This window comes from Streptomyces sp. NPDC002088, from assembly GCF_040296605.1.
Classification (GTDB): Bacteria; Actinomycetota; Actinomycetes; order Streptomycetales; family Streptomycetaceae; genus Streptomyces.
The window spans coordinates 115344-172189 of the sequence record NZ_JBEOXO010000017.1; the positions used below are offsets into that span (position 1 = coordinate 115344).

The 56846-nt window shown below is 71.6% G+C and carries 50 protein-coding genes and 1 pseudogene (1 of these 51 only partly in view); 29 read left to right on the top strand and 22 right to left on the bottom strand.

Annotated features, from left to right (window positions below):
• Together murC and msrB are read left to right on the top strand one after the other, a co-directional pair.
• Positions 1–284 carry the 3' portion of a UDP-N-acetylmuramate--L-alanine ligase gene (gene murC / locus ABT114_RS31100; RefSeq protein WP_351146214.1) on the top strand. The gene continues 1111 nt to the left of window position 1, outside the view, so only the last 284 of its 1395 coding nucleotides appear in the window; the start codon falls outside the window, past its left edge; its stop codon occupies positions 282–284.
• Between the two features lie 24 nt (positions 285–308).
• Positions 309–716, top strand: coding sequence for a peptide-methionine (R)-S-oxide reductase MsrB (msrB, locus tag ABT114_RS31105; RefSeq protein WP_351146215.1), 408 nt, complete (start codon positions 309–311; stop codon positions 714–716).
• A gap of 263 nt (positions 717–979) precedes the next feature.
• Here the strand turns inward: msrB and ABT114_RS31110 are convergent, their stop codons facing one another.
• Both ABT114_RS31110 and ABT114_RS31115 read right to left on the bottom strand, forming a co-directional pair.
• Positions 980–1882, bottom strand: coding sequence for a hypothetical protein (locus ABT114_RS31110; RefSeq protein WP_351146216.1), 903 nt, complete (start codon positions 1880–1882; stop codon positions 980–982).
• Positions 1879–6231 (bottom strand): hypothetical protein, encoded by a 4353-nt coding sequence (locus ABT114_RS31115; protein WP_351146217.1) that lies wholly within the window; start codon positions 6229–6231, stop codon positions 1879–1881. The genes ABT114_RS31110 and ABT114_RS31115 overlap by 4 nt, the downstream gene beginning before the upstream one ends.
• Positions 6232–6469: 238 nt before the next feature.
• Here ABT114_RS31115 and ABT114_RS31120 point away from each other — a divergent pair, with 238 nt between their 5' ends.
• The 3 genes and pseudogenes from ABT114_RS31120 to ABT114_RS31130 all read left to right on the top strand — a co-directional run.
• The gene (locus ABT114_RS31120) at positions 6470–6796 is read left to right on the top strand and encodes a plasmid mobilization protein (RefSeq protein WP_351146218.1); all 327 of its coding nucleotides are present in this window, start codon (positions 6470–6472) and stop codon (positions 6794–6796) included.
• Positions 6793–7278, top strand: coding sequence for a PIN domain-containing protein (locus ABT114_RS31125; RefSeq protein WP_351146219.1), 486 nt, complete (start codon positions 6793–6795; stop codon positions 7276–7278). Before ABT114_RS31120 ends, ABT114_RS31125 begins: the two co-directional genes overlap by 4 nt.
• Positions 7279–7326: 48 nt before the next feature.
• A pseudogene (locus ABT114_RS31130) lies at positions 7327–7539 on the top strand (peptide-methionine (R)-S-oxide reductase); the annotation flags it as partial.
• Here ABT114_RS31130 and ABT114_RS31135 read toward each other — a convergent pair.
• Complete coding sequence (locus tag ABT114_RS31135; RefSeq protein ID WP_351146220.1) at positions 7530–7865, bottom strand: RidA family protein; 336 nt, start codon at positions 7863–7865, stop codon at positions 7530–7532. The pseudogene ABT114_RS31130 and the gene ABT114_RS31135 sit on opposite strands and share 10 nt — an antisense overlap.
• Positions 7866–7872: 7 nt before the next feature.
• Positions 7873–8889, bottom strand: coding sequence for a lysylphosphatidylglycerol synthase transmembrane domain-containing protein (locus tag ABT114_RS31140; RefSeq protein WP_351146221.1), 1017 nt, complete (start codon positions 8887–8889; stop codon positions 7873–7875).
• Positions 8890–9190: 301 nt separating this feature from the next.
• On the opposite strand from ABT114_RS31140, the gene ABT114_RS31145 reads away from it, so the two are divergent.
• From ABT114_RS31145 to ABT114_RS31160, 4 genes are all read left to right on the top strand, one after another.
• The gene (locus ABT114_RS31145) at positions 9191–10972 is read left to right on the top strand and encodes a beta-galactosidase (protein WP_351146222.1); all 1782 of its coding nucleotides are present in this window, start codon (positions 9191–9193) and stop codon (positions 10970–10972) included.
• On the top strand, positions 10972–13362 hold the full coding sequence (locus ABT114_RS31150) for a beta-galactosidase (RefSeq protein WP_351146223.1): 2391 nt from the start codon (positions 10972–10974) through the stop codon (positions 13360–13362). Before ABT114_RS31145 ends, ABT114_RS31150 begins: the two co-directional genes overlap by 1 nt.
• A 319-nt stretch (positions 13363–13681) precedes the next feature.
• A complete protein-coding gene (locus tag ABT114_RS31155) occupies positions 13682–14755 on the top strand; it encodes a LacI family DNA-binding transcriptional regulator (RefSeq protein WP_351146225.1) in 1074 nt (357 codons plus the stop codon).
• 126 nt (positions 14756–14881) lie between these two features.
• The gene (locus ABT114_RS31160; RefSeq protein WP_351146227.1) at positions 14882–16171 is read left to right on the top strand and encodes a PP2C family protein-serine/threonine phosphatase; all 1290 of its coding nucleotides are present in this window, start codon (positions 14882–14884) and stop codon (positions 16169–16171) included.
• 54 nt (positions 16172–16225) lie between these two features.
• Here ABT114_RS31160 and ABT114_RS31165 read toward each other — a convergent pair whose 3' ends face one another.
• Both ABT114_RS31165 and ABT114_RS31170 read right to left on the bottom strand, forming a co-directional pair.
• On the bottom strand, positions 16226–17698 hold the full coding sequence (locus ABT114_RS31165) for a sensor histidine kinase (RefSeq protein ID WP_351146228.1): 1473 nt from the start codon (positions 17696–17698) through the stop codon (positions 16226–16228).
• Positions 17695–18384 (bottom strand): response regulator transcription factor, encoded by a 690-nt coding sequence (locus ABT114_RS31170; protein ID WP_351146304.1) that lies wholly within the window; start codon positions 18382–18384, stop codon positions 17695–17697. The genes ABT114_RS31165 and ABT114_RS31170 overlap by 4 nt, the downstream gene beginning before the upstream one ends.
• Before the next feature lie 151 nt (positions 18385–18535).
• Here ABT114_RS31170 and ABT114_RS31175 point away from each other — a divergent pair, with 151 nt between their 5' ends.
• The 6 genes from ABT114_RS31175 to ABT114_RS31200 all read left to right on the top strand — a co-directional run bounded on the left by ABT114_RS31175 (position 18536) and on the right by ABT114_RS31200 (position 23819).
• Positions 18536–19873, top strand: coding sequence for a ferredoxin reductase family protein (locus ABT114_RS31175; protein ID WP_351146229.1), 1338 nt, complete (start codon positions 18536–18538; stop codon positions 19871–19873).
• A gap of 10 nt (positions 19874–19883) precedes the next feature.
• Positions 19884–20324, top strand: coding sequence for an FMN-binding protein (locus tag ABT114_RS31180; RefSeq protein ID WP_351146230.1), 441 nt, complete (start codon positions 19884–19886; stop codon positions 20322–20324).
• Between the two features lies 1 nt (position 20325).
• Positions 20326–21066, top strand: a complete 741-nt coding sequence (locus tag ABT114_RS31185) for an FAD:protein FMN transferase (RefSeq protein ID WP_351146231.1) — start codon at positions 20326–20328, stop codon at positions 21064–21066.
• 193 nt (positions 21067–21259) lie between these two features.
• Complete coding sequence (locus ABT114_RS31190; RefSeq protein WP_351146232.1) at positions 21260–22444, top strand: ABC transporter ATP-binding protein; 1185 nt, start codon at positions 21260–21262, stop codon at positions 22442–22444.
• On the top strand, positions 22441–23154 hold the full coding sequence (locus ABT114_RS31195; RefSeq protein ID WP_351146233.1) for an ABC transporter permease: 714 nt from the start codon (positions 22441–22443) through the stop codon (positions 23152–23154). The genes ABT114_RS31190 and ABT114_RS31195 overlap by 4 nt, the downstream gene beginning before the upstream one ends.
• Positions 23151–23819, top strand: a complete 669-nt coding sequence (locus tag ABT114_RS31200; RefSeq protein WP_351146234.1) for an ABC transporter permease — start codon at positions 23151–23153, stop codon at positions 23817–23819. Before ABT114_RS31195 ends, ABT114_RS31200 begins: the two co-directional genes overlap by 4 nt.
• Position 23820: 1 nt before the next feature.
• Here the strand turns inward: ABT114_RS31200 and ABT114_RS31205 are convergent, their stop codons facing one another.
• Genes ABT114_RS31205 through ABT114_RS31220 form a run of 4 tightly spaced genes read right to left on the bottom strand, consistent with a single transcriptional unit; the run spans position 23821 to position 27819 of the window.
• Complete coding sequence (locus tag ABT114_RS31205) at positions 23821–24420, bottom strand: GTP-binding protein (protein WP_351146235.1); 600 nt, start codon at positions 24418–24420, stop codon at positions 23821–23823.
• Positions 24407–24841 (bottom strand): DUF742 domain-containing protein, encoded by a 435-nt coding sequence (locus tag ABT114_RS31210; RefSeq protein WP_351146236.1) that lies wholly within the window; start codon positions 24839–24841, stop codon positions 24407–24409. The genes ABT114_RS31205 and ABT114_RS31210 overlap by 14 nt, the downstream gene beginning before the upstream one ends.
• Before the next feature lie 39 nt (positions 24842–24880).
• Complete coding sequence (locus tag ABT114_RS31215) at positions 24881–25357, bottom strand: roadblock/LC7 domain-containing protein (protein WP_351146237.1); 477 nt, start codon at positions 25355–25357, stop codon at positions 24881–24883.
• The gene (locus tag ABT114_RS31220) at positions 25354–27819 is read right to left on the bottom strand and encodes a sensor histidine kinase (RefSeq protein ID WP_351146238.1); all 2466 of its coding nucleotides are present in this window, start codon (positions 27817–27819) and stop codon (positions 25354–25356) included. Before ABT114_RS31220 ends, ABT114_RS31215 begins: the two co-directional genes overlap by 4 nt.
• 379 nt (positions 27820–28198) lie before the next feature.
• Between ABT114_RS31220 and ABT114_RS31225 the strand changes: the two genes are divergently transcribed.
• On the top strand, positions 28199–29158 hold the full coding sequence (locus ABT114_RS31225) for an ABC transporter substrate-binding protein (RefSeq protein ID WP_351146239.1): 960 nt from the start codon (positions 28199–28201) through the stop codon (positions 29156–29158).
• 118 nt (positions 29159–29276) lie between these two features.
• Here the strand turns inward: ABT114_RS31225 and ABT114_RS31230 are convergent, their stop codons facing one another.
• The 5 genes from ABT114_RS31230 to ABT114_RS31250 all read right to left on the bottom strand — a co-directional run bounded on the left by ABT114_RS31230 (position 29277) and on the right by ABT114_RS31250 (position 32986).
• Positions 29277–30668, bottom strand: coding sequence for a glycoside hydrolase family 43 protein (locus ABT114_RS31230; RefSeq protein WP_351146240.1), 1392 nt, complete (start codon positions 30666–30668; stop codon positions 29277–29279).
• 118 nt (positions 30669–30786) lie between these two features.
• Complete coding sequence (locus tag ABT114_RS31235) at positions 30787–31233, bottom strand: Lrp/AsnC family transcriptional regulator (protein ID WP_351146241.1); 447 nt, start codon at positions 31231–31233, stop codon at positions 30787–30789.
• Positions 31234–31237: 4 nt separating this feature from the next.
• Positions 31238–31693 (bottom strand): tellurite resistance TerB family protein, encoded by a 456-nt coding sequence (locus ABT114_RS31240; RefSeq protein WP_351146242.1) that lies wholly within the window; start codon positions 31691–31693, stop codon positions 31238–31240.
• A gap of 128 nt (positions 31694–31821) precedes the next feature.
• Complete coding sequence (locus tag ABT114_RS31245) at positions 31822–32289, bottom strand: DUF6114 domain-containing protein (protein ID WP_351146243.1); 468 nt, start codon at positions 32287–32289, stop codon at positions 31822–31824.
• A gap of 4 nt (positions 32290–32293) precedes the next feature.
• Entirely contained in the window at positions 32294–32986 is a 693-nt protein-coding gene (locus tag ABT114_RS31250; RefSeq protein WP_351146244.1) for a DUF6230 family protein, read from the bottom strand.
• Between the two features lie 876 nt (positions 32987–33862).
• Between ABT114_RS31250 and ABT114_RS31255 the strand changes: the two genes are divergently transcribed.
• Positions 33863–34516: a Tat pathway signal sequence domain protein gene (locus tag ABT114_RS31255; protein ID WP_351146245.1), complete on the top strand. Its 654-nt coding sequence runs from the start codon at positions 33863–33865 to the stop codon at positions 34514–34516.
• Positions 34517–34534: 18 nt separating this feature from the next.
• Here the strand turns inward: ABT114_RS31255 and ABT114_RS31260 are convergent, their stop codons facing one another.
• Entirely contained in the window at positions 34535–35455 is a 921-nt protein-coding gene (locus ABT114_RS31260; RefSeq protein ID WP_351146305.1) for a lytic polysaccharide monooxygenase auxiliary activity family 9 protein, read from the bottom strand.
• Positions 35456–35665: 210 nt separating this feature from the next.
• On the bottom strand, positions 35666–36313 hold the full coding sequence (locus ABT114_RS31265) for a ScbR family autoregulator-binding transcription factor (protein WP_351146246.1): 648 nt from the start codon (positions 36311–36313) through the stop codon (positions 35666–35668).
• Between the two features lie 218 nt (positions 36314–36531).
• Between ABT114_RS31265 and ABT114_RS31270 the strand changes: the two genes are divergently transcribed.
• The 4 genes from ABT114_RS31270 to cyc2 all read left to right on the top strand — a co-directional run bounded on the left by ABT114_RS31270 (position 36532) and on the right by cyc2 (position 41643).
• Positions 36532–37398 carry a ScbA/BarX family gamma-butyrolactone biosynthesis protein gene (locus ABT114_RS31270; protein ID WP_351146247.1) on the top strand — a complete coding sequence of 289 codons (867 nt, stop codon included), beginning with the start codon at positions 36532–36534 and terminating at the stop codon, positions 37396–37398.
• A gap of 70 nt (positions 37399–37468) precedes the next feature.
• Positions 37469–38116 carry a ScbR family autoregulator-binding transcription factor gene (locus ABT114_RS31275; RefSeq protein ID WP_351146248.1) on the top strand — a complete coding sequence of 216 codons (648 nt, stop codon included), beginning with the start codon at positions 37469–37471 and terminating at the stop codon, positions 38114–38116.
• Between the two features lie 27 nt (positions 38117–38143).
• A complete protein-coding gene (locus ABT114_RS31280; RefSeq protein WP_351146249.1) occupies positions 38144–39322 on the top strand; it encodes a damage-control phosphatase ARMT1 family protein in 1179 nt (392 codons plus the stop codon).
• A gap of 161 nt (positions 39323–39483) precedes the next feature.
• Positions 39484–41643, top strand: coding sequence for a germacradienol/geosmin synthase Cyc2 (gene cyc2, locus ABT114_RS31285; RefSeq protein WP_351146250.1), 2160 nt, complete (start codon positions 39484–39486; stop codon positions 41641–41643).
• Positions 41644–41822: 179 nt separating this feature from the next.
• Here cyc2 and ABT114_RS31290 read toward each other — a convergent pair whose 3' ends face one another.
• Both ABT114_RS31290 and katG read right to left on the bottom strand, forming a co-directional pair.
• Complete coding sequence (locus ABT114_RS31290; protein WP_351146251.1) at positions 41823–42563, bottom strand: Type 1 glutamine amidotransferase-like domain-containing protein; 741 nt, start codon at positions 42561–42563, stop codon at positions 41823–41825.
• Positions 42564–42701: 138 nt separating this feature from the next.
• Positions 42702–44915 carry a catalase/peroxidase HPI gene (katG, locus tag ABT114_RS31295; RefSeq protein ID WP_351146252.1) on the bottom strand — a complete coding sequence of 738 codons (2214 nt, stop codon included), beginning with the start codon at positions 44913–44915 and terminating at the stop codon, positions 42702–42704.
• A 288-nt stretch (positions 44916–45203) separates the two neighbouring features.
• On the opposite strand from katG, the gene ABT114_RS31300 reads away from it, so the two are divergent.
• Complete coding sequence (locus ABT114_RS31300) at positions 45204–45614, top strand: Fur family transcriptional regulator (RefSeq protein WP_351146253.1); 411 nt, start codon at positions 45204–45206, stop codon at positions 45612–45614.
• A 122-nt stretch (positions 45615–45736) separates the two neighbouring features.
• Complete coding sequence (locus tag ABT114_RS31305; RefSeq protein WP_351146254.1) at positions 45737–46351, top strand: PDZ domain-containing protein; 615 nt, start codon at positions 45737–45739, stop codon at positions 46349–46351.
• Here ABT114_RS31305 and ABT114_RS31310 read toward each other — a convergent pair.
• Positions 46344–47099, bottom strand: coding sequence for a metallophosphoesterase (locus ABT114_RS31310; protein ID WP_351146255.1), 756 nt, complete (start codon positions 47097–47099; stop codon positions 46344–46346). The genes ABT114_RS31305 and ABT114_RS31310 overlap by 8 nt on opposite strands.
• A gap of 282 nt (positions 47100–47381) precedes the next feature.
• On the opposite strand from ABT114_RS31310, the gene ABT114_RS31315 reads away from it, so the two are divergent.
• Both ABT114_RS31315 and ABT114_RS31320 read left to right on the top strand, forming a co-directional pair.
• On the top strand, positions 47382–48509 hold the full coding sequence (locus ABT114_RS31315) for an aminopeptidase P family protein (protein WP_351146256.1): 1128 nt from the start codon (positions 47382–47384) through the stop codon (positions 48507–48509).
• Between the two features lie 64 nt (positions 48510–48573).
• Entirely contained in the window at positions 48574–49554 is a 981-nt protein-coding gene (locus ABT114_RS31320; protein ID WP_351146257.1) for an aminoglycoside phosphotransferase family protein, read from the top strand.
• Positions 49555–49586: 32 nt separating this feature from the next.
• On the opposite strand, the gene treZ is transcribed toward ABT114_RS31320, so the two are convergent.
• The gene (treZ, locus tag ABT114_RS31325) at positions 49587–51332 is read right to left on the bottom strand and encodes a malto-oligosyltrehalose trehalohydrolase (protein WP_351146258.1); all 1746 of its coding nucleotides are present in this window, start codon (positions 51330–51332) and stop codon (positions 49587–49589) included.
• Between the two features lie 173 nt (positions 51333–51505).
• Between treZ and ABT114_RS31330 the strand changes: the two genes are divergently transcribed.
• From ABT114_RS31330 to ABT114_RS31340, 3 genes are all read left to right on the top strand, one after another.
• Entirely contained in the window at positions 51506–52057 is a 552-nt protein-coding gene (locus ABT114_RS31330) for an FHA domain-containing protein (protein WP_351146259.1), read from the top strand.
• A 121-nt stretch (positions 52058–52178) separates the two neighbouring features.
• Positions 52179–53543 carry a M14 family zinc carboxypeptidase gene (locus ABT114_RS31335; protein WP_351146260.1) on the top strand — a complete coding sequence of 455 codons (1365 nt, stop codon included), beginning with the start codon at positions 52179–52181 and terminating at the stop codon, positions 53541–53543.
• Positions 53540–54058 carry an SSI family serine proteinase inhibitor gene (locus ABT114_RS31340; protein WP_351146261.1) on the top strand — a complete coding sequence of 173 codons (519 nt, stop codon included), beginning with the start codon at positions 53540–53542 and terminating at the stop codon, positions 54056–54058. The genes ABT114_RS31335 and ABT114_RS31340 overlap by 4 nt, the downstream gene beginning before the upstream one ends.
• Here the strand turns inward: ABT114_RS31340 and ABT114_RS31345 are convergent.
• Positions 54034–55284: a M14 family zinc carboxypeptidase gene (locus tag ABT114_RS31345; protein WP_351146306.1), complete on the bottom strand. Its 1251-nt coding sequence runs from the start codon at positions 55282–55284 to the stop codon at positions 54034–54036. The genes ABT114_RS31340 and ABT114_RS31345 overlap by 25 nt on opposite strands.
• A 440-nt stretch (positions 55285–55724) precedes the next feature.
• On the opposite strand from ABT114_RS31345, the gene ABT114_RS31350 reads away from it, so the two are divergent.
• Positions 55725–56837 carry a cytochrome P450 gene (locus tag ABT114_RS31350; protein WP_351146262.1) on the top strand — a complete coding sequence of 371 codons (1113 nt, stop codon included), beginning with the start codon at positions 55725–55727 and terminating at the stop codon, positions 56835–56837.
• The last annotated feature ends 9 nt before the right edge of the window (positions 56838–56846 follow it).

The window sequence follows — 56846 nt, forward strand, 5'->3', positions numbered from 1 at the left end:
AGGAGCTCGGCAAGGAGATGGGCCAGTCCCTGTCGCTGGCGGACGCCTCCGTCGTCCTCGACATCTACCCGGCCCGCGAGGACCCGATCCCCGGCATCACCAGCGAGCTGATCATCGAGGCCGCGCGGGCGGCCGGCGCCGACGTGACGGCGGTGCACGACAAGGCGGAGGTGCCCGAGGCCGTCGCGGGAATGGCCAAGCCCGGCGATCTCGTTCTCACCATGGGCGCGGGCGACGTGACGGACCTGGGCCCGCAGATCCTGGACCGCCTGTCGCGGAACTGAACCGAACCTAAGGGGCTGAACTTCATGTCGTACGACGTCGAAAAGCCGGACGAGCAGTGGCGTGCGGAGCTGACCCCGGCCGAGTACGCCGTGCTGCGCCAGGCCGCCACCGAGCCCGCCTTCACCGGTGAGTACACCGACAGCAAGTCCAAGGGCGTCTACTCGTGTCGCGCCTGCGGTGCCGAACTGTTCACCTCGGACACGAAGTTCGACTCCCACTGCGGCTGGCCGTCGTTCTTCGACCCGAAGGACACCGACGCGGTCGAGCTGATCGCGGACCGTTCGCACGGGATGGTGCGGACCGAGGTGCGGTGTGCTCGGTGCGGTTCGCATCTGGGGCACGTGTTTGAGGGCGAGGGGTATGCGACGCCGACGGATCAGCGGTACTGCATCAACTCGATCTCGTTGCAGCTGGTGGCGGACGAGGAGTGACCAGAAGCCGCCTTTTGTAGTGCCTGTGAGTAGAAGTGATGCCCCGTGCGGAGGTTCCGCGCGGGACATCGATGCGGAGCCTGTGGGCCGGTTTACCGAACGCAGCCGTTACCGCCGGCGGAGGGTCGACACTCGCGCGGGCAAGGAAGGGGATTGCTCGGTATTCGCGGTGAACCCCCGCCGAGGTTCGCCTGCTTCGGAAAGATCATGGCGCCGCGGTCCGGAAGCGTGCCCGGCAGGGGGCGTGGTCGCCCACTCGCGGATCAGGTGGCGTCGGTTCCGCGTACATCGGTGTGTTTGATGAGGTACGGCGCCAACGTCGCGGCCACAACAGAGGACCGTAGATAGGGGGCCACTCGGTGGAAGTCGAAGGGGGCGATACTGCCCGTGAGATCGAGATTGACTGCCGGGAAGCGCTGCTTGAGGGGGCGGGGGACGGCGACGATGTCCCCGTGATCGGCCAGGTTGACCCACCGGCGCACCCCTGCCGGCCGTTCACCGGTGCCGGCGAGCGGAGCTGGTGACAGGCGGTCGAAGACTCCGTGGCGGAGTGCGAGCGGGGAGCCGAGTGTCAGGAGCAGGTCGACTTCGAGTTCCGGGTGGGCGTGGAGCGCCTCGTAGGCCACGACGCTTCCGAGAGAGTGGGCGATGACCACGCGGGCGCCCGTCGAGGAGATGACGCCTGCGACCTCCTCTCGGGCCGCGGCGCGGGCAGCGTCGCCCGGCCCGCTGAGATAGCGCGTGACGTCGCGGAAGAACGTGGCGATGAACGCGCGGGTCAGGCGGCCGTCGAGGCTCAGATGCTCGGAGATCGCGGACACGAGTTGCCGGAGCGGCACGGCCAGGCGTCCCTGAGCCGTTGCTGGTGGCGGAAGTCTCAGGCCCAGGGACTCGTCCAGCGATTTCGCCCAGTGGGTGATGTCCTCGGCCAGGTGGGGATGCTCGCGCTCCAGCTGGTCGAGGTCCTCAGAACCGTGCGCGACGGGCCTGCCGTGGTGGAGATGGTGGGCGTAGTAGGCGTACGTGACAGGGACGTGCTCGGCGGCCGTGCCCAGCCCGGCGGCGAGGTCCTTGGCCCAGGCGGCCGAGCGAGCGGTGACGATATCGGCCGGTGAGAGTGCGGACCGGTAGTGGCCCACGCCGTGTACGGCCACGAAGGCGGTCATCGGATGCTTGGTCCTTGGTCGGGAGTCGGATTCGGGCGTACCTGGAGCCGGTCGTGCGGTGCCATGTGGATGATGTCCGGGCCTACCCCGATGTACAGGGCGCCGTCGGTGGCTACGGCGATGGCGAACACGGTGTCCGGGAACCAGAAGACGTCGGCCTGTCTGCCGCTTCTCAGGTCCCACAGCCGCAGGGACCGGTCGAGTCCGCCGGTGTAGAGGTGCGGGTGTCCGTCGAGCAGGACCGGGATCGCGGCGAAGACGGCACGAGTGTGACCGGTCAGTGTGAACGTCCGGGTGGCGTCGAGTGCGGTCACGCGAACCTCGCCCCGGTCGTCACCGCTGACGACGTACGGCTGCCCGTCGAGGTCGACGGCGGCAACGGTGTGGACGGCGGCAGGGTGCTCGGTGACGAGCTGTGGCGGGGGTGAGCCCAGCAGGTGCGCGGACCGGACGTGGCCGGAGTGGTATCCGGCCAGAACGTGGGTGGCGGAGGCTGCCAGGCATGTCGCGGTTACGGGAACATCGACCGTCCTTCCCCATTCTTCGATGGTCCTAACCTCGGACTGCGCGAGCAGGACGCGCTCCGGTTCTCCCCTCCACGCCGGGTCCGTCACGTCGACGTCGGGCCAGCGGGACATTCGGTCCAGGTGATCGGCGGTGGCTATCACGACCTCACCGCTGTTGGAGGCGTAGACGACGTGCTGGGCCCCACCGATGGTGACGGTGACGATCGCGGCGGCACCTGGTCCTCCACCCAGGTCGCGCCGTTCCAGATGCTTCTCGGTCGTGTTCGTGTCCCACAGGGCGACCCCGCTGTGTGCGCACGAGGCGACAATCCTCGGATGTTCGCCGATCTCCAGGACCGCGATGCCGGTGGCTTGGTCCGGCAGCGGGAAGTCTGCGTGGTGCAGCAGGGCGATCCGCTGCCCGACCGCACCGTCCACGGTCCACAGAGCCATGGTTCCGTCCTCGCTGCACGAGACCAGACGGCCGTCGGGAAGCACCGTCAGATCATTGATGGCGTGGGTGTGCCCGGGGCGGCGTTGAGGCACCTCGCCCCCGGCCACGTCCGAGACGCGGACGGTACCGCCGTTGCTCGCAGTGAGGATTCGAGTCCGGTGCGGTTCGGACACGATCGCGACACGGGTGATCGCAGTGGTGTGGCTGACGACCTGCCGTGCGCTGCCGTCGCCGTCCAGTGGATTCAGCTGTGCGACACCGTCCATGCCCGCACTGAGGAGGTACATGGATCCGTCCAGCAACACGGCGGCGAGATCGGAGACGGCGTCGGCATGAAGACGATCCTCGTTGAGGAGCTCGAGGAACTCGTCGCCGATCCACACGGTTCCGTCCCGATCGCCCGCGACCGGCTCGGGACCATGTCCCAGATCGAGGTAGCGGTAGCACGACAGTCGCTCCCAGGTGGTGTGCGGCAGCTCGACCTCCTCGCCATGGACGGTCAGGACCTTGACCCAGTCGTCGTAGCAGGCAGCGACGCAGTCGCCCCTGCCGTCGACGGTGACGCGGGACAGCTGCCACACGTGGCCGTTGATGGCGGACAGGTGTGTGGCGGCGAGCGGAGCGCCGGTGGCGAGTTCCCAGTAGCGGATCACTCGGTCCTCGCCCGCGCTGGCCACCGAGGGCACCCCCTCGTAGCGAACGCCCACCATGGACCAGATTGGGCCCGCATGGGCCGGGGCCGTCCACAGGAGATGTCCTGTGGCCAGGTCCCATCCCCGCAGCTCGCCGCTGTCGCAGCCAGTCACGGCGAGATGGCGGCCGTGGACCTTCCCGGCCACCACGCCCCCCACCGGAGCACCGTGGTCCCCGAGTTCGAGCGTCGTCGTCGCGGAGTCGAGGTCCCACAACCGGGCCGTACCGTCCTGACCAGCTGTCAAGGCGTGGGGGCGGCCGTACATCTCGAGGGTTGTCAGGTCCCAGATCCTGCCACGGTGCCCGGTCAGTGTCGTCAGGAGGCCGGTGTGCAGTGACCGGCCGGCGGTCCAGACGATGCGACGGCCGGTGTCCTGCGTGAGGTCTGCCGCGAGCTGCCATTTCTGGTGCCGAGCCGCGTCGACAGCCAGGATGTCGCGCCGCTGGCCGGGCGGACCGTGGTGGTGGGCTCCGTACGACGTTAGATAGACCGTTCCGTGAGGGCCGTGTTCACCGTGGTAGAGCTCCTGGGCCAGTGGAGCCGGGTCCGCGTGAACCAGGTATTCGCTGTCCTCGAGGAGTTCGTCGAGCCTGCTGGCGAGCGCGCTGTGGCGCGCCGCGTGCCGCAGTAGATACGGCTCGGCGGTCGCCCACCGGCGGCGGCCGGAGCTGCTCGTTCGCACCGTCGCGAGCAGGCGTTCCCAGACCGTGGTCGCGTCCAGGACAGGATGTTCGCGGAGCCGGTCGGCCAGCCCTTGATGGAAGAGCCGGTAGAGCGGAGCGCCTTCACGATCGACGTTGCGGCGTATGTAGAAACGCGCGGCCCGAAGCAGATCAGCGGTGGTTGCCCGGTCCTCCCCGGCCGGAGCCGGATCGGGGTTCGCGACCTGGGCGAGAAGGTCCTCCGGCATCCCCGCGCCCTCCGCCCAGGCCAGCGCGGCCAGTAGTTCGTGCAGGCCCGGTCGAGGGTCAAGACGGAGATGGAGGTCGAGGACCGCGTCGAGCGTACGGGGCACGTCACTGCCCAGGTGCTCGGCCTGCTCGGTCGTCGCCGGCGGTGGCATCTGTTCCTGGAGGAGCCGCAGATAGAGCCCGGCGACAAGGAACTCGCCCCACTCGCGTGACCCGCTCAACAAGGTGTCGGCCAGCGCGCCGCCCAGGCTCTCGGCTGCCGCGAGTGAGCACCACGGCGATACGCCGGGGAGCAGGGGCCGCAGTACCCGCAGAACGAACTGGGTCAGGTCCTTGCGGAGTCGCAGGGGCGACACCTCGTCCAGGTCGATCAGCCCATCGCACGCACGGGCCGCCTCGATGAGCGGCCGTGGTGCCGCTTCCGGACGCGTCGCGACGAGCATCCTGCACAGCGGTCCCCCGTCCGACCGCCGAATCGATGCCAATGGCAGCAGCACGGCGCTGACCAGATCGGCCGGGTGCTCGGCCTCGTCCACCGCGTCCATGACGAGACAGGGGGGTACGGGCTTGGCCCGCAGTGCCGTGGCCAGTTGGTCCGTTGTCCACGTCGTTGCGTCGCTGGGAGAACCGAGCTCCCACTGGGTGGCGAGCGAGGTGAGGATCTCCGGGACACCGCGCCGTCGCGCGTGCACGATCGCGAGCTGGTCGGTGGTCTCGTGAATGTCGCCGCCCGATGGCCGCCACAACTGCTCGGTGGTCTCATGCAGCGCCGGATGCGCGGCGCACACGAAGGTGCCGATCAGAGCGGATTTGCCGACCCCTGGTACGCCGGTGACCACGCGTAACGAGGGCCCGTGACCGTCCAACCAGCCTGCCAGTTCACGGAGTTCGTCGCTCCGTCCGGTGAAGGACGGAGCGCTGAGGTCGCCGAAGGCGCTGTCGGCACCATGCGCCCGGATCACGAAGTGGCGGGCGTCGGCCACTTCGTCGAGGAGGGCGAACACAGCAGGATCCACGCCGGCGAGCCTGCGCGCGCCGGCCGGTTCGTATCCAGGGTTGGTGAAGAACCTCAGGTGCGACAGGTCTGCACCGAGCGCGGCCAGTGGCTGCTCGACGGATTGCGGATTCAGGGCTGTGCTCCGCGACTCCACGTGGAGAGCCACCTCGCGGCAGAACCGGGCGATCGGGATGTACGGCACCGACGTGTCGAGCTTCAGGGTCCCGGAGGCGAAGCCGCGAAGCACCTCGTCGACGGCGGTGCTCAGGCGGCCGTCATAGGCGTCCTGCTCCGAGTGGCAGGCGGCGAGCACCCAGACACGGCGGCGCTCTGGCCGGACCAGCGACCGCAGGTGCTCGGTCACCACGGCGCCGGAATGGCACAGATCGAGGATCAGCAGAACGGCCGGATCGCCGCTGCCGTCCGTGTCCTGGTGCTCCGCCATGTTGACCCAACGGGCCAGTTCCTCGGTGAGGCGGCCGTCCCCACCCACCGCCTGGATGCCGTGACCGTTGCGGGTCGGTTCTCCGTGTGCGAGGAGATGAATGACGGTGAAGTCGGCCTGGCTGCTGACGGCCTGAGTCAGGGCGTCGCCCAGCGCGGCGGCGGTAGTCGCGGGGTCGTTACCGGGCTCCAGGAGGACATAGGCGTACTCCTTCTCCAGTGCCTCAGCCACCCGTTGTGCGCTCGGTGCCGCATAGGTGAGTTGCTGCCACTGCGGGGGTGTGTCGTCGGCGGGGTCTGCGGCAGGTCCTTCGATGCCGACCACCAACGCCTGACGCCGCATTGCGCATCCCCCGTCCCCGTGAACTCCCCTGAGTTTTCGATGCATTGTGCCAGTCGGAGGCCGGTGTCGAGCCGGGCTCCAGCAACGGCGGATCATGTCGGCGAGCGGGGCAGAGCATGAGTCAGCAGCGCTGAACGGCCTCCGCCGAGCCGCCCGAGGGGCCGGCCGCCGGGAAGTCCACTTCGGGTTGGTCCGGCCGCCACTTGAACCTTCGTAATACGCGTCATACGCTACCAATATGGCGAAGACGCGGATCAGTATCAGTCTGGAGAAGGCACAGGCCGAGCGGATCAGGCAGCATGCGGAGCGGGCAGGTATGGACGTCTCGGCGTACCTGGTGCACGCGGCGACGCGGCAGATGGCGGAGAGCGATGCCATAGAGGAGCAGTTCGCCGATGTGGATGCGGTGATCGCCCGGGCGGAGCGGGAAGCCGGAGAGATGTCAGGAAGGCCCGCTGACGCGCCCGTGGACCTGACGGAGCAGGAGCGCCGCGAGGTCGAAGAGGCCCTTGGTCTCGTGCACGGCCGAGACCGGCAGGGATATCGCCCGGGGCATGCCGCGTGAGCGCTCGGGTGCCGGTGTACGACACCGGCATGCTCATCGCGCTCGCCGACCGCAAGGCGAAGGCGGTGGCGCTCCATGAGGGGGTGCGGTCGACCCCGCATCGGGCGCTGGTGCTCGGCCCGGTCCTGGCTCAGGTGTGGCGGCCACGTCCGGCGCTGGTGCACGCCCTGTCCGGAGTGCTCAGGGACTGTGCTGTCCCGCAGGCGCGTACGTCCGAGCCGCCGATGCGCGAGACGACGGCGGGCCGCCCGGAGTGCCTGGCCTGCGCCACGGGGCCGGACCTGGCCGACTGGCGGCGCATCGGTACGGCTCTGGGGCAGGCGGTGCTGCCGGTCAAGAAGCGTCCTGATGCGGTGGATGCCTGGGTGGCACTGGCGGCAGTGAGGCACGGCAGCGCGGTCATCTTCACCAGTGATCCGGATGATCTCCGCGCCTATCTGGAGGTTCTGGCACCGCCGGATGTGCATGTGGTTGCAGTCTGACGGTACGGCTCGGCGCTGGGGTTGTTGAGGCCGAAGTGGTGAATGAGGTGCGGCTGGCCGTCGTTCTTCGACCCGAAGGACGCCGACGCGGTCGAGCTGATCGCGGACCGCTCGCACGGGATGGTGCGGACCGAGGTGCGGTGTGCCCGGTGCGGATCCCACCTCGGGCACGTGTTCGAGAGTGAGGGCTATCCGGCCCCCACGGACCAGCGGTACTGCATCAACAGCATCTCGTTGCGGTTGGAGCCGGATCAGAGCTGAGGCTTCGCGGGCGCGGCCGCTTCATTCGAGCGGCCGCGCACGCGCGGGTCGGAACGGGGGCGTACTCGACGCAGTCCGAAGAATGCGGCGTAGACCTCGTTGAAACGCGCTGTCGGCGCGGTGACGCGCCCGTTGAGGACGGCCTCGAGGCTCGCGCCCACGGCGGTCAGGCAGGCCCGCAGTGACGCCGGCGCCGTGGCCGCCCGGGTCCGGATGCCGCCGCTGACCAGCTCACCCGTCTCGTGCGGTGATGGTCTGCTTCGGCAGGGGGCCCGCCATGCGGCGTTGCCCTCGCTCCCGCCTGTCGCCGCGGGTGCGGCGCGCACCCCGGGCTCACAGCACCTTGCGCTGCACAAGCGCCGAGAGCACGAGCGTGCCCGGGATCAGGGGCAGCCAGACCGTCAGGACGCGGTAGCCGATGACGGTCGCCGTGGCCAGGCCCAGCGGTGCGCCGAACGCGGTCATGGCGAACACCAGGGCCGCGTCCACGGGGCCGATGCCGCCCGGCGCCGGCACGGCCCCGACCGCGGTGCCGGCGGCGAGGAACACGAACACCACCTGCGCCCAGGACAGCGGCAGCCCCAGCGAGGCGCCGACCGAGGCGAGCACGCACGCCTGGAGCACCGGCGCGACGGCCGCGCCGCCCCAGAGGGCCAGGACGCGGCTGGGCCGGGTGTGCAGCAGCCGTGCGTCGGTCAGGGTGGTGCGGACGAGGGCGAGCGCCGGTCGGCGCAGTGGACGTACGGCCGTCACGAGCAGCGCGGCCGCCGCCGGGCCGAGCACCACGCACCCGGCGGCCAGGAGCAATGTCCCGTCGTCCGGGACGAGTTCGCCGAGCTCCAGCATGCCGGGGAAGGCCAGGACGAAGACGAGCAGTACCGGTACCTTCGCGATCGGCTTGACCAGGGAGTACAGGGCGATCGAGGCGCCGGCCCGGGTGAGCGGTATGCCCCGGCCCTGGAGGAAGCGCAGGGTGACGGCATGGGCGCCGACGCTGCCCGGGAGCACGTGGTTGGCGGCGCCGGCGGCGAACTGGGAGGCGAGCAGCAGCCCCGGTGGGAGCCGGTCCGGGATGGCGCCCTGCCGTACGCACGCGGCCGCCACCCAGCCCAGGCAGGTGAAGAGGACCGCGAGCAGCAGCCACCAGGGGTCGGCCGAGGCCAGCCGGGCCGTACCGCCCCGCACGGAGTGCCAGTCGACCGCGGCCCACACTCCGATCATCAGCAGCGGGAGCAGGGCCGCCGCCCGGTGCACGAGACGGGCGGTCGCGGGGGAGCGGACGGGGGACGCGGGGGTGGTGGAGGGAGTGGAGGGGGTGGAAGCGGGGGCGGGGAGCGGAAGCGGGGACACGGCGGAAACGTTCCCGCCCGGCGTGACGGAGGGGTGGCCGGGAGCCGTCGGAGTACGGACGGGTGGGCGTCAGGCATCGCGGCTGCCGTCGGACGTACGCCAACTCCACCGCCGTAAAAGTGTGTGTGCGATCTTGACGCTCTGAATGTTACCGGTAACACTCGTTTGCCTGGCCGCCATGCGCCGGCCGATCCGCGCCACGCGTCCCACCCCCGTGTCCCGCTGACCCCCGTTCCGCCGGCCATGCCTCTTCGTAAATGCCTCTCCGTCCGCACACCCGAGCCCGAAGGGAAGCCCCCGCATGCCCGCTCTGACCACGACGTCCGACGGATTCCTGCTGCACGGCCAACCGTTCCGGATCATCTCCGGCGCGATGCACTACTTCCGGATCCACCCCGACCTGTGGGCGGACCGGCTGCGCAAGGCCCGGCTGATGGGACTCAACACGGTGGAGACGTACCTGCCGTGGAACCTGCACCAGCCCGACCCCGACGGCCCCCTCGACCTCGACGGCCTGCTCGACCTGCCGCGCTATCTGAGCCTGGCCCGGGCGGAGGGACTGCACGTTCTGCTGCGCCCGGGTCCGTACATCTGCGCCGAGTGGGACGGCGGCGGCCTGCCCTCCTGGCTGACCGCGGACCCGGACATCCGCCTGCGCAGCAGCGACCCCCGCTTCACCGACGCCCTCGACCGCTACCTCGACCTGCTGCTGCCCCCGCTCCTGCCGCACATGGCGGCCGCGGGCGGCCCGGTGATCGCCGTACAGGTGGAGAACGAGTACGGGGCCTACGGCGACGACACCGCGTACCTCAAGCACGTGCACCAGGCGCTGCGTTCACGCGGCGTCGAGGAGCTGCTTTTCACCTGTGACCAGGCCGACCCCGCCCATCTGGCGGCCGGCGGTCTGCCCGGCACGCTCGCCACCGCGACCTTCGGCAGCCGGGTCGAGCAGTCCCTGGCCCGGCTGCGCGACCACCAGGGCGAAGGGCCGCTGATGTGCGCGGAGTTCTGGATCGGCTGGTTCGACCACTGGGGCGAGCCGCACCATGCGCGTGACGGTGCCGACGCCGCCGCCGACCTGGACCGGCTGCTCGCCGCGGGCGCCTCCGTCAACATCTACATGTTCCACGGCGGCACCAACTTCGGCCTCACCAACGGCGCCAACCACGACCACGCCTACGCCCCGCTCGTCACGTCGTACGACTACGACGCCCCGCTCGCCGAGTGCGGCGACCCCGGACCGAAGTACCACGCCTTCCGCGAGGTGATCGCCCGGCATGCCGCGATCCCGCAGGAGCCCGTTCCGGCGCCCAGTTCCAAACTCGCGCCCACACCGGTGGAGTTGGGCCGCAGCGCCCCGCTGCTGCCGCACGTGGGCGCGTTCGGCGAACCGGTGCGCAGTGCCGCGGACCCGGTCACCGCGGACGACCTGGGACTGCGGGCCGGGTACGTCCTGTACCGGACGACCGTCCCGGTGCCCGCCGCCCGCACCGGACTGCTGCACTTCGCGGGCGGCGTCGGCGACCGTGCCCAGGTGTTCCTGGACGGCGCCCCCGTCGGCGTCCTCGAACGCGAGCGCCACGAGGAGGTGCTGGCCGTGCACGTGCCGCGCCCCGGCGCCGTGCTGGAGGTACTGGTGGAGAACATGGGCCGGGTCAACTACGGGCCGCGCATCGGCGCGCCCAAGGGCCTGCTCGGCCCGGTCTCCTTCGGCGGCACCGCGCTGCACGGCTGGGACTGCCACCCGCTGCCCCTGGACGGGCCGGACGTCCTGGACGCGGTCCCCTTCACCGCGTCCGACGCGGACACGGCCGCCGTGCCCGCCTTCCATCAGGGCACCTTCGACGTCGACGTGCCCGCCGACGCCTTCCTGTCGCTGCCCGGCTGGACCAAGGGCCAGGCCTGGATCAACGGTTTCCACCTCGGTCGCTACTGGAACCGCGGCCCGCAGCACACCCTGTACGTCCCCGCGCCCGTCCTGCGCCCCGGCGCCAACGAGCTCGTCCTGCTGGAGCTGCAGGCCGTCACCGGCACCCGCGCCCTGCTCACCGACACCCCTGATCTCGGCCCGGAGAACTCCTGATGACCCAGCCGCACCGCCTGCGCGTCCCCGCGCCCCCGCTGACCGGGCATCTGCCGTTCGCGGACGCGCCCGGCGTGCCCGACCCGATCGAGGTGACCAGCCGCTGGCTCACCCGCGGCGGCCGCCCCTGGTTCCCCGTCTCGGGCGAGTTCCACTACTCCCGCTACCCCGCCCGGGAGTGGGAGGAGGAGCTGCTGAAGATGAAGGCGGGCGGGGTGACGGTCGTCGCGAGTTACGTCATCTGGATCCACCACGAGGAGACCGAGGGCCGTATCCGCTTCGACGGTGACCGCGACCTGCGCCGCTTCGCCGAACTGTGCGCCCGCCACGGCCTGGACTTCATCCCGCGCATCGGCCCCTGGTCGCACGCGGAGGTCCGCAACGGCGGCCTCCCCGACTGGGTCCTCGCGCGCGGCTGCGCGACCCGCACCGACGACCCCGGCTATCTGGTCCTCGTACGGACCTGGTTCGCGGCGATCGCCGAGCAGCTGCGCGGCCTCGACCGGGCGAGCGGCGGACCGATCGTCGCGATCCAGATCGAGAACGAGCTCTACGACCGGCCCGGCCACCTGAGCACACTGAAGCGGATGGCCCAGGAGGCGGGACTGAGCGCGCCGCTGTGGACGTCGACGGCCTGGGGCGGCGTCCAGCTCCCCGCCGACGAACTGCTGCCGCTGTACGGCGGCTACGCGGAGGCGTTCTGGACCGAGGCCGACGGCGGCTGGCCCGACACCTGCCGCAAGCACTTCTTCTTCACCCACCAGCGCGACGACGAGGGCATCGGCGCCGACCTGCGTCCGACGACCGTCCGCGGCGCCGACCCGGAGGCCCTGGCCGACCGGTTCCCGTGGGCCACCTGCGAGCTGGGCGGCGGCATGGCGGTCGCCTACCACCGGCGGCCACGCGTCGACACCGCCGACATCGGCGCGCTCGGCCTGACGAAGATCGGCTGTGGTTCGGTGTGGCAGGGCTACTACATGTTCCACGGCGGCACCAACCCCGCAGGCGAGTCGACGACCCTTCAGGAGTCCCACGCCACCGGCTACCCCAATGACCTGCCCGTCCTGACGTACGACTTCCAGGCACCGCTCGGCGAGTACGGCCAGGTGCGGTCCTCGTACCACGAACTCCGCCTGCAGCACCTGCTGCTGGCCGACTTCGGGCATCTGATCGCGCCCCTGCGGTCCGTCCTGCCGGAGCGCCTGCCGACGGGGCAGGACGACCGGGACTCCCTGCGGTGGGCCGTGCGCGGCGACGGCACCTCGGGCTTCCTCTTCGTCAACAACCACCAGCCGCACGAGCCGTTGCCGGATCACCCGGACACCGCGTTCACGGTCGACTTCGCCGACGCGCCTTCGCTGACGCTGCCGAGCAGTCCCGTCACCGTGCCCCAAGGTGCCTATTTCTGCTGGCCGTTGCGGCTCGACGTGGCCGGGCTGCGGCTCGACTGGGCCACCGCGCAGCCGGTGTGCACCGTCGATGACGGCGACGGACGTACGGTCCTCGTACTGGCCGCGACCGACGGCATCGAGCCCGAACTCGCGCTGGACGCGGGCACGGTGGCCGCCGTGCGCACCCCTTCGGGCGAGGTCGCCCGAACCGGGGACCGGATCCTGGTCACGGGGCTGCGGCCCGGCACCGAGGCCCTGGTCGAGGTGGACACGGCGGACGGCGGACGGGCCGCCCTGCTGGTGCTGGACGCGGCGACGGCACGCACCCTCCACCGGGGGGTGGCGTGGGGTGCCGAACGGCTGATGCTGTGCGCCGACGGCGTCGTCTTCGACCAGGACGAGGTGAGAGTGCACAGTGCCGCCGCGCAGCCGTCGTTCGCCGTGCTGCCCGCCCCCGAGCGGGCCCCGCTGGTGGCCGGCGCGACGGTGAAGGAGTCGGCGGACGGCGTGTTCACCCGCTGCACGCTGTTGCCCGACGGCGAACCCGGCGAGCTCAGTGGCACGCTGCCCCTCACCCTCGTCCGGCCCGCGGGCCCGGCGCCGGAGCCCGCCACCGGCCAACTGGACCGGGCCAGCGCACCGGCCGACGCGCACTACGACACCACCGCGGCCGTGTACCGCGTCGACGTGTCGCAGGCCCTCCTGGACCGGGCGGCGGGGACCCTGCTGCGCATCCACTGGACCGGTGACGTGGCGCGCGCGTACGCGGGGGACGCCCTGGTCGCCGACCAGTTCTTCGCGGGGCGCGGATGGGACGTCGGCCTGGACCGGCTGCCCGCGGACGCCCTGCGCGAGGGCGGTCTCGTACTGCGGGTGCTGCCGCTCGCCTCCGACGCCCGGGTGCACCTGCCGGGCCGGGCGGCCGCGGCGGCACGCACGGCGACCGTCTCGCACGTCGAGTGGATCACCACCCGCACCTGGGTGACCAGGGTGGGCTGAGGGGCGCGCCGGCGGGTCGATTCCGGCCGGGGTTGCTGTGGCGCGGTGTGGGCGGTGGCCGTCCCGCATTGCTCGCATTGTGAGTGGGGCCATGGCCGCGCCTGGGTGACCAGGGGGCTGAGGGTTGCGGCGGCGGGTCGATTCCGGCCGGGGTTGCTGTGGCGCGGCGTGGGCGGTGGCCTTCTCGCATCGTGAGTGGGGGCATCGCCCGCAGCTGGGCGAACGGGGGCGGGCCGGCTCGCGACGACCGGCCTATCCTGTGGACCTGCCGCTGCCGGGCGGGCAGCACCGCAGGACCAGACCGGAGGAAACACCCACCATGACCCCGAGCGCCGCAGACGGCCCGGTTCCCAAGGGCCGCAGCCGACGCAACTTCGCGGGCGCGCGCCCCGTGATGGACGACGTGGCGCGGCTGGCCGGTGTCTCCAAGCAGACCGTCTCCCGGGTCCTCAACGACCACCCGGCCGTCCGTGCCGAGACCAGGGAGGTGGTGCGGACGGCCATGCGCACGCTCGGCTACCGCCCCAGCCGCAGCGCCCGTTCGCTGGCCAGCGGCCGGACCCGCATGCTCGGCGCGATCTCCTTCGACGCGGCGCGCTACGGGCCCGCCTCCACCCTGACCGCCATCAACACCGCGGCCCAGGAAGCCGGTTACCTGGTGAGCGCCATCGCCCTCGACACGGCCGACCGGGACACCGTGGTCCGGGCGGTGGACCGGTTGTCGGCCGAGGGCGCGGACGGCGTGCTCGCCATCGCCCCCCAGACCTGGGTCGGCCGGGCACTGGCGGAGGCCCACCTCGACACCCCGCTGGTGGTGCTGGAGAACGACCTCGGCGACGGCACGCCCCTGGTCACCTCGGACTCCGAGACCGGGGCCCGCACCGCCACCGAACACCTCCTGCGCCTCGGCCACCGCACCGTCCAGCATGTCGCGGGCCCGGCCGGCTGGACCTCCGCCGACCGGCGGCTGGCCAGCTGGCGGGAGGCCCTCCACGCGGCCGGCGCGAGCGTCCCCGAACCCCTCGTCGGAGACTGGAGCGCCGACTCCGGCTACGAGCTGGGCCGCCGCCTGGCCGAGCGCCCGGACGCCACGGCGGTGTTCGCCTCCAACGACCAGATGGCGCTCGGCGTGCTGCGCGCCTTCCACGAGGCCGGACGCCGCGTCCCCGACGACGTCAGCGTCGTCGGCTACGACGACATCCCCGAGGCCGCGCACCTGCTGCCCCCGCTGACCACCGTGCGGACCGACTTCGCCGAGATCGGCACCCGCTCCCTGCGCCTCCTCCTGGCCCGCATCGACGGCCCGGCAGACGAGCCGCGGGTCGACCCCGTCGTACCCGTGGAACTGGTCGTCCGGCGCAGTACGGGCCCGGGCCCGGCGGCACGGGGCTGAGGCGGCGGGCCCGGGCCGTGCGCGGCACCGGTTCCGGCGGCGGTGCGACAGGTGACCTGGGCACCGGAATGTCTGGCCTGACAGGCGCCCGATGCGCCTGGCGTCAGCTTTTGTCACGCTTTGAGAGTGTTCAGGGTCGCGCGATGGTTCCGGTCGCACCGCGAACCCGCGCCGGAGGACGGCGCCGGCCGCGCGACCACGCCCGCCCGCCAGGACGATCCGGTGGTGGTCCTGGCGGCGCTGCGGTCGGTGGCGGTCGGCGTCGGTACGACGCTCGACGAGGCGGCCACCTGCGCCGAGCTGACCCGGGCGGCCGCCGGGCAGACGGGCGGTACGGCGGCTGTCATGCGGGTCGACGGCCCGGTCGTGTCGGGGTACGAGTCGATCGCCGGGGACGCGGAGGGACTGCCCGACGCCCGGTGGGCCACGGCGGTGGCGCGCGAGATGGCCGCCCCTGCGGTCGACGCGTGGGGCGGGCAGAGCGTCGGCCACGCCGCGCCCGACCGCACCCGGTCCGCGCTCTGCGTGCCCCTGGCGACCGGCGAGCACCGCTACGGCGTCCTGGTGTGTGCCCGGGAAGGAGCGCCGTTCACCCACACGGAGACGGAGGTCCTCGCCCTCCTGGCCGAACGGGCCGCCTCGCACCTGCGGCACGCCCGGGAGCACGCCCGGGTCAGCCGTACCGCGGGTGACCTCCAGCGCGCGCTGCGTGCCGAACCCGGCCGTCCGCACCCCAACCTGGACGTCGCCGTCCGCTATCTGCCCGCGGGGCGGCAGGACCTGGTCGGCGGGGACTGGTGCGAGACCGTACGGCTCCACTTCGGCCGCACCCTCCTCGTCGTCGGCGACGTCATGGGACACGGCGTGGAAGCCGCCGTCGACATGGCCGCCTACCGCTCCGACCTGAGGGCCCTCGCCGCCGCCGACCTCCCGCCGCACCGCGTGCTGCGCCAGCTGGACGCCCTCGCCGACGAGCTGCCCCACCGCAGACCGGCGACCTGTCTGATCGCCAGTGTCGACCCCGTGCGCGAACAGGTGACGGTGTCGGGCGCGGGCCATCTGCCGCCCGCGGTGATCGACCGGGAGGGCGGGACCTCGCTGCTGTCGGTGCCGGTCGGGCCGCCCCTGGGCACCGGGTTCGGCGGCTACGAGCTCGCCACCCACGACCTGGCCGTGCACCAGACCCTGCTGCTGTTCACCGACGGGCTCGTCGAACGGCGCGGCGAGGACATCGACCGGTCCCTGGACCGGCTCGCCGCGCTCCGGTTCGCGACCACGGCCGGGGTGGAGGACATCCTCGACTCGGTGCTCGGCCGGCTGGACGCCCGTCGCGCGGAGGACGACGTGGCCGTCCTGGCGGCTCGCCCCCGCCACCCCGGTCCGCACGCGCACCCACACCCGCCCCCGCACTTCTGAACCGCGCTCACACGTCGGTGTCCCCCACGCACGTCGCGCCCTGCCGGCTCGGCTTCACCACCCTGCTGAGCTCGTGTCGGTCTCGGCGACCCGGTTGCCGCCGTGCGTGAGCGGGAGGCCGACCGTGAACACCGTGATGCCGGGCTCGTCGCCCAGCTCGATGGTGCCGCCGTGCGCGCGGACCAGCGAGCCGGCGACCGACAGGCCGAGGCCGCTGCCGCCGCGGTCGCGGCTGCGGGCCTTGTCGACGCGGTAGAAGCGGTCGAAGACCCGTTCCCGGTCGGCGGCCGGTATACCGGGGCCGGCGTCCTCGACCCGCACCAGTGCCATGTCCTGCTCCAGCGCGACCCGCACCGACACCCGCGTACCGGCCGGGGTGTGCACGGCGGCGTTGGTGAGCAGGTTGTCCAGCACCTGCCGGATGCGGTGCGGGTCCAGGCGCAGCTTCAGCGAGGCCGGGCCGGACGTCACCGTCAGCGGGCGCCCCGGATGGCTCGCCCGGAACGCGGCGGCCGCCTCCTCGACCAGCTCCACCAGATCCGTCTCCTGCGGCCGCAGCGGCGCGTCCACCTCCGCCGCGTCCAGACGGGCGAGCAGCAGCAGGTCGTCCAGCAGGACGCCCATCCGGGCCGCCTCGGTGCGCAGCCGGGCCAGGTGCTTGTCCCGCTCCTCGGGGGCGTTGGCGGCGGCGTACTGGAAGAGGTCCGCGTAGCCCCGTACGGACATCAGGGGCGTACGCAGCTCGTGCGAGGCGTCCGCGACGAACCGGCGCAGCCGCTGCTCGGCCTCCGCGCGGACCGCGAGGGAGTCGTCGATGTGCTCCAGCATGGTGTTGAAGGCGGTGCGCAGTTCCTCGACCTCCGGGCCGCCGCCCCGCTCGTCGGCGCGCAGCGGCAGCCGCGCCTCCGTTTCGCTGAGGTCATGCGAGGCGATGCCGTGAGCGGTGTGCGCCATGTCGCTCAGCGGTTTCAGTCCCCGCCGCAGCATTCTCCGGCCGAAGACCACCAGCGCCAGCAGCGCGAGCCCGAAGGCGATCACCTGCACCGTGATCAGCCGGTCGATGGTGTCGTCGATCTCGGACATGGGGGCGGCACTGACCAGCACCACCCCGGGCTCGACCTCACAGGCCCTCAGCCGGTAGGTGCCCGACCCGTCGATGTGCACGGTGCGCATGATCTCCGTGTCGGAGTGCGCCATGGTCTCGGCGAGCGCGGTCAGCGGGCGGATGTCGTGCGGGATGTCGGCGGGCTGCCGCAGCTCGGCGGAGTCGCCCGACACGTCGTAGACCGCCGTGAACCAGCCCCAGTACGGCTTCTGCGTCACCGTGCCGTTGGCCTCGGCGTCCTTGGTCTGCACGGTCTGGACGACCTTCAGCTGGTAGCCGAGCTGGTTCTCCAGGTAGTCGCGCATGTACGTCGTCAGCGCGGTGCCGACGACGGCGAACACGACCAGCGCCAGCACACCCAGACCGAGGGCGAGCCGGGTGCCCAGACGCAGTCGGCGGTAGTGCCGCAGCCGCCCGATCACTCGGCCGCCTGCCGGATGACGTACCCGAAGCCGCGCACGGTCTGGATCAGCGGATCGCCCGTGTCGTCGAGCTTGCGGCGCAGCCGGCTGACCACCAGCTCCACGACGTTGGAGCGGCCCCCGAAGCCGTACTCCCACACGTGGTCGAGGATCTGCGCCTTGGTCAGGACGGTCGGCGACTTGCGCATCAGGTAGCGCAGCACCTCGTACTCGGTGGGGGTGAGGGTGAGCAGCTGGCCGTCGCGCCGCACCTCACGGGTGTCCTCGTCCATCGTCAGGTCCGCCACCCGCAGCACCGACCGCTGGAACCCGGGCCCGGCGCTGCGCCGCAGCACCGTGCGCAGCCGGGCCATCAGCTCCTCCACCGCGAACGGCTTGACCAGGTAGTCGTCGCCGCCCCGGGTCAGCCCCGCCACCCGGTCGGCGACCGTGTCGCGCGCGGTGAGGAACACCACCGGCACCATCGTCCCGGAGCCGCGCAGCCGGTCCAGAACGCCGAAGCCGTCCACGTCGGGCAGCATCAGGTCGAGCACCACGATGTCCGGATGGAACTCGGCGGCCCGGCGCAGCGCCTCCTCACCCGAGTTCGCGGTGACCGCCTCCCAGCCCTCGTAGCGGGCGACCGTCGCCACGAGGTCGGCGATCGGCGGGTCGTCGTCCACGACGAGAAGTCGTACCTTTTCCACCCGCTCATAGTGCGTCACTCGGCTCCCGGCACCAGAGCGGGGGCACCGCCGCGACCACTTCGATAACCACTTGAAAGACGAACGACAGCAAAATGACAGCTCCTTGCGGACAAGCTCGAATACCCCGGACCCGATCAAGGAGCTGTCGCCCGTGACGACCGTCCAATCGCCCCCTGCGCCCCCCACGGCGATACGCCCCAGGGTGGTGGCCCGCACCGGCCTGTACGCCGTGCTGGCCGCGAACGTGGCCGTGGTCGCCTACTTCTTCGCCCAGGCCGGCTTCGCCTCCAACGCCCTGATCGTGCTGGGCCGGCTGGCCGGTCTCTACGGCGCGCTCCTGATGGCCTTCCAGCTGCTGCTGGTGGCCCGGCTGCCGTGGCTCGACCGCCGCATCGGCATGGACCGGCTGACCTCCTGGCACCGCTGGACCGGCTTCGGCATCCTGTGGACGCTGCTCGCGCACGTCGTGTTCATCACCTTCGGCTACGCCGAGTCGTCCGCCATGGACCCGGTGAGCCAGCTGGTGGACCTCGCCGAGACCGTCGAGGGCGTGCTGCGGGCCGTCGTCGCGCTGGCGATCATCATCGTGATCGGCGCCGTCTCGGCGCGCTACGCCCGGCGCCGGCTGGCCTACGAGACGTGGCACTTCATCCACCTGTACGCCTACGTCGCGGTGGTCCTGGCGTTCACGCACCAGGTCGCGGTCGGTACGACCTTCACGTCGTCGTCCGCCGCCAAGACGTACTGGTACGTCGTGTGGGGCGTGGCGCTGGGCGCGGTGGCCGTCGGCCGGGCGGTGCTGCCGCTGTGGCGGAACTGGCGCCACCAGCTGCGGGTGTCGGCGGTCGTCCCCGAGTCGGACAACGTCGTCTCGATCTACGTCACCGGACGCGACCTGGACCGGCTGCCCGCGCGGGCCGGCCAGTTCTTCCTGTGGCGGTTCCTGACCCGGGACCGCTGGTGGCAGGCCAACCCGTTCTCCCTGTCGGCCGCCCCGGACGGCCGCACGCTGCGGCTCACCGCCAAGACGGCCGGCGACGGCACCGCCGCCCTGCGGCACGTGAAGGTCGGCACGCGCGTCTTCGCCGAGGGCCCCTACGGCGCCTTCACCGCCCTGCACCGCACCCGGCCCGAGGCCCTGCTCATCGCCGGCGGCGTCGGTGTCACCCCCATCCGGGCGCTTCTGGAGGAGCTGCACGGCCACGCCGTGGTCATCTACCGCGTCGCCACCGACCGGGATGCGGTCCTCTACGACGAGCTGCGGGACCTCGCCCAGGCCAAGGGCGCCGAGCTGCACCTGGTCACCGGACCGGTCAGCCCCGACAAGCTGGCCCCGAGCGAGCTCGCGCGGCTCGTGCCGGACATCACCGACCGGGACGTCTTCCTGTGCGGACCGCCGCCCATGATGAACGCGGTACTCGGCAGCCTGCGCGAGCTGGACGTGCCCAAGCCGCAGATCCATTTCGAGCGATTCAGCCTGGCGGGATGAGGAAGACACCGTGAAGCGAGCAATACCTGTCCTGGTCCTGAGCGTCGCGGGCCTGATCCCGGTGTGGCGCTACGCACCGTCGACGGACACGTCGTCCACCGAGGTCGCCGCGCCCGCATCGACGCCGTCCTCGATCTCTCCTTCTTCCTCTTCCTCTTCTTCCTCCTCCTCCGGCTCCTCGGGTGCCTCGTCGCAGGTCGTCGCCGGTACGACGGTGAACACCGAGAAGGGCGCCGTGCAGGTGGAGGTGACGTTCGAGGGCGACAAGATCGCGTCCGTGCGGATGGTGCAGCAGCCGAACCATCCGCAGACGACGGCCGCCGTGCCGCAGCTGATCGCGGAGACGCTTCAGGCGCAGAGCGCGGACATCGACGCGGTGTCGGGCGCGACGATCACGAGCGACGGCTACAAGGAGTCGCTCCAGGCCGCCCTCGACGCGAAGGGCGCCTGACGTGCGCCGCGTCGAACACGTCATGGGGTTCCCGGTCTCGCTGCGGATCGACGACGAGCTCGTCCCCGACGGCATCGTGGACGTGATGTTCGCGTGGCTGCGCGAGGTCGACGAGCGGTTCAGCCCCTTCAAGGCGGACAGCGAGGTGTCCCGCCTCGACCGGGGCGAGCTGTCCGCCGACGAGGTGAGCCCCGACCTCGCCGAGGTGCTCGGCCTGTGCGAGGAGTACCGGGTCGCCACCAAAGGCGCGTTCGACGTACGGCTGCCCGGCCGGGGCCTGGATCCCTGCGCGATGGTGAAGGGCTGGTCGGTGCAGCGGGCGGCGGAACTGCTCACGGGCGCCGGCCTGACCCGGTTCTGCCTGAACGCCGGGGGAGACGTGGTGACGGCGGGCGGTCCGTGGCGGGTCGGCGTACGGCACCCCGAGATCGCCGACAAGCTCTGCACCGTCCTGGAGATCACCGACCACGCGGTCGCGACCTCCGCGCGCTACGAGCGCGGCGACCACATCGTCGACGGCCGTACGGGCCGTCCGGCCACCGGCCTCCTCAGCGTCACCGTCGTGGCCCCGACCCTGGCCGAGGCGGACGCCATGGCCACCGCCGCCTTCGCGATGGGCGAGGAGGGCGTCGAGTGGGCCGCCGCGAGGGCAGGCTGCGAGGTCTACGCCGTGGACGCCGGGCGACGGGTGCTGCGGACGCCGGGGCTGCCGGTGGCCGGGGCGGGCTCGGTGCCGGTGTAGGAGACGGCCGGGCGTCCACGCCAGGTACGACGAAGGAGCGGGCCGCCGACAGGGAGTTCGGCGGCCCGCTCGCATCAGGGCGCCAAAGTCCTGCAACATTCCCGGTCTAGACTCTCCCCGCAACGGCCTGCGCAACGACGACCGTGGCCGAAAAAGGGCAGCTTTCTGCCAAACCCGAAGGGTATTCGGCGTTTTGATACGGATAGATTCAGTCACCAAGCGGTACCCGGACGGCACGGTCGCGGTCGACCGGCTTTCGTTGGACATACCGGACCGCTCGATCACCGTCTTCGTCGGTCCGTCGGGCTGCGGGAAGACCACGACCCTGCGCATGATCAACCGGATGGTCGAGCCCAGCGAGGGCACGATCCTTCTCGACGGCGTCGACATCCAGCAGCAGCCGGTCAACACCCTGCGCCGCTCGATGGGTTACGTCATCCAGAACGCCGGGCTCTTCCAGCACCGCACGATCGTCGACAACATCGCCACCGTGCCGCGCCTGCTCGGCTGGAGCAAGGACAGGGCCCGGGCGCGAGCGCGCGAGCTGATGGAGCGGGTCGGCCTCGACGCCGCACTCGCCAAGCGGTACCCCTACCAGCTCTCCGGCGGACAGCAGCAGCGCGTCGGTGTGGCGCGGGCGCTCGCCGCCGACCCGCCGGTGCTGCTGATGGACGAGCCGTTCTCCGCCGTCGACCCCGTGGTACGCAAAGGGCTGCAGGACGAACTCCTGAGAATCCAGGACGAGTTGGGCAAGACCATCGTCTTCGTCACGCACGACATCGACGAGGCCATCAAGATCGGCACGATGGTCGCCGTGATGCGCACCGGCGGCCGGCTCGCCCAGTACGCGCCGCCCGCCGAACTGCTGTCCGACCCGGCCGACGCCTTCGTCGAGGACTTCCTCGGCGCCGACCGCGGCATCCGGCGGCTGTCCTTCTTCACCTCCGCGGGACTCGACCTGCTGACCGCCCCGATCGTCGCGATCGACTCCACCGCCGAGCAGATCGCCGCCCGCGACACCAGGGAATCCCCCTACCTCCTCGTCACGGGCCTGGACGGCAGACCGCTCGGCTGGAGCGAGCCGAAGGACCTCACGGCCGGGGAGATCCGACCCGAGCAACTCCTGCCGTACGGACGGCCCTTCGAGGCCGGCAAGGACTCGCTGCGCGCCGCGCTCGACGGCGCCGTGCTCTCGCCCACCGGCTGGTCCGTCGCCGTCGACCGCGAGGGCCGGGCGACCGGAGTGGTCTCGCAGCGGACCATCGGCGAGGCGATCCGCAGCGCCCACGCCGAGGGCCGTACGGCCCCGAAGGCCGGCGGCGAGGCGGTCCCCGACGCCGACGCCGACGGGCGTACCGCCAAGAAGGTCGCCGGATGAACGGCATCTTCGACATCCCGAGCGACCTCCAGCACAGCTACTTCGGCCTCATCGGCCTGCACCTGCGCGAGTCCCTGCTGCCGGTCCTGGTCGGTCTGGTCGCCGCGCTGCCGATCGCCCAGCTCTGTGTACGCCTGCGCTGGCTGTACGCGCCCGTCCTGGGCCTGGCGACCGTGCTGTACGCCATCCCCTCCCTGGCCTTCTTCGTCGTCCTCATCGACTACACCGGCCAGACCGAGCTCACCGTGATGATCCCGCTGGCCGTCTACAGCCTGGTGGTGTTCGTCCCGGCGATCGTGGACGGCGTCCGCTCGGTCCCCGAGGAGACCCTCGCCGCGGCCACCGCCATGGGCTTCGGGCCGGTACGCCGGTACGTCCTGGTGCAGTTGCCGATCGCGGCGCCCGCGATCATCGCCGGGCTGCGGGTGGCGACCGTGTCGAGCATCTCGCTCGTCAGCGTCGGCATGTTGATCGGCAACCAGGGCGGCCTCGGCAATCTGCTCAACGACGGCATGATCTACCACCAGCCGCGCCTCGTATGGCTCTCGGTGATCGGCACGGCCGTCCTGGCCATCCTCGCGGACGCCGTCCTGGTCGTCGTCCGCCTGCTCCTGACGCCCTGGATGCCGCGCGGCACCCGCGATGCCCGCCCCGCCGCCGAGGCCCGGCCCGAACCGGCCGCGCCCGCCCTGGAGGACGCCGTCCGATGAACGTCATCCACTTCATCAACGCGTTCTTCAGCGACAGCGCCCACTGGCACGGCTACGACGGCATCCCCACCCGGCTGCGCGAGCACCTCCAGTACTCGCTGATCGCGCTCGCCATCGCCGCCGCCATCGGGCTGCCGGTGGGCCTGCTGACCGGCCACACCGGCCGCGGCGGCAACGCGCTGGCGTCCATCGCCACCGCCGCCCGCGCGCTGCCCAGCTTCGGTCTGCTGGTGCTGATGTTCATCCTGCTCGGCTTCGGCCTGATGCCCGTGATGATCCCGCTGGTCGTCCTCGCCGTCCCGCCGATCCTGGTGACCACGTACGAGGCGGTCCGCTCCGTCGATCCGTCCCCGGTGGACGCCGCCCGGGGCATGGGCATGGCCGAGCCCCGGGTCCTGTTCCAGGTGGAACTGCCGGTCGCGCTCCCGCTGATCCTCAGCGGTCTGCGCTCGGCGGCCATCCAGATCGTCTCGACGGCCACCATCGCCGCGTACGTCAGCCTCGGCGGCCTCGGCCGCTACGTCATCGACGGCCTCTACCAGCGCAACTACGAGAAGGTCGTGGGCGGCGCCACGCTGGTGGCCCTGGTGGCGCTGGCGACCCTCGCACTGTTCTGGGCGGTCACCCGGTTCACGGTGTCGCCGGGCGTGCGCAGGAGCGGATGAGTCAGCCCTCGGTGCGCGCCAGCGCCAGCTCCAGTACGACGAGCAGCGCGTCGCGCACCGAGCCCCGCTCCCGGGCGTCGAAGACGAGCACCGGGACGTGGTCGGCGACGTCGAGCGCCCAGCGGACCTCGTCCAGGGTGTGTTCGACCTTCCCGTCGAAGGCGTTGGCCGCCACGGCGAACGGGATCTGCCGGTGTTCGAAGTAGTCGACGGCCGCGTAGCAGTCGTCCAGGCGGCGGGTGTCGACGATGACCAGCCCGCCGACCGCGCCCTCGACGATGTCGTCCCACATGAACCCGAACCGCTCCTGTCCGGGCGTGCCGAACAGGTACAGCTTCAGGGTGGGGTCGATGGTGATGCAGCCGAAGTCCATCGCGACCGTGGTCGTGGTCTTGCGCGGGGTGTGGCTGAGGTCGTCCACCCCGGCCGCGACCTCGGTGATGGCGGCCTCGGTGGTCAGCGGCTCGATCTCGGAGATCGAGCCGACGGCGGTGGTCTTGCCCACGCCGAAACCGCCCGCGATCACCATCTTCACCGGCAGCGGCGGCCGTACCGCGCTCTGCGTGGCCGCGCCCCGGGTGAGCGGTTCAGTCGGTGTCACGGAGTACCCCTCGGGAGTCGGGGATGGCCCGCAGGCCATCGATAACCCTGCGCAGGACGGATGCGTCGTGGGTGGCGCCCACGTCGGGCACGTGCACCGTCAGCTGCCCGGCGGAGCGCAGGTCCTCGGCGAGGACCCGCACCACGTTCAGGTGCAGCCGCAGCCGGGCCGCGATCTCCGCGATGGACTGCGGCTGCCGGCAGGCGGCGACGATGTCGTGCCGCTCGAAGGAGAGCCGGTCGAGCCCGTCGAGCCCGGTGACGGTGGCCACCAGCTGCGTCTCGACGGGCATCGCCCTGCCGGACTCGGCCTCTCCCGCGCCCGCCACCCGGCCGGCGGTGACCAGGAACGGCCGTACGGCGGGGGCGGGCCCGACCGGAACCGGGGCCGGGTCCGGGGGTGGCGCGGCACCGTCCGCCATGGGTGGCTCTCTTTCCTCTCGCGACCGGGCGGCGGCCGGTCAGCGCCGGGACGTGGCGCCGACGCTGTTCTTGAGTTCGAGCACCACCTGGGGGCTGAGCGCGGCGCCGGCCCGGTTGGCGAACACCGTCATCTCGTAGGCGATGTTGCCCAGCTTGGCGTCCTTGTCGGTGACCACGCCGAGCACCGCGCCGCTGCCGATCGCGGAGACCAGGACGTGGCCGCCCTCGAGGTCGATGATGACCTTGTTCAGGCCGCCCAGGCCGTAGTTGCCGGAGGCCCCGGCGGCCAGGCTGGTGATGCCGGAGACGATCGCCGCCAGCCGCTCGGAGTCGGCGTGCTCGCGCAGCTCGGAGACGGCGATGAGCAGGCCGTCGGAGGACACCGCGATGGCGTCGACCACGCCTGCGGTCTCCGTCGCGAAACGGTTGAGCAGCCAGGCGAAGTCGGCTGCGGCGGCCTGCAGATCGGTCGGCGCGGGGCCGCCGGACGGCGTGTCACCTGTCGACGTACTCACTGCTCGGCTCCTTCCGGGAGGTGGTTCGCGTCGTGCGCGTGGTGGGGGGTCTGTGCGGGCTGGGCCGGTACGGGGTGCGAGGCGGTGTCCTGGTGGGCGCGTTCCACGGCGGCCTCGAACTCCTCCAGCGCGGAACGGACGGCCTCCGCGTCGGCGGGCCGGGCGGCCTGCCGTGCGGACTGCTGCGCGGCGTCCGCGGTGGTACGGAGGGTGGCGCCGCGGACGCGGCGCCGCAGGGGGCGGGCGCCGGTGGCGCCCCCGGCGGACGCGGGCGCCTCGGTGCGTGCCCCCGGGATGAGTGGTGCCCGCCCGTCCGCCGGGTCCGGCTCGCGCCGGGGGACGCGGCGGGGGAGGGAGCCGGTGTGGTCGTCGGCCGGTGTGGGGGTGGGTGCGGCGGGCGACGGGCGAGGCCCGGCGGCGGGCGCCGACCCGGCCGGTACGGCGGCTGCTTGCACGGTCCCGGAAGGCGTGCCCGAACCGCCGGAGACCACCGCGCTCATCGTCAGCAGCAGCGACGACGGAATCGTCACCTCGGCCGTCACGCCGCCGCCCTGGGTGCGGGACAGGGTGACGCCGACCTCCCAGCGACGGGCCAGACTGCCCACCACGAACAGGCCGAGCACCTTCGTCGGCACCAGATCCAGGCGTTCGCGGCGGATCAGGCGGCCGTTCTCCTCGTCGAGGCGCTCGGCGCTCATGCCCAGGCCGTGGTCGACGATCGTGACCGTCGCGCCGGTGTCGCCGGACCGCACGGTCACCTCCACCGGGCTGCCGGCGGGCGAGAACGACACGGCGTTCTCGAGGAGTTCGGCCACCATCAGCGTCAGATCGCCGATCATGTCCGGCTCCACCATGACCTCGGTCCCGGCGTGCAGCTCGACCCGCTGGAAGCCCTCGATCTGGCCGAGCGCGGCCCGTACGACGTTGGTGAGGGCGGTGGGGCCGGAGTCCAGGACCGTCTCGCGGATGCCGGCGAGCAGCATCAGGCTGTCGGCGTTGCGGCGCAGACGGACCGCGATGTGGTCGATGGAGTAGAGGTGTTCGAGGAGGGCCGGGTCGGTCTCGCCGCGCTCGACCGAGTCGATCAGAGCCAGCTGGCGGGTGGTGAGGTTGCTGACCCGGCGCCCCACGTTGCCGAACATCTCGGCGACGTTGCGGCGGCTGAGCACCTGGCGTTCCAGCAGCGCGACCGCGGTGGCCTGCACCCGGTTGAAGACCTCGGCCAGCTCGCCGATCTCGTCCCGCGCGGTGACCGGCATGGCGCGCAGCAGGGGCGGGCCGTCGTCCTCGGCGTCGTCGTCGGCGACCCGGGCCAGCTCACGGCCGGCCACGTCGGCGACCTGCTGGGCGGCGCCGGTGAGCGCCTGCACCGGACGCACCACCGAGCGGCGGACCGCGACGGAGAAGGCGAGCCAGACGGCGAAGCCGATCAGCGTGAGGTTCAGCAGTAGACCGGCGCGCCACTGCGCGCTGGACGAGGCGTCGTCGGCCCGGTCGGCGATCTGGTCGATGAGCGAGGCGGTGATCTTCAGCCGTGTCTCGGCCTGCTCACGGTAGCCGGGGTAGGAGGCGATCGACTGCCGGAGCGCCTTGCGGACTTCGGCGGGGGTCCCGGCCTGCAGGGCGCTGGGGTCGATCTGCAGTTCGGCGTAGTGCTGGGTGATGGCGGCCTGCGCGGTGTTGTGCTCGGTGCCGCCGAGCTCGTCGGCCTGCTCCTCGGAGGCGAACCGCGCGAACCGTTCGGCCTGGTAGGTGTACAGCTCGTAGGAGCCGACCGCGCCGGTGAACTCGATGAGCGCGTTGGTGTCCCCGGTGCGCGCCGAGAAGACACCGGTCTCGAAGGCACCGTGCGCGGCGTCGGCGCGCAGCAGCGAGTCGAGCAGGTTGCCGGTGAAGGTGGCGGCGAGGCCGGCGTTGCGGTCCAGGCCGAGACCGTTGATGAGGCCCTGGGCGGCGCCCGCGTACGCCGGGTCGATGTTGTCGGCGGGCAGATAGCCCTGCTCGATGGTGTCCCGCAGGCTTTCCAGGCCCTCGATCTCCCTGAGGGCCTGCGCCTCGGCGTCCGGCAGGCGGTCTCCGAAGGTGTCGCGCACCTTCGCGACCTGGGCGTCCACGGCCAGCTGCGCCATGCGGTAGGCCTCGGAGGAGGGCGTGCCGCCGTCGAAGGACGCCTGGTGCCGCACGGACAGCAGGATCGCCTGCTGGTGCTCGGCCTGCACCTGGTCGACGAGTTGTGCGACCTGGGTGCTGTCGCGGACCAGCTGGGCCGCCGACTCGGCGCGGTCGGACTCCTGAATCAGCCCGGTGATGAGGTAGGCGAGCAGTACGGCGACCACGGCGAGCGGCACACCGACGAGGATGTTGAGCTTGCGCCTGAAGGGCCACCGGTCGGCGAAGTCCCGAACGCCCCTGCGCGTGGGCGGTGCCGGCCGGGCGGGCGCGTCCACCTGGTTCGTGGACACCGGGCCTCCTTCATGGGTGCTGCACGGTGCGTGACGTATGACGTATCACGTGACCGGATTCGATCGATTCGGACTGGTGCGCCGTGCGACGCCAACTGCGGCGAGACTACCTTCCCTTTGAACAATCAATGACCTCGCACTACGTCAAGAATCAGTCACAACCCGTCTGCGTTCGTATGTCCACGTCGTTCATCTTCCGTTTACAACTGGCAGTACATCGAAGCAAATCGGTGACCGGATTCCTCTTGACTGACCAAGAACCGGCTGGATTGGATCGAGCCAGAGATCTTCACCGTGTTCTTCCCTGCGTTCCTCACCAAGGTGTTCACCAAGGTGTTCACCGAATCCTTCACCAACCCCTGAGCCCGGAACGGGAATCGTGACTTCCAACGCCCACAGCTTCAGGTCCATCCGGAGACACCCCGGCGCGGCGGCCGTCGCGCTCGCCGCGGCGACGGCCCTGCTGGCGGGATGTTCCTCCTCCGACGACAACTCCGACGACCCGCTCGCGGGAGGCAAGTCGGACGGCAAGACCGTCGTCGTCGGCTCCAACAACTTCGCCGAGAGCATCCTGATCGCCGACATCTACGGCGAGGCCCTGAAGGCCAAGGGCATCAAGGTCACCTACAAGCCCAACATCGGCAGCCGTGAGACGACCTACGGTCTGCTCAAGAACGGCTCCATCACCGTCCTGCCCGAGTACAACGGCGCGCTGCTCGCCTACCTCGACCCGAAGGCCACGCCGAAGACGCTCGAGGCCACGACCGCCGCGATCGGCGCCAAGCTGGACGCCAAGCTGGAGCTGCTGGACCCGGCACCTGCGCAGGACAAGGACTCCGTCACGGTCAACGCGGAGACCGCCAAGAAGTACAACCTGACGTCCGAGTCCAGCATCGGTGACCTCAAGGACATCGCGAAGGACCTGGCCATCGGGGCCTCGCCGGAGTTCCAGACCCGGCAGCAGGGCCTGCTGGGCCTGAAGTCCGTGTACGGGCTGGAGTTCAAGTCCTTCAAGGCGCTGGACGCGGGCGGTCCGCTGACCCAGGCGGCGCTGCAGAAGAACACCGTGCAGGCCGCGGACCTCTTCACCACGGACCCGACCATCGCCAAGGAGAAGCACGTCGTTCTCCAGGACCCGGAGAACCTCTTCGGGTTCGAGAACGTGCAGCCGCTCGTCTACAAGGGCGGCCTCTCCCAGGAGGGCGCCGCCGCGCTCAACGCGGTCTCGGTCAAGCTCGACACGGAGGCGCTGCTCGACCTGGACGCGCAGGTGCAGCTGGACAACAAGGACCCGCTGGACGTCGCGAAGGCGTGGCTGAAGTCGGTCGGCCTGGACTGAGTCCGCACGGCATCCTGCCCGGGTGCGCACGGTCCTCCTGGGCGGAACCATCCGCACCGTCGGCGAGCTGATCCGGCTCGCCGACGGTGCGGCCGTGCCTGACGCGGACCCCGAGGGCTCAGTAGCCGACGCGGAAGGTCGCGTCCTGCTGTTCGGTGGCCGTGGAAACGGGGTCGATGCGCAGGACGTAGTTGGAGTGGCGGATGTAGCGGGTCGGGTAGTTGTACGAGCGGAAGGACGACCAGCTCGCGTCCGCCAGGCCGGCCGTACGGTAGAACGTGGCGTCCTGGGCGAACGCCGACGTACTGTCGTTCACGTCCAGTTGCAGCTGGTAGTTGTAGTGCCGCAGATAGCGGGTCGGGAGGCTGACCGACTGGAAGGAGACCCCGGTGCTGTCGGCCAGGCCGGGGACCAGCTTCCACTGCGCGTCCGTGTACGGGTCGAAGGGGTACTCGTCGATCCGGCCCACGTAGTTGGAGTGGCGGACGTACCGGGCCGGGTAGTTGTAGGACTTCAGCCGGTTCCAGGCCGGTGCGCCCCACTTCGCGATCAGGTTGGTGTACTCGGCCGTGGTGATCGGCTGGATCGTGCCGTGCTTGGAGTTCACCGGCTGGGTGTAGGCCCGTTGGTCCACCGCGGTCCAGGTGCCGGCGGACAGGTCGGTGGACTGCCAGGCGTAGAACACACCGTTGGGGGTGTACGTGTCTCCCCACAGGTACCAGGAGCTCGACGTCTGTGACTTGACGAGGATCGGGGCCTCCGTGCCGCCGTGGGCGACGCCGGTGCTGAAGGCGGTGAAGCTGCCCGGGGTGAGGGAGGTGGATTTCGCTCCCACCAACGCCTGCGCCGAACTCGACTTGAAGTAGAGGTAGTTGACGCCGTTCACGCCCACCGCCAGGTCGCCGTCGATGACGTCGTAGCCGGGGTCGAAGAACACCTGGGGGGCCGTCGCCGTGACGAAGTCGGTCGTGTAGTTGACCATGATGACGTTGTGGCCGCTGTCGTTGACGGACGAGTAGATGATCCCGTACTGGCCCCGGCCGGCGTCCCAGAAGGCTTCGGGCGCCCAGCTGTGCGTGTTCATGTCGTGCAGTTTCAGCCGGTGGTAGCCGGTGAAGGTGCGCAGGTCGGTGGAGTTCCAGACGTGGACGTACTGGCTGACGTAGCTCCAGTCGGTCCCCTTCAGGTCGGTCGCGAGGACGACGAAGGTGCCGTCCTGCTTGCGCAGGATGAAGGGGTCGCGCAGGCCGCCGGCGCCCTCGGTGGGCGTGACCACCGGGTTGTTCTGGTTCAGTGGAGTCCAGTTCAGCGAGTCCGTACTGACGGCCAGATGGAGGCCGTAGTCGGTGCCGGTGCCGCTCGGGGACTCGGTGAAGTAGCCCATGACGTACGCCGAGTCGGCGGCGCGGGCGGTTCCCGCGCCGAGGGTGAGCGCGCCGGTGAGGGCCAGCGGCACGGTGGCGGTCATACCGAGGAACGAGCGGCGGGACGGGCGGGGTGCGGGGGGCATGGGTTCTCCAAAGGGGTGCGGGCACCTTCGGGGCGGGGTGAGATGGATCGAGGTGGCTCCGAAATATCGAACAAGGTTCGGTAAGTCGGTCAGAAGGTAGGGGGGTGGCGAGTACGCGTCAATCACCCCGTCCGGCTTGGCTGAATCTGGACGGTCGGTCGATGAACCCGGGCGGGACGAGACGGGCGGGCTGGGAGTGTGCGATTTCTTCGCTCACGGCCCCCGGGAGGGAGGAGGCGAGCTTCACCCGCGACGTGTCCGGCCGCCGCACCAGGGCACGGGCGATGTCCCGGGCGGAGCCGGCCATCGCCGTGATCCGGACCAGCCACTGGGTGCGGCCGGCCCGGTCGGGGTCAGTCGGCCCCACGACCCGCAGCGACGCCTCCGCACGCAGCCGGGCGTAACGGCGTGCGACGGTCTGCGCCGAGACGCCGAGGACGCAGGCGATCCGGCTGAACGGCGCCCGCCCGTCGACGTGCAGGGCGTGGATCAGGGCACGGTCGAGGTCGTCGAGCTTGGGCCCATCCTGCCGGGGGCCGGGCCGCCCCGCGCCCCCGGCAGGCACCGATTCAGAGGTCGAACTCGTGCGGCGGCAGGTCCAGCGTGAAGCACGCCTCGCGCACCACGGCCTGCTCCGTCTTGTCGAAGTCGCCGTCCGCCCCGCCGATGACGATGCCGATCTGGATGACGGCACGCGCCTCCGCGGGCTTCTTCTTCGCCTTGGCGATCTCCTGCAACACGCTGACCTTGCCGAAGGCGAAGTCGGTCGTCAGCTTGTTCAGGTTGTCCTCGAAACGGCGCCGCAGGTCGTCCGCGGGGAAGTTCTGCAACACCTCGTTGGTGGCGATCAGCTGGGCCACGCGCTGCCGCTCGGCCGGATCGATGGTGCCGTCCGCCGCCGCGACCAGGGCGCACATCGCCATGCTCGCGTCGCGGAAGGCGCCGCTCTTGAGGTCGTTCTTCTTCGCCACCAGCTGGGTCTGCATCGTCGACGCGGACTCCTTGATGCGGTCCCACAGGGCCATGAGAACTCCAGGTGTTCGTAGTCATCAGTTTCTACAGCACCGTAGAAACTAACGCGGTGGCCGATAAGTTCCGGTGGCTTCCGGACACCTGGACTGCTGGGCTGCTGGGCTCACTCACCCGATCCGGCTCAAGCGGGTCCTCCCGCCCCGTTCAGCGACGGATCCCCGGTCTGCCGGAGCTGTTCCGCGGCCCGCGCCTCCCGTCGGCGCCGGCGGCGGCTGCGGCGTGGTTCCTGGTCGGGGAGCCAGCCGAAGGTGAGGCAGCTGCCGACGACCCCGAGGAGGAGGCCGAGGAAGAAGCCGCCCAGGTTCGAGGTGACCCAGGTGCCCAGGGTGAGGAGGACCCCGGTGATCGAGTAGAAGAGGCGCTGGGCGGGGTTGAAGAGGATCAGCAGCCCGCACAGCATCATGACGGCCGGCAGCAGATAGCCCGCCAGGCCCTGCGCGCCGATGTGCATCACGACCTTCAGCGACGCCTTCTCGGTGAACAGGATCTCCGCCCCGCCCAGAGTGAGCAGCAGCCCGCCCCAGAACGGCCGGCCGGCCCGCCACCCCCTGAAGGCGGGCCTCAGTCCCTGTCGTGGACGGCCCGGCATCGGATCAGCACGCCTTCTCGCTGAAACTCAGATGGAGGTTCGGCAGCGTGAACACGCCGGCCGTGGTCGCGTAGTTGGTCTGCCGCAGGTCGCCGATGTGGACCGTGTCGGCCTGCTGGCTGAAGACGCCGATCGGGCCCTTCACGCCCGCCTTGTCCAGCTCGCTGGCGTCGTTGCCGATCTCAATGCCGTGGAACTCGGCATTGCCGGACAGGTCCGTCGAGTCGGTGGTCAGGTCGCTCGCGATCACCTTGTCCTTGCCGTCGCCCGCGGTGATGCGCAGGTTGATGCCACCGAGGTCGACGCTCTGGCACAGATTGGTGAGCGTGGCGTCCTTGATGGCGGAGGTGACGACCAGCACCTGGCCACCGGTGTCGCCCGTGTTGGGGCTGCCGTCCGCCATGGTGTCGAGGGCGCCGAACTGCTCGAAGCCGGTGCCGTCGAGGTCGGTCGCGGTGACCGTGAAGGGCATGCCGGAGATCTTGAACGACACGCCCAGCGCCCCCTGGGCGGTGAGGATCGCCATGCCGGCGGCGACCAGGGTGGCCGGCACCGCCATCACCGCGGCCCGGCGCATACGGACGCGTCCGCGTCTTTCGGAGCCCCCGAGCACCTCGGGCGTGCCTGGTGCGGAACCGCTTTCCGGGTTCTCGGGGGTGTTGTCGGCGGACGACGTGACGTCCGAGGACGAGGCCATGTCTGCTCCCGTGGGCATAGTCAGTGCGGGTTGGGCTTCAGTGGCACGTTGTCCTGGCGCGGACAGTGGCTGCGGCGCACGTCTCCTCACAACTCCCGGCGTTTGCAAGGGCTTTCACTGTTACGCCGCAGTAGCCGCCGAGGAAGTTACCGATGGTTACAGTGGAGGGTCAAGGGAGTTGTGGAAAAAGAGTGTCGATTGTGCTTCACCTGTGGATCACGGGGTTCGGGTGACTCCGCCCAACCCGCTGATTGGCGTCAACTTCCTTGTGTCGGCTTGACGTTGACGGCGCATCAGGTCTACAACTCTCCCTGGCTCAGCCCGGATCCGTGGCGCCGGATCCGTTGCGCGGCGACCGCCCGCGTTCCCGGCCTCCGTCCGCAGTGACCCACGAGTCCGAATCCTCCTCGGCGCCGCCACGGTTGCTTCCCTCCACCGCGAACCGTGACCGTCGCCCTTCCACCCGGCCCGGCCGCAGACTCCCCCACGGTCGTCGGCCTCCGGCCGGCAGCTGCCGTTGCCGGTCCGTCACGTACGGAGAAGGCGTTACGGGCCGGCAACGGCGGACACGTCCGCGCGTCCGCGCTTCCTCACGCACGCCACCCCCTTCAACCTCCTCCAGCGCCTCCTTACCCACTCAGCCCCGCCCCCCTCAGCCCCGCCCCCCTGAGTCCCGACCCCCCTCAGCCCCAACCCCCTCGGGCCCGATCCCCCCTCAGGGTTCACCCCCCATACGCCCGCCCCCCTCAGGGCCCACCCTCCTCAGGGTTCACCCCCCCTTACGCCCGACCCCCAGCCCCAACCCCCTCGGGCCCGATCCCCCCACAGCCCCAACACACCCCCCTCAGCCCCCCACTCCGGAGAAGAGGCACCCGTATGCGCACTCGCACCCTCCTCACCCTCGCCGGCGCCGTCGTCGCCCTGACGCTGCCCGCTGCCGTCCCCGCCTCCGCTGCCGACACCCCGGTTCTGACCATCGGCGGTGCCGCCGGCACCCCCGTCGCGAGCGGCGACACCCTCATCGCGAACCTGGCGAGCGGCACCGCCGCCACGCTCTCCTCGAGCGCGACCGGCACGAGCGGCGTCTCGTGCACCTCGTCGCAGTTCACCGCCACGGTCGGGGACAACCCCACCGCGCCGGGCACGGCCACCGAGTCCCTGACGGCGCACACCTTCGACGCCGCCACCTGCACCAGCAACGTCGTCGGCGTGCTGGGCGTCACCAGCATCACGGTCGACAACCTGCCGTACACCACCACCGTGGCCTCGGACGGCACCGTGACCGTGACTCCGGCCGCCGGCTCCACCATCCAGACCACGGTCAAGCTGCGCACCCTGCTGGGCACCATCACCTGCGTCTACCAGGCCGCGAGCCTCTCCGGCACGGCGAGCAACACCGACAACAGCATCGCCTTCGCCAACCAGCAGTTCACGAAGACGTCCGGCTCGTCCCTGTGCTTCGCCAACGGCTACTTCACCGCCAGGTACGCCCCGGTGACGGACGCGGGCGCGCCGGTGTACGTCAACTGACCGTCAAGGACAGGGAGTTCAACGTCGACGTAGACGCATGAACAGGGCGGCGCCCCCGGTGAGCACCAGCACCGCGGCGGCGCCGCCCGCCATGAGGGGCGCGGAGGGGCCGGACCCGGGGTCGGTGGTGGACGCCGCCACCGGCGTGCTGTCGGTGGCCGGGCTCGCGGACTGCGCGGTCCGTGTGGGGGAGGACGTACTCACCGAGGGCACCGCCGCACCCTTGCGCGCCTCGGTGGTCGGCGACGGGCTGCCGCTCGCGCGGGCCGGTGCGCTCGCGGACGCGGTGGACTTCGCAGCCGCCGGGAACACCACGTCCGAGCACGAGTAGTACGTGTCCGGTGTGCTGCTGTTCTGCCAGATCGTGTACAGCACCTGGCGTCCCGTCCGGTCCGACGGAAGCTTGGCCGTGAGGTGGTAGGCGCCGTTCGTCAGCTTCGGGTCCTTGACCTCGGCGAACGGTCGTGTGGGCAGGTCGGACCACTGCAGCGGCTTCGCCGGGTCGTAGCCGGGCTTGGTCAGGAACAGCTTGAACGTGCCGGTGTGCGGGATCGTCGAGGCGTACGTCATCGTCAGCGTCCCGCCCGGTGACAGACGCGTCGACGGCCAGTCCGCGCGGGCGAGGTCGAGGCCCTTGTAAGCGGGCAGACCCGCGCTGCACAGCTTTCCGTCGGGGATCACCTGGCGGTCCCGGCCGGCCACGTTCGCGACCCGCAGGTTGTCCCAGGCGGCGAAGGACGCGCCGTTCGCGGCCACGGCCGCCCGGCAGGCCGCCGAGCTGGTCGAGTCGCCCTCGGGGGAGCAGGCGAACACCCGGCTGGCCGGATCGGTCGGTGCGCCGTGCGCCAGCGCCGGTGCCGCGGTCCACAGACTCAGCAGGAGCGGGCTCAGGGCGGTGGCCGCCAGGGCGATGCGGCGGTGTGCGGTCATCCGGGACATCCGGAACGTCTCCTCGGCCGGCGCGGGAACGGTCTCGCGGGAACGGTCTGTTGCGTGCAGTACGGCGGCCGGGGCCGGTGCGTTCAGCCGGCGGCCGGAACCCGGCGCGATCCGGCCCGCGTAACCCCGGACGGGGCGGCGCACGCGCCAGGCCGGCCTGGGCCGCCGCTGTCTCCGTCGTCGTCGTTGTCGCCGCCGTCGCCGCCGCCGCTACGCGATCGGTGCTTCGGTTGCCGTCAAGACTCTCGAGCCGCGGTCGGCCCCGCTGTCGAGGCCGGGCAGCAGGCCCGGCACCGCGATGCTGGGCAGCATGTGCGCCCACAGCACGGACAATCGCTCGCCGAGGTCCGTCCGGTCGGTCAGTGCCCGCGACATCAGCTGTATGCCGCTGAACGCCCCGACCAGCAGCTCCACCGTGTCCCGCGACCGCACCGTGGGCAGCAACTCGCCTTGTGCGCGGGCCTCTTCCATCAGTTCCGTCAGTCGCTCGGCCCACTGCCGGAACGGCTGCCCGTGATCGACCCCGGACGGTGTCGCCTGGTCGACCGCGAGCCGCACACTGCCCCGTAGCAGGGAACTGCCCAGCAGCCGCATGCCGACGACGAAGGTCATGTCGATGATCTCCTGCAACTTGCAGGGCTGCGGCGGCACGGCACCGAACGGCACCTGCTCGTCGAGCACCGCCTGCGCGAGGGACTCCTTGGAGGGGAAGTGGAAGTACAGGGCGCCCTTGGTGACTTCGGCACGCTCCAGCACCATGGCGATGGTCGTGGAGGTGTAGCCGTGCTCGTCGAAGACCGCGCCGGCGGCTTCCAGGATCGCCCTGCGCGTCCTGATGGCGCGCTCCTGTCTTGCCATAAGAGCCCCTCCGCACCGCCGAGTCGGCCGACCCCCGCGATCGCGTGCAGGATCGGCCCGATCTTCGGGCGTCGTCCACTGATCTCATTGAAAACAAACCGGTCGCCTCGTACCCTAACGCTTGCTCGAGTGGGCGCTTCGCCGTCTGCCGTGGCCTTCGGGGGACCGTAGGGAGGGACATGCCGAGACCCCGCCAGAGCGCCCAGACCATCCCGTCCATGACAGCGACCGTTCCCCGTGAGCTCGTCCACCGCGCGGCGGTGGCGGAGACCCTCCTCACCGGCTGGAGCCGGACCGCGCCCGACCGGTTCCACGTGTCGGCGCAGTGGCCGCGATCCCACGAGTTACACGTGTCGCCCGACCGCACCGCGTACGATCCGCTGCTGGTCGTGGAGACCGTACGGCAGAGCGGAACGCTGATCGCGCACACCGAGTACGACGTGCCGCTGGGGCACCACTTCGTGCTCAACGAGTTCCAGGTCGAGACGTTTCCGCAGCACTTGGCCGTCGGTGCGCTGCCCGCCGAACCGGCCGTCGAAGTCGCCTTCACCGACGTCCAGTACCGCGGCGCCCGCCCGGCCGCCGCCCGCTACACGGCGGACGTCCTGCGCGCGGGTGAGCTCGTCGCGCGCGCGGACGTCGCGTTCACCTGTCTGAGTGAGCCCGTCTACCGGCGGCTGCGCGGCGGCCGCACCCCGGCTCTCGCCTCCGACGTGCCCCTGCGGCCCGGGCTGCCGCCCACCGGCGTGGACCGCGTGCTGCCGGCCGACGTCGTCCTGGCCCCGACGGACCGTTCCGACCGCTGGCAGCTACGAGTAGATACCGCACACCCCGTTTTCTTCGACCATCCACTGGACCACGTCCCCGGGATGCTGCTCCTGGAGGCGGCCCGCCAGGCCGCCCGGTGGTGGACCGACGGGAGACGAGCACCAGTTGGGTACCACGCCCGCTTCCACCGGTACGCCGAGCTGGACAGTCCCACCTGGATCGAGCTGGCGAGCGAAGACGGCGCCGAACTGCAAGTCGTGGGCAGACAGGGGGAGTCGACGATTTTCGAGTGCCTGGTGGGGACCGCGGGTCGGTGAGTTATCGTGGACAGGGCGTCAAAACAAACGGCATGACCCGTTCTTTACGGCCCCCGGGAGTGTCCAGCCGATGGCGAGGCAGCTACGCGCCGAGCAGACCCGCGCGACGATCATCACGGCCGCCGCCGACCTGTTCGACCGGCGCGGCTACGAATCGACCAGTCTGAGCGACATCGTCGAGCACGCGCAGGTCACCAAGGGCGCCCTGTACTTCCACTTCGCGGCCAAGGAGGACCTGGCCCACGCCATCATGGAGCTCCAGTCCCAGGCCTCGCGGCGGGTGGTCGACCAGGTCGACGACCAGGGCTGTCCGTCCCTCGAGGCCCTGATGCGGATCACCTTCGGCATGGCGCGGCTGTCCGTCGAGGGACCCATCACCCGGGCCGGACTCCGGCTCGCCACCGGCGGAGTCGAGGTACGGCCGCCGCTGCCGCACCCGTTCACGGAGTGGCTGGACCTGGTCACGCGCCGGCTCCTCGGCGCGGTCCGGGAGTCCGACGTCCACCCGGACGTCGACGTCGACGCCGTCGCCCACTCCCTCGTCTCCTTCTTCGTCGGAACCCGCGTCGTGGGCCGCTCCCTGGAACCCGTCGCCCGACTCCCGCGCAGAATGGCGGAGATGTGGCACATGCTGATCCGGGGCCTGGTGCCGGTACCGCGACGCCCGCGGTACCTGACGCTCGTCACCCGGCTGGAGCGGGAGATCAGCATCGTGTGATCAGGGGGAGCCGATACGGTGATCCACATGCCCGACACCCCCGCCGCGCCCGTGATCCTGGGCAACGAACCCGGCTCCTTCCCGCACAGCGTGCTCGCGCAGCGGCATCCCGCGATCATCCGGCAGGTGCGGGACGCCGTTCCGTACGGCCCCGACATCCGCCGCGCGCTGGACACGCTGCTGGTCAGCTGCACCGAGGGCGTGCTCGAACCGCTTCCCGCCGACGCCCACGACCGGGACCGGTGGCAGGCGTGGGGTCTCGGGGAGTACGTGGGCCGGTCCTGGTTCGACGTGCCGTGGCTGTGGGCGGAGAGCTACTTCTACCGCCAACTCCTCGAAGCCGTCGGATACTTCGTCCCGGGCACCTGGCAGGGCATCGACCCCTTCCGCCCCTCCAAGCTCGCCGAGCTCGACGCCCCGGAGACGGACGAGGAGCTGGCCGCCCTCGACGACCTCGAGGCCCGCCCGGCCGACGAGCGGGCCAGGGCCCTGCTGCACGGCTCGCTCTGGGGCAACCGCGCCGACCTCGGCTTCCGCCTCTCCGCCCCCGGCGGCCACCCCGCCGACACCACCCCGGCCCTGGTCGCCGACGACAGCGAGGCCCTCTGGTCGCTGCTCCCGCCCTCCGGCACGGGCACCCTCTGCCTGGTCGCCGACAACGCGGGCCGGGAACTCATCCCCGACCTGCTCCTCGTCGCCCACCTCCTCGAACGGCGCCGGGTGGAGCGGGCGGTCCTGCACATCAAGCCATACCCGTACTACGTCTCCGACGCCACCACCGCCGACGTGCTCGACGCGGTCCGCCGGCTCACCGCCGCGCCGGGCGCGGCCGCCGCGTACGGGCGGGGCATCCGGGACGCGATGACCGACGGCCGGCTCCAGGTCCGCGCGCACCCCTTCGCCTGCGCCCCACTGCCGTACGAGGCGATGCCCCCCGAACTGCACAAGGAGTTCGGCGACGCCGCGCTGACCGTCGTCAAGGGCGACCTCAACTACCGTCGGCTGGTGGGCGACCGCCGATGGCCCCCGACCACCCCCTTCACGGACGTCACCGCCTACTTCCCCGGCCCGGTTGCCGCCCTGCGCACCCTGAAGTCCGACGTGATCACCGGCCTCGACGCCCACACGGAGGACGCGCTCGTCACCGCCGAGGGGCAGCGTTGGCGGACGAGCGGGACGCACGCGCTGATCCAGGTCAAGGCTTAGCCGCACGATCACGGTGGCCCGGGGCGAAGGGCTCGACGAGAGCGCGTGTGGCGGAACGGATCGACGAGGGAAAACCCGGCGATTCGGGCCTCATTCACGCGATGGTGTGATCATGTCCTGCCCGGTGGATGGGTGTTGAGGGGCGCGGGTAGGGCCCGGCCATGACTCAGCCGTTCGAACTCCCGCACTTCTACATGCCGTATCCCGCGCGGCTGAACCCGCACGTCGACGAGGCCCGGGCCCACTCGACGGGGTGGGCGCGCGAGATGGGCATGCTGGAGGGGTCCGGGATCTGGGAGCAGGCCGACCTCGACGCGCACGACTACGGCCTGCTCTGCGCCTACACCCACCCCGACTGCGACGGCCCCGCGCTGTCGCTGATCACCGACTGGTACGTGTGGGTGTTCTTCTTCGACGACCACTTCCTCGACATGTTCAAGCGCACCCCGGACCGCGCCGCGGGCAAGGCCCACCTGGACCGGCTGCCGCTGTTCATGCCGCTGGATCTGTCGGCTCCCGTGCCGGAGCCGCAGAACCCGGTCGAGGCCGGGCTCGCCGACCTGTGGGCGCGTACGGTGCCGTCGATGTCGACCGACTGGCGCCGCCGCTTCGCCGTCGCCACCGAGCACCTGCTGAACGAGTCGATGTGGGAGTTGTCCAACATCAACGAGGGGCGGATCGCCAACCCCGTCGAGTACATCGAAATGCGCCGCAAGGTGGGCGGCGCGCCCTGGTCGGCGGGCCTCGTGGAGTACGCCACCGCCGAAGTGCCCGAGTCCGTCGCCGGGTCGAGGCCGCTGAGGGTGCTGATGGAGACGTTCTCCGACGCCGTGCACCTGCGCAACGACCTGTTCTCCTACCAACGGGAGGTCGAGGACGAGGGCGAGAACAGCAACGGCGTGCTCGTCCTGGAGACCTTCTTCGGCTGCACCACCCAGGAGGCCGCCGACACCGTCAACGACATCCTCACCTCCCGCCTCCACCAGTTCGAGCACACCGCCCTCACCGAAGTGCCCGCCCTGGCCCTGGACAGGGGCCTCAGCGCCGGCGAGGTCGCGGCGGTGGCGGCGTACACCAAGGGGTTGCAGGACTGGCAGTCCGGCGGCCACGAATGGCATCTGCGCTCCAGCCGTTACATGAACGAGGGCGCGCGGTCCGCCGCGCCCTGGCAGAGCCCGACCGGGCCCGGCACCTCCGCCGCCGACATCGGCGCGCTGCTCGCGTCCGCCGCCGCGGAACGCTTGCGCGCCTACTCCCATGTGCCTCACCAGAAGGTGGGCCCGTCCCTGCTGCCCGACTTCCACATGCCGTTCGAGCTGGAGCTCAGCCCGCACCTGGACGGCGCCCGCGACCGCCTCACCGGGTGGACGCACCGCATGGGCATGCTGGAGGAGGGCGTCTGGGACGAGGACAAGCTCGCGGCGGCCGACCTCCCCCTGTGCGCCGCCGGCCTCGATCCGGACGCGACCGCCGAGGCCCTCGACCTCAGCTCGCAGTGGCTCGCCTGGGGCACGTACGGCGACGACTACTACCCCCTCGTCTTCGGGCACCGCCGCGCCCTGGCCGCCGCCCGACTGGCCACTCAGCGCCTGTCCGCCTGTATGCCCGTCGCCGGCGAGGCGGTCCCGGTCCCCGCCAACGCCATGGAGCGCGGGCTGATCGAACTGTGGGCGCGCACCACGGCCGGGATGACTCCCGAGGCGCGCGGCACCCTGAAGGACGCGGTGAACGTGATGACCGAGAGCTGGGTGTGGGAGCTGTCCAACCAGCTCCAGAACCGCGTCCCCGACCCCGTCGACTACCTGGAGATGCGGCGCGCCACCTTCGGCTCCGACCTCACCCTCAGCCTGTGCCGGATGGGGCACGGCCCCGCCGTCCCGCCGGAGGTGTACCGCAGCGGCCCCGTCCGCTCGCTGGAGAACGCCGCCATCGACTACGCCTGCCTCCTGAACGACGTCTTCTCGTACCAGAAGGAGATCGAGTACGAGGGTGAGATCCACAACGCCGTCCTCGTCGTGCAGAACTTCTTCGGCTGCGACTACCCGACCGGCCTCCGTGTGGTCGGCGACCTGATGAACCAGCGCATGCAGCAGTTCGAGCACGTGGCCGCACACGAACTGCCCGTCCTGTACGACGACTTCGACCTGTCGGAAGAGGCGCGGGAGGCCATGCGGGGCTATGTGGCCGACCTCCAGAACTGGATGGCGGGCATCCTGAACTGGCACCGGGAGGTCGACCGCTACAAGTCCGCCTACCTGGCCCGCCGCGCACACGGCTTCGTCCCGGACCGCCCGCCCGCTCCGGCCCTGCCGGTCGGCTGAGGCCGCATACGCGTCGGGGTCGGGTCGGACTCGCCCCACCACGTCGAGCCGCGTCAAGCGCGGCGTCACACGGCCCCGACCCCCGCTCGTGCCGCGTGCTCCACCGCGGCCCGCGCCAGTGCCCGGATCATCGGGTGCGGGCGTGAGCCGTCGCCGGAGAGCTTGTCGGGGAGGGGCCGTCAGCGTGAGAGGGGCGGCAGGCTGCGGGGCTCGACGCGCTGCTCCACGGCGCGGTCACCCTCACGCGTGACCAGGTAGGCGCCCTTGCCCGGAAGCTCGGTCACGGCCTCGACGAGTTCCGTGCCGCGGTAGACCAGGCCGACTCCGTCGTCGGTGCAGTGCGCGGTCGGCAGGGTGCCGTCCGCGACCAGCCGGTGGATCAGCGGACGCCGGCCCTCGTCCGAGTCGTAGTGCACGCCGTTGCCGTACGGCAGGAACCCGAGGGCGTCGGTGACCGGACGCAGCTCGGGCCCGAAGGAGTCGGTCGCGCCGCCCTGGAACCAGCAGAGGGATCCCGCACTGACCCCGGTGAGGACGACCCCGGCCTGCCAGGCGCGGCGCATGACGCGGTCCAGGCCGTGGACTCGCCACACGGCCAGCAGGTTGGCCACCGAGCCGCCCATGACCCAGACGACGTCCTGGTCGAGGACCGCGCCCTCGACGTCCTCCAGGTTGGGCATGGGGAACAGGTGCAGCGGTGTCAGGTCGAAGCCCGCCACCCGCGCGGCCTCGGTCGCCCGGGCCGTGAAGTGCTCGGCATCCCCGATCGCGGTGCCGACGTACATGATGCGCGGGCGCCGGCCGTGCACCCCGGAGAGGTCGACCGCGTGATGGACCAGCGCGTCGAACAGGACCCTGGTGCGTCCTCCGACGCGGAGTCCGCCGGAGGTGGCGAGGATGGTCGGTTCCGGTGCCGTCATGGCCGTGATCGTATCGGCCGTGCGTTCGGAACCTTCGGGTGCAGGACGTCCAGGCCGGCCCGCGCGGGCCGGCCTGGACGCCATGAATCAGACGGGGTGATCACGCGGGGTGATCACGCGGGGTGATCACCCAGGTGATCAGACGAGGTCGAACCGGTCCAGGTTCGAGACCTTGACCCACGCCGCGACGAAGTCGTTGACGAACTTCTCCTTCGCGTCGTCGCTCGCGTAGACCTCCGCGAGGGCCCGCAGCTCGGAGTTCGAGCCGAAGACGAGGTCGGCACGGGTGCCGGTCCACTTGACCTCGCCCGAGGCGTCACGGCCCTCGAAGTGGTTCTGGTCCTCGGAGGTCGACTTCCACGTCGTGCCCAGGTCGAGCAGGTTGACGAAGAAGTCGTTGGTGAGGACACCGGGGGTGTCGGTGAGGACACCGAGCGAGGTCTGGGCGTGGTTGGCACCCAGGACGCGCAGGCCGCCGACGAGGACGGTCAGCTCGGGGGCGCTCAGGCCGAGCAGGTTGGCCTTGTCGAGCAGCAGGTACTCGGCCGGCAGGCGGTTGCCCTTGCCCTGGTAGTTGCGGAACCCGTCCGCGGTCGGCTCCAGCGCGGCGAACGACTCGGCGTCCGTGTGCTCGTCGGTCGCGTCGACACGGCCCGGGGTGAACAGCACCTCGACGTCGTAACCGGCGTCCTTGGCGGCCTTCTCCACGCCGGCGGCACCGCCGAGGACGATCAGGTCGGCCAGGGAGACCTTCTTGGCGCCGGAGTTGAACTCCTGCTGGACGCCCTCCAGGACGCGCAGGACCTGCGCGAGCTGGTCGGGGTCGTTGGCCTCCCAGCCGCGCTGCGGCTCCAGGCGGATGCGGGCGCCGTTGGCGCCGCCGCGCTTGTCGCTGCCCCGGTACGTGGAGGCCGAGGCCCACGCGGTGGAGACCAGCTGCGAGACGGTCAGACCCGAGTCGAGGAGCTTGGCCTTGAGCGCCGCGATGTCGGCGGCGTCGACGGCCTCGCCCTCGGCCTGCGGCAGCGGGTCCTGCCACAGCAGCGTTTCCGCCGGGACCTCCGGGCCGAGGTACAGGGACTTCGGGCCCATGTCGCGGTGGGTCAGCTTGTACCAGGCGCGGGCGAAGGCGTCGGCGAACTGGTCGGGGTTCTCGTAGAAGCGGCGCGCGATCGGCTCGTAGATCGGGTCGAAGCGCAGCGACAGGTCGGTGGTGAGCATCGTCGGGAGCTTCTTCTTCGACGAGTCGTGCGCGTCGGGGATGATCGCCTCGGCGTTCTTCGCCACCCACTGGTTCGCACCGGCCGGGCTCTGGGTGAGCTCGTACTCGTACTCGAAGAGGTTCTTGAAGAACCCGTTGCTCCACTGGGTCGGCGTGCTGGTCCAGGTGACCTCCAGGCCACTGGTGATCGCGTCGCCGCCCTTGCCGGTGCCGTAGGTGCTCTTCCAGCCGAGGCCCTGCTCCTCGATCGAGGCGGCCTCGGGGTCGGCGCCTACGTGGTCCGCCGGGCCGGCGCCGTGGGTCTTGCCGAAGGTGTGGCCGCCCGCGATCAGGGCGACCGTCTCCTCGTCGTTCATCGCCATCCGGCGGAACGTCTCACGGATGTCGCGGGCCGCCGCGATGGGGTCCGGGTTGCCGTTCGGGCCCTCCGGGTTGACGTAGATGAGGCCCATCTGGACCGCGCCGAGCGGGTTCTCCAGCTCGCGGTCGCCGGTGTAGCGCTGGTCGTCGAGCCAGGTGGTCTCGGGACCCCAGTAGACGTCCTCCTCGGCCTCCCAGACGTCCGCACGGCCGCCGGCGAAGCCGAAGGTCTTGAAGCCCATCGTCTCCAGGGCGACGTTGCCGGTGAGGATCATGAGGTCGGCCCACGAGATGCTCTGGCCGTACTTCTTCTTGATCGGCCACAGCAGACGGCGCGCCTTGTCGAGGTTGCCGTTGTCCGGCCAGCTGTTGAGGGGGGCGAAGCGCTGCTGGCCGGCCCCGGCGCCGCCGCGGCCGTCGCTGATCCGGTAGGTGCCCGCGCTGTGCCAGGCCATCCGGATCATCAGCGGGCCGTAGTTGCCGAAGTCGGCCGGCCACCAGTCCTGCGAGTCCGTCAGCACCTCCGCGATGTCCCGCTTGACGGCAGCGAGGTCGAGGGCCTCGAACGCCTTCGCGTAGTCGAACTCCTCGCCGAGCGGGTTCGCCACAGCCGGGTTCTTGGCAAGGATCTTCAGGTTGAGCCGCTCCGGCCACCACTGGCGGTTTCCGCCGCCCTGCGTCGGGTGCGCGGCGCGCCCGTGCGCGACCGGGCAACCACCTCCGCCCTCCGTTTTCGCGTCGGTGACGATTGCGTCATGGTTCTCGGACATGGGAATCCTTCCGGACGGGGCGGAACACGGCGCTCAGGTACTGCGGGCGGCGGGACAGTCGGAGCACAGGCCCCGGTAGAGCCGCGGAGAGCGCGTGGAGGGCCTCACGCACCCACGCCTCCGTCTCCTGCCGTACTGGAGTCGTCCTGTCCCTTGGCTATCGCCAGATCTGATCCTACGATGGACACAGTCTTAGTCAAGAAGCGAGCCAAACCCATATCCGATAGGAACCCGGATGTCCACTGGTAAAATTCCGGTGTCCCACCGAATCTGAATAGGTGAACCGATATGAGTGACCTGCTGGAGCGACTGCGAGGGCGTGGCTGGCGGATGACCTCCCAGCGGCGTGTCGTTGCGGAGGTCCTCGACGGCGACCACGTACATCTCACGGCCGACGAGGTGCACGCCCGCGCGGCGCAGCGGCTGCCCGAGATCTCCCGGGCGACCGTCTACAACACGCTGGGCGAGATGGTCTCCCTCGGTGAGGTCATAGAGGTCTCCACCGACGGCCGCGCCAAGCGCTACGACCCCAACGCGCACCACCCGCACCAGCACCTCGTGTGCTCCAACTGCGGCACCATCCGCGACGTCCACCCGACCGGCAATCCGCTGGCCGACCTCCCGGCGATGGAACGGTTCGGCTTCACGGTGTCCGAGGTCGAGGTCACCTACCGCGGGCTGTGCCCTTCCTGCGCCTAGGGCAGGTCCCCGGCGAGGGTCTGGGCAGCATGGCTTCCCACTCCTGACCCCGGGGCAGTCTCACTCGTTCGTGTCTCGTCCCACGCCGGTGCTCCGGGTAGAGCACCAGCCGGAGGCGATTCATGGAACAGACTGCGTTGCGTCCCAAGCCGATGCCCGGCCGGGTGCCCTCGGGCGGTGTCAGGTCCGGTGGCCAGTCCCGGCGTCCGCATGCCGCGCGACGCCGCGGCCGAAGGCTCACGACCCTGTTGTTCGGCCTGTTCGTCGGGGCGGTGCTGGTGCTGTCCGGGGTGGGGCTCGGGACGGTGGGGGCCACCGTGATCGGCATGAGCAGGCTCGCGGAACTCCAGCGGCAGGCGGCGGGGCAGCACGGGCCGGGGGCGGTCGGCACCGCGTCCGCCCCGGCCCGCTCAGGTGCCGCCTCGTCGGCGTCCTCGTCGTCCTCGACGTCGTTCCCGTCGCAGGACGAGCCCGGAGCGACGCTCGGGGTCGAGGCGGTGGACGCCGAGAAGGCCGGGGCGATGGTCGTCGGCATCCATGTTCCCGGGCCGGGCTACACGGCGGGGCTGGTCCGCGGCGACGTGCTCCTCGCCTTCGGCAGGACCCGTGTCGACTCGGCCGCCGATCTCGCGCGAGCCGTCGCCCGTGCCCGCCCCGGCAAGGAGGTCACGCTGACGATCCGTCACCGAAGCGGTGGCTATCAGCAGTTGACGGCCGTACCCGGGGTCGTCACGTGACCACCCGGAAGTGGCTCGTGAGCCGTCCCTCGTCGTCCAGTATGTGAAAGGCCAGCCCGACCGGTGCGTCCCGGTCGGCGGCCTGCTCACCCTCCCAGGGCAGCCGCAGCGTCCACGTCACCCCGGGGCCGACGGCCAGTGGCCGGCCGGCGAAGGAGGTGGCGGCCGCGGTGTGCGCGTGCCCGGTGACGAACCCGGCGATCTCGGGCCTGCGCTCCACGAGGGCGGCGAGCGCCCGCGGCTCGCCCAGCTGGTAGGAGTCGGGCAGCGGATGGTGCAGCGCCGCCGGCGGGTGGTGGAAGGCGAGCAGCACCGGAACGCCGCCGCCGAGGCCGTCGAGCGTCTCCTCGATCCAGGCGTACGTCTTCTCGCCCAGGGCCCCTTCGTCGCTCCCCGGGATGCTGGAGTCGCACATCAGTACGGCGCCGCCGTCGAAGGTCCGCACGCTGTTGACCGGTCCGTCGGCCGGCGGCTGCCCCAGCAGGGCCTTGCGGTACGGGGCGCGGCTGTCGTGGTTGCCCGGGCAGGTCAGCACCGGGAACGGTGCGTCGTTGTCCCGTAGCCCGAGGATGCGGGCCGCCTCCTCGTACTCCGCCTCCGCGCCGTGGTCCGCTATGTCCCCGGTGACCAGCAGCGCGTCCACCTGTCCCCGTAGTCCCCACAGGCGGTCACGCACCCGTTCGGCGCGCTCCGTCGCTCGGGTGCTGCCGTCCAGATGCAGATCGCTGATGTGTGCGAGTACCAGCACGGTCGTCGTCCTCCCTGAGTGCCTGGCCCGAGTCTCTGGCCTGAGCGCCTGGTTCGAGTGCCTAGCTGCTAATGGTTCGTCGAAATCTAAGCATTAGCTCTAATGGTTTATCAAGATTCATCCGTTAGTCGAGGTCGGGGTCTGGTCGGAAAACCACTGGTTCGCTCTCGGCGGCGCGCGCCACGATGAGCCACGCAGCTCCGCCAACCGGCTCGCGCAGGCCCGTCCGGCCGGGCAGGATGCTGCCCGTAGTCACCTCTTCGCCCGCCCAGGGAGGCCAGGATGACCGGCAGTACGGCCGCGCCCTTCACCGCCGACGACTACCGGGCCCGGATGGAGCGAGCCGCGCACGCCGCCGCGGACGCCGGGCTGGCCGGGCTCCTGGTGGCACCGGGGCCGGACCTCGTCTGGCTCACCGGCTACGCGCCGACCGCGGCCACCGAACGGCTCACCCTGCTGGTCCTCGCCGCCGGCCAGGACCCCGTCCTCGTCGTGCCCACGCTGGAGGCCCCCGACGCGGCCAAGGCCACGGGCGCGCCCGCCCTGACCGTGCGCGACTGGACCGACGGCAAGGACCCCTATGCCGCCACCGCCGGCATCCTCGACGCCTCCGGCCGCTTCGGAATCAGCGACAACGCCTGGGCGATGCACCTGCTCGGCCTGCAGAAGGTGCTGCCCGGCACCTCCTACGCCTCCCTCACCGACGCCCTGCCGATGCTGCGCGCCGTCAAGGACGCCGCGGAGCTGGAGCTGTTGGCGGCCGCGGGCGCGGCGGCAGACGCAACGTTCGAGGAGATCCGGAACGTTCCCTTCGCCGGGCGCCGGGAGTCGGAGATCGCCTTGGACCTCAGCCGACTGTTGCGTCAACACGGACATGCGGTGGTGGACTTCACCATCGTCGGCTCCGGGCCGAACGGGGCCAACCCACACCACGAAGTGGGCGACCGCGTCATCGAGCGCGGCGACATGGTCGTGCTCGACTTCGGCGGCCTCAAGGACGGCTACGGCTCCGACACCACCCGCACGGTCCACGTGGGCGAGCCGACGGACGAGGAGCGGGCGGTCCACGACATCGTGCGCGCGGCCCAGGAGGCGGGCTTCCGGGCCGTGCGGCCCGGCGTCGCCTGCCAGGAGGTCGACCGGGCCGCCCGCAAGGTCATCGAGGACGCCGGGTACGGCCCGTACTTCATCCACCGCACAGGCCACGGCATCGGCGTCACCACCCACGAGCCGCCCTACATGATCGAGGGCGAGCAGCAGACCCTCGTCCCCGGGATGTGCTTCTCCATCGAACCCGGCATCTATCTGCCCGGCCGCTTCGGGGTGCGCATCGAGGACATCGTGGCCGTGACGGAGGAGGGCGGCCGTCGGCTCAACGACACGACCCGCGAGATGGTCATAGTGGACTGAAGGCGTGGTCCGACCACCAGGAGCCCCACCCTCGAGACGACACCCCCGAGCAACGGCGCGACCCATGACCCAGGCACCGACACCCACCGCGGACACCGTCCGCCGACTGGCCCGTTCCCTGATGAAGGAAGGCAAGGAGGGCGAGAGCGGCGGGGTCGGTGCGAACGGTGCCGCCGCCGGACCCGAGGTGCGGCCCGTCGCCGGGGGCGGCACGCACTCCACGTGGTGGGTCGGTACCCGCCATGTGCTGCGCCTCGCCACCGACCGGGAGGCGACCGTCCGCCGACGCCGTGAGCTGCGCCTGCGCGACCTCGTGCGACCCCATGTCCCCGTGGCCGTACCGACGAGCGTGGCGCGTGGCGAGTGGGCGCCCGGACTCACCTACACGCTGGACACGAAGGTGCCCGGCGGCTCGGCGGAGGAACACGACGTGTCCGCCGTCGGCGAGGCCGACTTGGCCGGACTGCTCACGGGCCTGCGTGAGGTGCCCGCCCGGCAGGCCGAGACCCTCGGCGTCCCGCGTGCCGCCCCACGCTCCCTGGAGGCGCTGCGCCGGATGGCTGTCACCGCCGCGGAACTCCTCGGCGCGGCCGACGAGTTCGACCCCGTCCGGCTCCACCAGCTCACCCCGCCCGGCGCGGCCCAGCTCGTCGCGCAGCCCGGCGCGGCCGTCCTCGTCCACCACGACCTCAGGGGCGAGCACCTGGTGGTCAGTGCCGACGGCCGGGTGCGTGGCGTCCTGGACTGGACCGACGCGGTCATCGGCGACCCCGCGGAGGACATCGCCGGGCTCGCGCTCGCCGTCGGAGCCCCAGCCGCCGTACGTGCCGCCACCCTCGCCGGCTACGGCCCCCGCCCGTGCCTGCGCGGCCTGTGGCTCGCCCGCTGCGACACGGTCATCCGCCTCGCCGAGCGCCGCGAGGGCCGTGACGACATCCCACTGCCGCTGCTGCGGACGCAACTGCGCCGCGCCTGGGAGCCGATCCTGCTGGAGCGGGTGACGGACCTCCGGGAGGAGGAGACGGACGACGAGGAGGAGCTGTAGCTCCGTGGGGCTCGCTTTCCCCCGGCCCCGCCTCAGTCCTGTTCCAGCACCACGCACGACTCCCCGGGCACCAGCAGTACCCCGTCCGCGTCCGGTCCCTCGACGGGTTCCCACGCGGCGAGTACCCGGGCCGGGTGAGTGCCCAGGGAGATCGACGCCGGCTCCTTGCCGAGGTTCACCGCCACGCGTACGTCGCCACGGCGGAAGGCGAGCCAGCGGGCCTCCTCGTCGTAGGCCACCTTCGTGTCGGCGAGGTCGGGATCGGTGAGGTCCGGGTGTGTGTGCCGCAGCGCGATGAGGCGTCGGTACCAGTGCAGTACGCGCGCGTGGGGCTCGCGCTGCGGCTCGGACCAGTCCAGGCAGGAGCGGTCGCGGGTCGCCGGATCCTGCGGGTCGGGTACGTCCTCCTCGGCCCAGCCGTGTGCGGCGAACTCCCGCCGCCTGCCCCGGCGTACCGCCTCCGCGAGCTCCGGATCGGTGTGGTCGGTGAAGAACTGCCAGGGCGTGCCCGCGGCCCACTCCTCGCCCATGAACAGCATCGGCGTGAACGGAGCCGTCAACGTCAGCGCGGCCGCGCAGGCCAGCAGACCGGGAGACAGGGAGGCGGCCAGGCGGTCGCCCTGGGCGCGGTTGCCGACCTGGTCGTGGGTCTGGCTGTAGCCGACGAGCCGGTGCGCGGCCACGCGGCTGCGGTCCAGGGCGCGGCCGTGGTGCCTGCCCCGGAAGCTCGAGTACGTCCCGTCGTGGAAGAAGCCGCCCGTAAGCGTCTTGGCGAGGGCTGCGAAGGGGGCGCGCGCGAAGTCCGCGTAATAGCCCTGGGACTCGCCGGTCAGCGCGGTGTGCAGGGAGTGGTGGAAGTCGTCGTTCCACTGTGCGTGCAGGCCGAGGCCGTCCTCCGCGCGCGCGGTGACCAGTCGTGGATCGTTCAGGTCCGACTCGGCGATCAGGAACAGCGGCCGGCCCGTCTCGGCGGCGAGGGTGTCCACGGCCCTCGACAGCTCCTCAAGGAAGTGGCACGCGCGCGTGTCCGCCAGCGCGTGCACCGCGTCCAGCCGCAGCCCGTCGATCCGGTAGTCCCGCAGCCACGCCAGCGCGCTGCCGAGCAGGTAGGCACGCACCTCGTCCGAGCCGGGCGCGTCGAGGTTGACCGCGGCACCCCACGGGGTGTGGTGGGTGTCGGTGAAGTACGGGCCGAACGCGGGCAGGTGGTTGCCCGACGGGCCCAGGTGGTTGTGCACCACGTCCAGGACCACGCCGAGGCCGAGTTCATGGGCCCGGTCGACGAAGCGCCGCAGCGCCTCGGGGCCGCCGTACGGCTCGTGCACCGCCCACAGCGAGACCCCCTCGTATCCCCAGCCGTGCCGGCCGGGGAAGGGACACAGCGGCATCAACTCGATGTGCGTGACTCCCAGTTCGACCAGGTGGTCGAGCCGCTCGGCGGCCGCGTCGAGGGTGCCCTCGGGCGTGTACGTGCCCACGTGCAGCTCGTACAGCACCGCCCCTGGCAGCGGACGGCCGGCCCACTCGGTGCGCCAGGCGTACTGCCGGTGATCGACGACCGCGCTCGGGCCGTCCGGTCCGTCCGGCTGTCGGCGTGAGCGCGGGTCGGGCAGTACGGGGCCGTCGTCCAGCGCGAACCCGTACCGCGTGCCGTCGCGGGCGTCCGCCTCGCCGCTCCACCAGCCGTCCCGTGCCGGATCTCGCGCCAACGCGCGCGTGACGCCGTCGCAATGGAGCGTCACCCGGTCGGCCTGCGGTGCCCACACGTCGAACTTCACGGACGGTTCCCTTTCGTCTGCTCACCGTGATGTAGCCCGTCCATGGTGCGGCAAACGCGATCAATCCGCCTTTGAAAGCGCCCTTTTGCGGCCGGTGTCGTGAGGTACGCGCGTGTGACGGCCGTTTCTGTGTTTTCTGGACACCCGGGGTTCACTGACCGACAATCACGAGCGTGACGTCGTCTTTCGAGTTCCACACGTACCCCGCGCGGCTGTCCGACGCGGAGCGCGACCGGGCGCTGAAGGCGCTGCGTGACGGCGTCGCCATGGGCCGTCTGTCCCACGACACGTTCATCCGGCGCATGGAGCTGGCGCTGGCCGCCCGCCGGTCCGACGAACTGGCCGTGCTCACCGCCGACCTGCGCGCGGAGGGCCGCTTCGCGCGCGTGGTGTTCGGCACCGTCGAGGCGGTCTCGGGCTTCACCGTACGGCTGCGCCGGGCCTGGCAGGCCGAGAAGCTGCCCAAGCTGCTGCTGCCGCACCCGGGCGCCGGCCATGCGCTGCGCATAGGCCGGGACCCCGCCAACGGGCTGCGGCTCACCCACGAGACGGTCTCGCGCGTGCACGCCGAACTCAGCCGCCAGGGCGGCATGTGGGTCCTGCGCGACCTCGGCTCGACCAACGGCACGACGGTGAACGGGCGCCGGGTCATCGGCGCGGCCGTCGTCCGGGAGGGCGACCAGATCGGCTTCGGGAGCATCGCGTTCCGCCTCGCGGCGGACTGAACCGGGCCCCAGACGCCCGTGCGGCGCCACATTCCCTCGCGTACGGCGGTGTTGACGTACCCGTCGAGCCGTGACTGACTGTGCGTACACCATGGACACCAGGTGAACCGACGGCACCACATTGTGGAGGTGTGCCCTGCCGCCACTCCTCCGCTACCCGACCGTGGACGAACTGGGCACCCGGGCGGCGGCACTCGTCGCCCGACGCCCCCGGGACGCCCGGCTGCGCCGGATCGGGACATCACGCGCGGGCACACCCCTGTGGCTGCTGTCCGTCGGACACGGCACCCGTCAGGCCCTGGTGGTCGCCGGACCGCACGCGAACGAGCCGGTGGGCGGCGCCACCGCCCTGCGACTGGCCGAACGCGTCCTGGCCGACCCCCGGCTCACCGACGGCGCCGACGCCACCTGGAACCTGTTGCTGTGCCTCGACCCCGACGGCCTGCGCCGCAACGAGGGCTGGCTGCCCGGCCCGTACACCCTCGGCCACTATTTCCGGAACTTCTTCCGTCCCGGCTTCCTCGAACAGCCCGAGTGGCTGCCCGACGGCGCGGACGCCGCCACGCTCCCGGAGACGCGTGCCCTGCTCCGCCTCCAGGACGAACTGAAACCTTTCTTCCAGTGCTCCCTGCACGGCGTCGACGTCGGCGGCGGCTTCGTCGAGCTGACCCGCGACCTGCCGGGCCTCGCCCGGCGCCTCGCGCACACCGCGGCCCGGCTCGGCATTCCGCGCGAACTCGGGCCCTACGACACCCTGTACTGGCCCAGCCTGGGACCCGCCGTCTACCGGATCCCGCCCCCGCACCGAGGTGACCGGGCCGCGGCCATCACCGAGGCCGCCGTCGAGTCCACCTGGTTCCATCCGCAGCGGCACGGCACGGTCACCGCCGTCATCGAGGCACCCATGTGGGGCGTGGCCGCCGTGGAGGACGGCTCCCCGCCCGCCGACCCGGACGAGGCACTGCGCACGGTGAGCCGCACCCTGCGCCACGACACCCGGCTCCTGGAGCTGATCCTCGCGCGGATCCGGCCCCACCTCGCCGGCTCGCCGGACGCGGCGCGCCTGCTCGCACCGGTCGACGACTATTTACTCGTCTGCCCCGGCCTTGCCGACGCGTGGGACCCCGACACCCGCGATCCCGGGCGCCCGCTGCCGCCCCTGCACACCGCCCACCTCGCCGCCCTGCGCATCGCCGGACGGCGGCTCGCCCTGCGGACGGCAGGGCTGCTGCACCAGCTCGTGCGGGGCGCCGGCCGCGACCCGGCCGGCGCGCTGCCGGATCTGGACCGGCTCATCGACGAGTGGTGCGCCGACTACCGCGACGGCTGCGGGGCACGCTGGATCCCGGTCGCGCGGCAGGTGGAGTACCAGTCGCGGGTGGTGCTCGCCACGTTCGAACTGGCCGCGGCCCACGCGCGCGAGGAGACCCGTTCGGGTGAGCGAGGGTGGTGCTCGGAGACCGCCGTGCCGATGCCTCTTGAATGACGTACACGACGCATACGGCTCACTCGACGCATAAGACGTGCACCTCGAGAGCGAAGAAGGCGTTCGGCGGCCTGGCGACAGCCGCCCTGCTCCTGGCCGGCGCGGTTCCGGCGACCGCCCAGGACCCGCTGCAGGGCAACTGGCTCTCCCTCACCGTCACCCGGGGCGACGCCCGGACCGGTGACACGCCCGGCACCCTGCTGCGGTGCGATCCGCCCCAGGGACACGCGCGCGCCGCCGAGGCATGCGCCCAGCTCGCCGAGGCGAACGGCGACATCGCCGCCATCCCGCCCAAGGAGGACGTCTTCTGCACGATGGTGTACGCGCCGGTGACCGCCCGCGCGCGCGGGGAGTGGGGCGGACGGCCCGTCGAGTTCTCGAAGACGTACGCCAACACATGCGTGATGGCGGCGCGGACCGGGGCCGTGTTCGCGCTGAACGGGCCACAAGGCCGGGTGGGCGGGGGAGGGAAGGAGCAGCGCCCGGCGCTCTACGCCGCCCGATCGCGCGCGTAGAGCGCGGCCGCGACGACGGTACGGGACTGGTGCTCGACCTGGTGCTCCAAGGGCACCCAGCGGGCCCGGAACCGTTCCGCGAAGGCGTCGCTCCAGGTCGCCACGAGCCGTTCGAGACCCGGCGCCGCACGGTCGTCGCTCTCCTGAAGGACCCGCAGCAGCATCGCCGCCGCCCGCAGCGGCAGGCGGCGGGCGAACGCGTCGACGCTGCCGACGTAGGCCATCGTGGTGTCGGCCGGCGGCGTGTGGATCCAGTCCTCGGCCAGCCCCGGCACCAGCTCCAGCACCCACCTGGCGGCCCGCAGCAGGGGGCCGTCGACGCCCTGCAGGCGCGGTAGGACCTCGGCGAGCACGCCGTCCACCTCCAGCGCGTCCCGCCGCAGCCGGTGCGCGAGGCGCCGTATCGCGGCGGCGGGAGCGGGATGCGGGGCGCGGTCGTCCACCAGGTCGCTCGCCCACATCGGCACTTCGACGACCGCCGTCAGGCCGCCGTACCGGTGGGCGTGGTACCAGGTGCTGTGCCGTGCGTCGTCCGGCATGCTCGGGTACGCCGCGTCCGCGCCGGGCGCGGGCATCACGTGCACCCCGGGACCGCTCACCGGCCAGCCCGCGGCGTCGGAGGCGCCCGTCTCCACCGGGATGTGCAGCTCCGCCGCGGACTTGGCGAACGGTTCCGCCAGGCCCGGGATGTCCTTCGTCAACTGCACCCAGCTGCCCCCCAGATCGGTGCCGTGCAGGGTCACCTGGAGATAGGGCCGCAGCGCGTCTATGACCCCGGTCAGGATGCGCGTCTCGGGCGGCAGCCGGTCGGGCGGCAGCACGGACGGTGACCACTCCGGCTGCTCCGGTCCCGCGGGCCGGAAGAAGCCGAGGTGGTAGTCGAGCAGGCTGCGTGGCGCCGGAGTCACATGCAGGCTCGCCCCGTCAGGATCCGCGCACAGCAGGAAGTGCCAGGAGGTATCGGCCCGCAACTCCCGGTCATGCAGGACCCGTTCGGCGAGCGCGAGGAGTGTGGAGCCGCCGGCCGGTTCGTTCGCGTGGGCGCCGGCGACGACGAGCACGGCGCGTCGGGCGTGGCCCACGGACAGCAGGTGCAGCGGCCGGCCGCCCCGCGAGACGCCCACCTGCCGCAGCCTGCACAGGCCAGGCCGGTGAGCGGACAACGCTCTTGCGGACGCGACCATTTCGGGAACACTGGGGTAGCGCAGCTCCGGCAGGAGACTCACCCCCGACTTGTCCGCCTTGCTTCGCACCCGCAGTACCCCATGGACTCTGTGAACTGTCAAGGAGTTGGAGGGGGAGGCGCCAGGGGGCGCCCAGGGGCATTCACCGCCGGCCGGTAGGGCCATGAGCGCCGACCAGGAGGCCACGCCCGTCCGGAGCCGGTGCGGTACCCGCCGATCACCGATGCTCGACGTGCACCGCGCGAGCCACACGCTGTCACTCGATCACCCGTACGGCCGTACGGGAAAGGCGCCGAGGGCCGCGCGGTGGTCGGCTGGGGACATCCGCCCGGACGTACGGCGCGGAGTCCGGCCGCGCGTCCCGACGGTGCGCGGCGGACCAGGCGTGTGCCCACAGGCGCGACGGCCGGCCGGGAGCGGTCACGCGCGCGTGGAGCACGAATCGAGCATGTGGGAGCCCGGCGGTGCAGTGCCTTACCGGCGTGTCCATCACGCAGACCGCGGGAGCCCCGCCCCGCGCGCCCCGCAGACCGCCGAGCCTGCGGAACCTCCGGACGGCCGCGGCGGACCCGTACCCGCTCTACCGCACGCTGCGCGAGCACTTCCCGCTCGTCTACGACGAGCCGTTCGGCGCCTGGCTCGTCAGCCGCCACGACGACGTGCGCGCCGCACTCACGGATCCGCGACTCGCCCCTGTGCCGTCACCGGCCGACGGCCGGACCCCGGACCACCGCGAGGCCCTCGCCTCGGCGCTGTGGGGTCCCGCGCTCCGCGCCCTGACGGCGGCCGTCGACCGCAGTGCCTTCGTCCTCGCCCGTCGACTGGCCGGGCGGGAGTCGGCCGACCTGGTCGCCGAGTTCTGCGACTGGCTGCCCACCGCCACGGCGCTGGCCGCGCTGGGCATCCCCTACGAGGAGACCGCGCGGGTGCACCGCTGGTGCCGCGCGGGCCTGGACCACCGGGGCCGGCATCCCGAACTCGACGCCTTCCTGCGCCCGCTCGTGGCCCGCCGCCGGGCACACCCGGGCGGCGATCTGCTGTCCGCCTTGTGCACGGCGGGCGACGGCGGCCGCCCGCTGTCCGACGAGGCCGTGACACACATCGCCGGAACGCTGCTCGGCGCGGCGGGCGGGACGACCGCACGGGCGCTGGCGTCGTTCCTCGGCAATCTCCTGGAGCATCCCCGCCAGGTGGACGTGATCCGAGCCCGTCCCGAGCTGGCGGCCGGCGCCTGGGCGGAGTCCCTGCGCCGCGACCCGCCGGTGCACGTGGTGCTGCGCTGGGCCACCGCGCCCTTCGGCGCGGTTCCCGCGGGCGCCACCGTGGCCTGCCTGCTCGGGGCCGCGGGCCGCGACCGCGCCCGCTTCGCCGACCCCGACCGCTACGACGCCTTCCGCCCCGACCCCGCCCCACTCGCCTACGGCTTCCAGCCGCACGGCTGCTCAGGCGCCCTGCTGGCCGGGCTCACGGCCGAGCGCGGCCTGCGTGCCCTGCTGACGACCCTGCCGGGCCTGCGCCGGGCTCCCGGGGCGTGGGCCGCTCCGGAGGGCCGCTTCCACCGCTCGCCGCCGGCCTTGCCGGTCAGGCTTCGCTAGGGGTGCCGG

What these genes read in the sequence shown, in the direction of transcription:
- msrB (WP_351146215.1), top strand. Translation starts at nt 309, where the DNA reads ATGTCGTACGACGTCGAAAAGCCGGACGAGCAGTGGCGTGCGGAGCTG.
- ABT114_RS31110 (WP_351146216.1), bottom strand. Translation starts at nt 1,882, where the DNA reads ATGACCGCCTTCGTGGCCGTACACGGCGTGGGCCACTACCGGTCCGCA.
- ABT114_RS31115 (WP_351146217.1), bottom strand. Translation starts at nt 6,231, where the DNA reads ATGCGGCGTCAGGCGTTGGTGGTCGGCATCGAAGGACCTGCCGCAGAC.
- ABT114_RS31120 (WP_351146218.1), top strand. Translation starts at nt 6,470, where the DNA reads ATGGCGAAGACGCGGATCAGTATCAGTCTGGAGAAGGCACAGGCCGAG.
- ABT114_RS31145 (WP_351146222.1), top strand. Translation starts at nt 9,191, where the DNA reads ATGCCCGCTCTGACCACGACGTCCGACGGATTCCTGCTGCACGGCCAA.
- ABT114_RS31150 (WP_351146223.1), top strand. Translation starts at nt 10,972, where the DNA reads ATGACCCAGCCGCACCGCCTGCGCGTCCCCGCGCCCCCGCTGACCGGG.
- ABT114_RS31155 (WP_351146225.1), top strand. Translation starts at nt 13,682, where the DNA reads ATGACCCCGAGCGCCGCAGACGGCCCGGTTCCCAAGGGCCGCAGCCGA.
- ABT114_RS31195 (WP_351146233.1), top strand. Translation starts at nt 22,441, where the DNA reads ATGAACGGCATCTTCGACATCCCGAGCGACCTCCAGCACAGCTACTTC.
- ABT114_RS31200 (WP_351146234.1), top strand. Translation starts at nt 23,151, where the DNA reads ATGAACGTCATCCACTTCATCAACGCGTTCTTCAGCGACAGCGCCCAC.
- ABT114_RS31210 (WP_351146236.1), bottom strand. Translation starts at nt 24,841, where the DNA reads ATGGCGGACGGTGCCGCGCCACCCCCGGACCCGGCCCCGGTTCCGGTC.
- ABT114_RS31230 (WP_351146240.1), bottom strand. Translation starts at nt 30,668, where the DNA reads ATGCCCCCCGCACCCCGCCCGTCCCGCCGCTCGTTCCTCGGTATGACC.
- ABT114_RS31240 (WP_351146242.1), bottom strand. Translation starts at nt 31,693, where the DNA reads ATGGCCCTGTGGGACCGCATCAAGGAGTCCGCGTCGACGATGCAGACC.
- ABT114_RS31245 (WP_351146243.1), bottom strand. Translation starts at nt 32,289, where the DNA reads ATGCCGGGCCGTCCACGACAGGGACTGAGGCCCGCCTTCAGGGGGTGG.
- ABT114_RS31250 (WP_351146244.1), bottom strand. Translation starts at nt 32,986, where the DNA reads ATGGCCTCGTCCTCGGACGTCACGTCGTCCGCCGACAACACCCCCGAG.
- ABT114_RS31255 (WP_351146245.1), top strand. Translation starts at nt 33,863, where the DNA reads ATGCGCACTCGCACCCTCCTCACCCTCGCCGGCGCCGTCGTCGCCCTG.
- ABT114_RS31260 (WP_351146305.1), bottom strand. Translation starts at nt 35,455, where the DNA reads ATGTCCCGGATGACCGCACACCGCCGCATCGCCCTGGCGGCCACCGCC.
- ABT114_RS31265 (WP_351146246.1), bottom strand. Translation starts at nt 36,313, where the DNA reads ATGGCAAGACAGGAGCGCGCCATCAGGACGCGCAGGGCGATCCTGGAA.
- ABT114_RS31270 (WP_351146247.1), top strand. Translation starts at nt 36,532, where the DNA reads ATGACAGCGACCGTTCCCCGTGAGCTCGTCCACCGCGCGGCGGTGGCG.
- ABT114_RS31275 (WP_351146248.1), top strand. Translation starts at nt 37,469, where the DNA reads ATGGCGAGGCAGCTACGCGCCGAGCAGACCCGCGCGACGATCATCACG.
- ABT114_RS31280 (WP_351146249.1), top strand. Translation starts at nt 38,144, where the DNA reads ATGCCCGACACCCCCGCCGCGCCCGTGATCCTGGGCAACGAACCCGGC.
- cyc2 (WP_351146250.1), top strand. Translation starts at nt 39,484, where the DNA reads ATGACTCAGCCGTTCGAACTCCCGCACTTCTACATGCCGTATCCCGCG.
- ABT114_RS31290 (WP_351146251.1), bottom strand. Translation starts at nt 42,563, where the DNA reads ATGACGGCACCGGAACCGACCATCCTCGCCACCTCCGGCGGACTCCGC.
- katG (WP_351146252.1), bottom strand. Translation starts at nt 44,915, where the DNA reads ATGTCCGAGAACCATGACGCAATCGTCACCGACGCGAAAACGGAGGGC.
- ABT114_RS31300 (WP_351146253.1), top strand. Translation starts at nt 45,204, where the DNA reads ATGAGTGACCTGCTGGAGCGACTGCGAGGGCGTGGCTGGCGGATGACC.
- ABT114_RS31305 (WP_351146254.1), top strand. Translation starts at nt 45,737, where the DNA reads ATGGAACAGACTGCGTTGCGTCCCAAGCCGATGCCCGGCCGGGTGCCC.
- ABT114_RS31315 (WP_351146256.1), top strand. Translation starts at nt 47,382, where the DNA reads ATGACCGGCAGTACGGCCGCGCCCTTCACCGCCGACGACTACCGGGCC.
- ABT114_RS31320 (WP_351146257.1), top strand. Translation starts at nt 48,574, where the DNA reads ATGACCCAGGCACCGACACCCACCGCGGACACCGTCCGCCGACTGGCC.
- ABT114_RS31340 (WP_351146261.1), top strand. Translation starts at nt 53,540, where the DNA reads ATGACGTACACGACGCATACGGCTCACTCGACGCATAAGACGTGCACC.